The following is a 56,930-nucleotide window of genomic DNA, read 5'->3' on the forward strand; positions in this document are numbered from 1 at the left end:
GCGGGGGCGCCGGCTGGAAGGCCGTGGACGGCGGCATCGTCTGCGAGGGCGGAGGGCTGCAGCACCTGGCCTGCACGGGCCTGTACGGCGAGGGGGGCAAGGGCTGGGAGAAGCGCGCGGTGGGCGCCGGGATTCGCGCCTTCGAGCCCGGCCTGCAGCTCTGGAGCGACGGGCTGGAGAAGTCCCGCTTCATCCTGCTGCCGCCCGGGACGCGCATCGACACCTCGCGCCCGGACGAGTGGCGCTTTCCTCCCGGCACGAAGCTCTGGAAGGAGTTCCGCTGGAAGGGAAGGCCCATCGAGACGCGGCTCTTGTGGAAGAAGTCCGAGGGCAAGTGGCTGCGGACGACGTACCGCTGGAGCGACGACGGCCAGCAGGCCACCGAGCTCACCGACGGCGAGAAGAACGTGCCGGGGACCCCGGGCCATGAAATCCCGAGCCAGGTGGACTGCCTGACGTGCCACGGAGGGCGCGAGGACGAGGTGCTCGGCTTCGAGGCCGTGGCGCTCGGGCACGAGGCGGCGCGGGGACTGACGCTGGCGAAGCTGGTGGAGGAGGGCCTGCTCACCCATCCCCCCGAGCCTCCGCCGCGAATCCCGGGGAGCGAGGTGGACCGCGCGGCGCTGGGCTACCTGCACATGAACTGCGGCGTATCCTGTCACAACACCAACCCGCTGGCGTTGGGCGGAGGCGGCGGGCTGCTGTTGCGCCTGGAGGCCGCGGAGCTGGGCTCGGTGCACCTGACGGATGCGTGGAAGACGGCGGTGGGCGTGCGCTCCATCTTCCGCACCACGGGCCTGTTCGGAGACGCCGTGCCTCGCATCGCGCCGGGGGACGTGAAGCGCAGCACCTTGTTCCACCGCATGAGCGCTCGCGGACTTCCCGTCCAGATGCCTCCCCTCGGCACCCACGTGGTGGATGAGCAGGGGCGCGGAGTGGTCCAGCGCTGGATTGAGTCCATGCCCGCCACGGCGGAGAGGTGAGCGTGAGCGCGTACCCGGTGGTGCTCTTCCTTCATTCGTGGGTGCGCTGGGCGGTGGTGCTGCTGGGCGTGCTCGCGCTGGGAAGGGCGCTTCGGGGCTGGAGCGGGGGGCGTGAGTGGACGCGCGGGGACCGGCGGCTCCAGGTGTTCTGCGTGTCCGCCTTCGACACGCAGATGCTGTTGGGGATGGTGCTCTATTCGGGCCTGAGCCCGTTCACGCCCTTCTCGCTGCAAGGCGGTCTGCGCGAGAGCCTGGCCCACCCGACGCTGCGCTTCTTCGGCATCGAACACCCGACGCTGATGCTGCTGGCGTTGGTCGTCGCTCACGTGGGGTCCGCGTTGAGCCAGCGCGCGGACGTGTCGGTGACGCGGCACCGCGCCTGGGCCCTGGGGCTGCTCGTCGCGATGGGGCTGGTCGCGTGCGCCATCCCGTGGGCCGGGTTGTCCCAGGGTCGTCCCCTGTTTCGAGGTTTCTGAGGTCCTCGCCCATGTATGACTTCCTCTGGATGATGTTCGTGGTGGCTCCCTCGGTGCCCCGGGCGCCGAGCCTCAAGCGAGCGCCGAGGGCCGCGCTGTCGGAGCGGACCCGGAAGGGGCCTGGCGAGGCGCCTCCCACGCCCCCGGCGAGGCGCGCGCGACGCCCGGTGGGCAAGACGCGTCGTCCTCGAGACCCCGCCGCAAGGTGAAGTGGGAAAGGGGCGTGTGACTCCCACCTCCACGTTCAGTGGCGGGAGTCCGTGGAACATTCAGCTTGAGCAGGGGGGCGACATGCCAGAACCTTGTCGCGATGAAGCTCGCCCTTCCGGTCATGGCCTCCGTGTTCTTCCTCGCGGGCGCCGGAGGATGTCGGCGTCAGCCTGATACCGAGGCTGCGCAGTGGGAACCGCTTCCGCGGGTGGACGCCCGCGAGCTGCGCTCCCTGGACATGTTCCAGCGCATCGAGGACCCGAAGCAGCGCTCCCGGGCGCTGTTCCTCGAAGCCAGTCGCGTGCTGCTGCATCCGCGCTGCGCGAACTGCCATCCGGATGGGGACAGCCCCTTCCAGGAGATGGGCTTCAAGCCGCATGACCCGCCCGTGACGCGAGGCCCCGAGGGCTTCGGCGTCGTGGGCATGGAGTGCGCGGGCTGTCACCAGGACCGCAACCAGGCGCTGACGCGCGTGCCGGGGGCGCCGAACTGGCACCTGGCGCCGTTGTCCATGGCCTGGGTGGGCAAGAGCCCCCGGCAGGTGTGCGAGCAGCTCAAGGACCCCGCGAGGAACGGAGGCAAGACGTTGGCGCAAATCGTCGAGCACAACGCGCATGACGAGCTGGTGGCGTGGGGTTGGACGCCGGGCTCCGGGCGGGAGCCCGCGCCGGGCACCCAGGAACAGTTCGGCGCGCTGGTGGGCGCGTGGGTGGAGACGGGCGCGGAGTGCCCCAGCGAGGAGGCGCGGCCATGAGCATTCGCGTGAAGGTCAACGGCGTGGACCAGGTGCTGGACGTGGACCCGGAGATGCCGCTGTTGTGGGCGCTGCGCGACGTGCTCGGGCTGACCGGGACGAAGTACGGCTGCGGTGAGGCGCTGTGCGGCGCGTGCAGCGTGCACCTGGACGGGCAGGTGGTGCGCGCGTGCGTGACGCCCATCCGCCGCGCGGACGGGCACAGCGTCACCACCATCGAGGGCCTGTCGCCGGACGGCAGCCATCCGCTCCAGCGCGCGTGGGTGGAGCTGGGCGTGCCGCAGTGCGGGTTCTGCCAGTCGGGACAGCTGATGTGCGCGGCGGCGCTGCTGGTGAAGAAGCCGCGGCCGACGGACCAGGACATCGACCAGTCGCTCGCGGGCAACCTCTGCCGCTGTGGGACGTACACGCGCATCCGCGCGGCCGTGAAGAAGGCCGCGGGCACGCCCGACGCGAAGTGACGAGGACGCGATGAGCCAACAGCCTGAGTTGATTTCCCGGCGCTCCTTCCTCGAAGGGCTCAACCTCTCGGTGGGAGGGCTGGCGCTGGGCGTGGTGCCCACCGTGACGCTGGCGGGCGCGGCCCCTGGCGCGAAGGGCAAGCCCGCGGAGCTTCGGCCCAACGTCTTCGTGCACATCGCCTCGGACGGGCAGGTCACCATCGTCTGCCACCGCTCGGAGATGGGGCAGGGCGTCCGCAGCTCGGTGCCGGTGGTGGTGGCGGACGAGTTGGGCGCGGACATGGCGCGGGTGAAGGTGGTGCAGGCCGTGGGTGACGCCGTGTACGGCGACCAGAACACGGATGGCTCCAGCAGCATCCGGGGCGTGTACCAGTCGCTGCGCCGCACGGGCGCCACGGCGCGGGAGATGCTGGTGGCCGCGGCGGCGCGTCGCTGGAAGGTGCCGGCCTCGGACTGCGAGGCGAGGGAGCACGCGGTGTTCCACAAGCGGAGCTCCCGCTCGCTGGGCTTCGGAGAGCTGGTGGCGGACGCGGCGAAGCTGCCGGTGCCGAAGGCGGAGTCCGTGGCGCTGCGGCCCTCGTCGGAGCTGCGCTACGTGGGCAAGGAGCTGCCGCTCTTGGACGGGCCGGCCTATGTCATGGGCACGGCCGTCTTCGGCGCGGACGTGAAGCTACCGGGCATGCTCATCGCGGTGGTGGCTCGGCCTCCCGTCGTCGGTGGGAAGGTGGTGCGCTTCGACGCCGCGAAGGCGCTCGCGATTCCGGGCGTGAAGCAGGTGCTGGAGCTGCCCGTGCCCAAGCGGCCCTATGTCTTCCAGGGCTGGGGTGGGGTGGCGGTGCTGGCGGAGAACACGTGGGCGGCGATGCGGGGCCGCGCGGCGCTGGACATCACCTGGGAGGACGGTCCCAACGCCGAGTACGACTCGGTGAAGTACCGCGAGGCGCTGCTGGAGTCGGTGCGGGTGCCGGGCAAGCCGGCGCGCACGGTGGGAGACGTGGACAAGGCGCTCGCGAGCGCCGCGCGGGTGGTGGAGGCGGAGTACTACGCGCCGCACCTGTCGCACGCGCCCATGGAGCCGCCGGTGGCGCTGGCGCGGGTGGCGAATGGGGTCTGCGAGGTGTGGGCGCCTTCGCAGCATCCGCAGGCGGCGCGCACCGAGGCGGCGCAGGCGTCGGGGCTGCCCGAGGACAAGGTGACGGTGAACGTCACGCTGCTGGGCGGCGGCTTCGGGCGCAAGTCGAAGGCGGACTTCGTCGCGGAGGCGGTGCACCTGGCGAAGATGGCGGGCGTGCCGGTGCGCGTGCAGTGGACGCGCGAGGACGACATCCGTCATGACTACTACCACTCGGCCAGCGCGCAGCGGCTGAGCTGCGGATTGGACGCGGCGGGCAAGCCGACGGCGTGGCTGCACCGCACGTCCTTCCCGGCCATCCGCTCCACGTTCTCCGAGGACGTGACGGGGCCGGTGGCGAGGGATTTGAACCAGGGCGTGCTGGACCTGGCGCTGGCGATTCCGAACGTGCGCGCGGAGATGGGCGAGGCGCTGGCGAAGGTGCGCATCGGCTGGCTGCGCTCGGTGAACAACATCTTCCACGGCTTCGCGGTGGGCTCGTTCATGGACGAGCTGGCGCATGCGCGGGGGATGGACCCGCGGGAGAACCTGCTGGAGGTGATCGGGCCTCCGCGCCTCGTGTCCGTGGCGGAGCTGGGCGTCAGCGCGCTGCCGAACTATGGCGCGCCGGTGGAGGCGCATCCGGTGAACGCGGAGCGGCTGCGCGGGGTCATCGAGCGCGTCACGGCGATGTCGGGCTGGAGCGAGCGCGAGAAGAACGGCCGCACGCTGGGGCTCGCCGCGCACCGCAGCTTCCTGAGCTACGTGGGCGTGGTGGTGTCGATGAAGAAGGACGCGGCGGGACGGGCGCGCGTGGACGAGGCGTGGGTGGCGGTGGACGCGGGGCTGGTGGTGAACCCGGACCGCGTCCGCTCGCAGATGGAGGGCTCCGTCATCTTCGGCATGAGCCTGGCGTTCCACGGCGCCATCACGATGAAGGGCGGCGCGACGGAGCAGTCGAACTTCCGCGACTACAAGCTGGTGCGCATGGCCGACGCGCCCCGGACCATCCACGTGGACATCATCCAGAGTGACGCGCCCCCGGGTGGCGTGGGCGAGCCGGGCGTGCCCCCGGTGGCCCCCGCCATCGCCAACGCGCTCTTCGCCCTGACGGGGACACGCGTGAGGGATTTGCCCATCGCCCGGACGGTTCCCGTCTGACTCCAGGAGGCTCCCGTTCAGCGGGAGCAGGTGCCGTACGTCGCACCCGCGACCTTGCGACAGTAGAGCGAGCAGCAAGAGCTGTTCGCCGTGCAGAGTTTCGAGCCCAAGGGAAGGCAGACCGCGGCCTCGACGGCCGGGTCACCGGCCTCCACCTTGGCGGGCTCGGCGAGGGCGTCCTCCCCTCCACAGCCGAGCAGCGTCAGGGTGACGAGCAGCGACAGTCCTCCGAGAAGTCTTCGCATGCTTCCTCCGATCCGCGTGAAGCCCTCGGTGTAGTTTGTGGAGGCGGGTGAAGGCAGACACTCCCTGATGAAGTGTCGGGTAGTCGATGGTTGCGATGGGACGTTCAGATTGCTCGTCAGGGATTCGCTCGTGCGGGATAGGTTTGGGGGATTGGCGGATGCGTGTTCCCTGGAGGCGGCATGAAGATGTCTGTCATTCGTGGCTTGCTGGCTGTGTCGATGCTCGCGGGGTGTGGCGGTGGCATGGAGCCGGTTGACGAGACCGAGGCGTCGTCGCGTTCCCTGGACCCGCTGCCCGCGTGCGAGGAGGTTCAGGGATTGTCCTGTCGTCTCAACGTGCTGGAGTGTGTGTGGCAGTCGACGGGCCAGTTGGGCATCTGCGCCTGTCGGCAGACCCCCGCAGGCCCCCGGCTCAACTGTCGTTGAAGCGCAAGGCTCGCGCCGTTCAGTGAATCGACGGCGGCGAGGTGGGCTCGGGCCCGGTGAGCGGCAGCTCGACGATGAGCGTGGCGCCGTGGCCCCGCCGGCTCTCCGCGCGGATGGTGCCCTGGTGTGCCTCCACAATCCGGCGGCTGATGAAGAGGCCCAATCCCAGTCCCCCGTAGTTGCGCGCGGGGACTGCGCGGCCGAACTTCTCGAAGATGCGCTCCAGGTCCTCGGACGCGATGCCGATGCCCTCGTCGCTCACCAGGATTCGTCCCCGCCCCGCGCGCTCCTCCACCCGGATGCGCACGGGTCTCCCCGGCCCGTACTTGATGGCGTTGGACACCAGCCCCCGCACCACCTGCTCCAATCTGCGCGCATCCCACCGGCCCACCACCGCCACGGGCGCCTCGACCTCGAGCACGCTGTCCGCCTGCGCCGCCTGCGCCCGGAGCTGCTCCGCCACCTCGCGCGCCACCGCGGACAGGTCCACCCTCCCCAGCTCCAACGGCAGCGGTGAGCCCGCCAGCTGCGTCACGTCCAGCAGGTCGTTGATGAGCGCGGCCAGCTTGCGCACCTGCAGCGACGTGCTCTCCGCCGCCCGCATCACGCTCTGCCGCAGGTGCTCCTCGGACGTGGAGGAGCCGGCCTCGCGCGCGAGCCCCTGGAGCTTGATTTGAAGCGGCGTGAGCGGCGTCTTGAGCTCGTGCGAGGCCACCGTGAGGAACTCGTCGCGCAGGCGCACCGCCTCCTGGAGCCGCACCTCCGTGTCCTTCAGCCGCGTCACGTCCTGGAGCGCCAGCACCACCGTCGCCGGATGGCCGTGCATCGCGGGCAACAGCTCGGAGTCCACCAGGATGTCGCGCACCTGTCCTGAGGCGACCCGCCAGCGCATGGGCTCCCGTCGCAGCGTCTCACCCCGCGCCGCGCGTGCTCCCGGCATGCGCTCGTTGGGCAGCGTGGCGTCGTGCTCGTCGATGACGTTGTAGACGGTGCCGTAGTGCTCCACCGGCACGCCGAGCGCGAGCTCTCCGCCCGCGAGCTGATGGGCCGCCTGGTTGGCGAAGAGCACCTTCCCCGTACCCGGCTCCATCATGAGCAGGGCAATCGGCGTCAGGTGCAGCAGCGACTCCAGCCACTTCTGCTGGCTCGCCTGGTGCGCGGCCAGCTCCTCGGCCTGATAGCGCGCCCGGACCTGGTCCGTCACGTCCAGCGAGAACGACAGCACCGAGTCCACCTCGCCCCGCGCGTCCCGCAGCGGCTGGTAGACGATGTTGAAGTAGTGCTGCTCCAGCCCCTTGTCGTTCAGGTTCAACAGCTGCGGCATCTCCGTGAGCTTCATCGGGCGCCCCGACGCGAAGACCTCGTCGATGGCCAGCGAGTACGCCTGTCCCTGCTCGCTCTCCCGCGCGAGGTCCCTCAGGGACGTGCCCACCAGCTCCGCGTTCTGTGACTGCCGCTGGAAGTTCGGGTTGACCAGCGTGAAGGTCTGCTCCGGCCCGGAGAGGATGGCGATGGACGCGGGCGCGTTCATCAACACGTCGTAGAGCCGCGCGCGCTGGGTCTCCACCTCGGCCTCCGTGCGCTTGCGGTCCGTGATGTCGTGGATGAGCACCACGCAGCCCTGGATGCGGCCGCGCGCGTCCTCGCTGGGCACGAAGGTGGCCTGGACATGGATCTGCCGGCCGTCGCGCAGGCTGAGCGCCGTCTCGTGGGCCACGTGCTCTCCCGACAAGGCGCGGCGCACCCAGGCCTTGAAGACGGGATAGAGCAGCTCCCCGCCCACCTCGCGCAGCGTCCTGCCCACCACGCTGCTGGGCTTCACGCCGAACCAGGTCTCGAAGGCGCGGTTGCAGAACAGGTAGCGCTCCTCCGGGTCCAGGTAGGCCACCAGCGCGGGCAGCGCGTCGGTGATGGTGCGCAGCTGGTGCTCCCGCTGGCGCGCCTGCATCCGGCTTTGCTCCAGCGCCCGCTGCGCCTGGGCCTGCTCCGTCACGTCCCGCTGCGTCCCCCACACCCGCACGAGCCAGCCGTCCTCCACCACGCCCACGAAGTTGGACAGCCGCACCCGCTCCAGGCCCTTCCTGTCCCGCTGGCGCGTCTCCAGGTCCTGCACCCGGAAGCCGCGTTGGACGAAGGCTCGGATGGCCTCGGCCGAGCCCCCCGTTCGCTGGATGAGCTCGCGCAGCGACACGCCCTCCAGCTCGCGAGCGGAGTCGAAGCCGCTCATCCGCGCCATCACCTCGTTGCTCTCCGCGATGTGGCCCGTGCGGATGATGGCGTCGACCAGCGCGTCCTCCGGCTGGCGCGTGTCCAGGGGCGCGTCGAACTCCATGCGCCAGATGCCCTCCGTGCTCTGGGCCAGGAAGGTCCGGTAGCGCTCGTCACTCGCCGCGAGCGCGCGCGTCGTCTGCCGCAGCTCCTGCTCCGCCTGCTTGCGCTCGCTGACGTCCTCGGCCGTGGACATCCACTCGCGCACCAGGCCGTCGTCGTCGAACACCGGCACGCCCCGGAGGATGACGTCCCGCCACGTCCCGTCGCGGTGCTGCAGGCGCACCTCCCCGCGGTACGGCTCGCTTGTCTTCAAGGCGGAGCGCCACTCCGCCACGAAGCGCCCGCGGTCCCCGGGGTGGATGGCGTCGAGCCAGCCGAGCCCCAGGTGGGCTCCCCGCGACTGTCCGGTGAAGGCCATCCAGCGGGGAGCCGCCTCGGTCAGCTCCCCCTGCGCATCCGTGGTCCACACCGGCTGGGCCGTGGCCTCCACGAGCGAGCGGAAGCGCTCCTGATTCAGCCGGTTGGCCTGCTGCGCGAGCTTGTGCTCCGTCGTCTCAACGACGGTGATGCCCACGCCCTGCATCGCACCCCCCGCGTCCCGCACGGGGAAGTAGTTGATGACGAAGCTGCGGGGGACGCCGAGCGCCTTGGCCGTGGCGCCGACAATCTCCAGGTTGCGCACCGGCTGCCCGTGCTCCAGCACCTGTCGGTAGTGCGGCTCGATGAAGGGCCACAGGTCCGGCACCACGTCGCGGACCTTGCGGCCCAGGTGCGCGTGGCGCGGCAGGCCGTTCATCTCCGCGAGCGCCTCGTTGATGTGGATGTAGCGCAGCTCCAGGTCGACGAAGGCCAGGCCCACGGGCGCCCCCGCGACCATCGTCTCGAGGAAGAATCGGGACTGCTCCGGGGAGATACCCTCGATGGCCTCCTCGTCCGTCACGCTGGCGCCTGGTCCCCGCACACGGTGTTCCCCCGGCCGGCTCCACCCAGGATGGGTGGTGGGTGGGTCGTGCCCGCGCGCGCTTCCGGGCACACCCCACCCACCGCGAGTCTGTACATCCTCCCTGTCACCGGGGAGATGCGGGCCCACCAGGAGGCGAGCCCGCGGTCGTCGGGTGACAATGGAGGACGCAGGGCACCTGGGGGCGGGGGACTTGCGCCCGCCGGGCCGCCTGCCCTCAAGCGTGTGTCAGAGCTCGTGCCACGTCTGCTCGAAGACGATGACCTTGTACGACTGGGGGAAGAGCATGATGTAGAGGATGCGGTGGGTGTCTCCGTTGGGGCCGGTGGAGTACTCGCGGAAGTAGCGCTTCACCTGCACCGTCTCCGTCCCGTTGCCGTACGTCTCCAGGATGACGGGCAGCAGCGGGCGGAACTGGAACCACATGGAGCTGCTCGTCTCCGACAGGGAGAGCACCGCCGGCGCGGGGTCGCTGCGGTAGACCTGGTAGCGCCCCTGGGCGAGCACCGCCTGGACGGCCTGGTCCAGCGTGGCCTGCCCGGTGAAGGTCCAGTAGTAGTCGAGCCGACGCAGGGAGCCCGTCTCGTTCTCGAACCAGTCATTGCCCTGGTCGACCACGGACTGGAGGCGCTCGGTGATGGGCTGCTCGAGCCAGCTCAGCGTGAGGCCCGCGGGTGGCGCCGGCGGGTTGACGAGGCAGGTGCCGCCGACGCACGAGGCCGCGAGGCGGAACTGCTTGTTCGCGGCGTTCACGAAGCCGACCACCGCCAGGTACTCGCCCGTCTTCGGCACCGTCACCAGCTCCACCTTGCTGAGCGTGCCGTAGCCCGAGTCGTCGTCCTGCGCGAGCGGCGTCACCCCGAAGCTCCCGTTGGCGTCCTTGGGGCCGTAGAGGAACAGGCCGGTGTCCAGGTACATGGAGCTGCCCAGGTGCGTGACTTCGAGCCGGAGCTGCGCGCCCGCGTTCGCCTGGATGGTGTAGCCGAAGTAGCCGGGCTGCGAGCCCGGGTAGCCGGCCACCGCGCCGCCCACGGGCAGCACCCCCTGGTCCACGACGCTGTCCGCGATGTTCCCGCTGGGCGGTGTCGGCGGAGCGGCCACGAGCCCCGCCTGGCCCTGCTCCAGCGGCGCGTCGTCGGAGGCGGGCGCCTGGGGCGCTCCACCACACGCGCTCAACAGGGCCGCCGGCAACGTCCACAGAATGGCTTGCTTCAGATTCCCACGCATCGTCTGGGCCTCCACGGGGTGAGGACGGCGCCACGGCTGGTGTCGCCGCCCTGGGATGGGCCGCCCGTGTGCCATCCCCTCGCGTGGAACTCAAGCGGACGCAGATAAAACACAACAACGATTGTAGTCGGATGTACCGCGAGGTCCGTGGCGCCTTGCGGCTTGAAGCAGACGCGGGAGGTTGTGAATGCTGCGCGTCATGTCCTCACGTCAGAAGCCCTGGAGCGCGGCGTTGGTGTCGCTGGTCCTCGTGTCGTCGCAGCGGGTGGAGGCCGAGCCTCAGGCTCCTTCGGTGCGCGAGCGGGAGGTGATGTCGCTGACGGGGGCGGTGCTGGGGCCCACGCCGATGGTGGAGGACCTGCGCTCGCTGGTGGACGAGGTGGGTGGGCGGGCCACGGGCTCGGAGGCCAACCGTCGCGCGGTGGAGTGGGCGCTGGAGCGCTTCCGGGAGGCGGGCGTCAGCGCGAAGGCGGAGCCGTTCCGGATGCCGACGCTGTGGCTGGAGCAGGGCGCGAGCGCGACGGTGCAGGGCAAGGGCGTGCGCTTCTCGCCCCGGGTGGCGGCGATGCCCTTCTCGGCCGCGACGCCGAAGAATGGGCTCACCGCGCCGCTCATCGACCTGGGGCGAGGCACGGAGGCGGACCACGCCCGCGTGGGCGCGAAGGTGAAGGGCGCCTTCGTCCTGGTGGAGACGGACGAGCTGCGGGACGTGGACGGGCTGTTCCGCGAGTACGCGGAGGCGGTGGGAATCGAGGCGCGCGCGGTGGCCGCCGGTGCCGCGGGCGTCGTCTACATGGGCAGCCGCCCCGGCAATCAGCTCTACCGCCACAACGTGTCGACGGGCGCGAAGAACACCCGGCCGATGATGGTGATGGAGCGCGATGGCGCCCGACGCGCGCAGCGGTTGCTCCGCGCGGGCACGGCCCTCACGTTGAGCGCGGCGTTGGATTTGAAGACGGGCGGGCCCTACGAGGCGCGCAACGTCATCGGTGAGATTCGGGGCACCACCAAGCCGGACGAAGTCGTGGTGCTGGGCGCGCACCTGGACAGTTGGGATCTGGGCGGAGGCGCGCTCGACAACGGCGCCAACGTGGCGATGCTCATCGACCTGGCCCGGCAGATTCGACGCCTGGGGCTCAAGCCCGCGCGGACGATTCGCTTCGCGCTCTGGAACGGCGAGGAGCAGGGTCTGTATGGCTCGGCGGGCTACGTGCGCTCGCACGCGGCGGAGCTGGACGGGCACGTCATGGCGCTGTCGGTGGACATCGGCTGCGGGCGCATCAACGGCTTCTTCACCAACGGCCGGCCTCCGCTGGTGCCCCTGGTGGACCGGGCGCTCGCGCCGGTGGCGGGCCTGGGGCCCTTCACCCAGGTTGACGTGCCGGTGGTAGGCACCGACAACCTGGACTTCATGCTCAGCGGCGTGGCGAACCTCATCGCCAACCAGGAGTCCGCGACGTACGGGCCCAACTACCACGCGCGCTCGGACGAGTTCGAGCAGTGCGACGCGCGCACGCTGCGCGGCAACGCGGCGGTGGTGGGCTCGCTGGCGTGGGGCTTCGCCACCATGGAGGAGCGGCTGGGGCGTCAGGGCCGCGCGGAGGTGGAGGCGCTCATGAAGGCGACGGACCTGCCCCAGCAGCTGCGCTCCTTCAACCTCTGGGACGAGTGGCAGGAGGGCAAGCGCGGCAGCCTCGCCGACAAGCAGGCGACGCCCACGCCGCGCTGAATCGCCCTCAGCGCAGGCGGTGCTCGGCGAGCCAGGTGTCGATGAGCGGCTGGGTCCTCGGGGACGGGTCCTCCGTGAGGGCCATGGCCTTCGCCTCGTTGGCGAGCCGCACGGCGCGCTCGCGGTCCTTGCCGGAGTCCCACAGGGCCTGGGCCAGGAAGAAGCGCACCTCGGTGCGGTGGCCGGGGCCCGGCAGGGCCTTGTCCCAGCCCGCGACGGCGCGCTCCAGCGGCGCCAGCGCCTCGCGGGGCCGGCCGAGCTTGAGGAAGGCGGCGCCCAGGTCCCTCAGGCTGAGCGTCCACTGACTGGCGCTGTCGTCCGCCTGCTGCATCTGGATGTCGACGGCGCGCTGCAGGTGCGGCAGGGCGTCCTCGTACCGGCCCTTCAAGCCGAGCACCCGGGCCACCAGCCGCAGCGGACTGACGAGCCCCGGGTCCGTGAGGCCGCGCGCCTTCTCACGGATGCTCACCGCCGAGAGGAAGCGCTCGAGCGCGAGGTCGTGCTTGCCGCTCTGGAAGTAGAGCACGCCCAGGTTGGCGTTGATGACGGCGGCGCCCAGGCTCACCGCGCCGTCCGTCTTCGCGACGATGGAGAGCGCGCGCTCGTACAGCGGCAGGGCCTCGTCCGTGCGCGACTCGACGACGAGCGTCGAGGCCAGGTCATTGAGCGCGTCGTACACCCGAGGGTGCTCCGGGCCGAGCGTGCGCTCGAAGACGCCCAGCGCCTCGCGCGCGATGCGCTCCGCGACGTCCAGTTCGTTCAAGTCTCGCAGCACGGGGACCATGGCGATGCGCACGCGCGCGACGTCCGGGTGCTCGGGGCCCAGGGCCTGCTGGGTGATGGCGGCGGCGCGCTCCAGGTGGGCCTTCGCCTCCTCCAGCCGGGGGTGCACCCACTGGGTGGAGCCCAGCTCCAGCAGCACGTCCGCGACCTCCAGGCTGTCCGGGCCGAAGGTGCTCTCGGCGAACAGGAGCGCCTGCCGCTGGAGCTCGACGGCCTCCTCGAACCGGCGCTGCTTGCGCAAGAGCGTGCCGGAGTAGGTGAGGAGGTTGACGCGCGTCAGCTCGTTGCCGCCGCCCAGTCGCTCGATGGCGGCGGCGGCCCGGTCCTTCCAGCGCGAGGCGAGCTCGTACTCGTCCAGGCCGATGCACGTCACGCGCACCAGCAGCGTCCAGGCCCGCGCGGCCACGGCATCCTGACGCGTGGCCTCCGCGGCGTTGAGCGCCTCGAAGAGGGCGGCCTCCGCGCCGCGCCAGTCGCCCGCGCCCTCGCGCAGCTCGCCGAGCAGCATCGAGATTTCGGCGCCGTCATGCCGGTTCGCCGCGCGCCGGGCGGCGAGCGCCGTGGGCTCCACCAGCGCGACGCCCTCCGCGTAGCGCCCGGTGGAGAGCAGCGCGCGGCCCCGGGCGAGGGTGGCGCGCAGCGCGGCGTGCTGGGCCCGGGCCTCGGGCCCCTCGGGAATCACGGCCCCGCCCGGCGCGAGTGCCTCCGAGCAGCCCGACAACGCCGGCAGGCCCTTCACCGCGCGGTGCGACTCGTCCACCGTCCGGGCATCCGCCTGGGACAACAGCCGCGCGAGCGCGGAGACGTCCGCCAGCCGGTTGTCGAGACAGCGCATGCGCCACGCCATCACCTCCTCGGGCTGCTCCTTGCGCACGCGCGTCGCCTCGCAGGCGGTGATGCGCGTGGTCGTCCACGCGGCGGTGTACGCGTCCAGCTCGCGGCGCACGCGCTCCCAGGCGGCGGTGGCGTAGGGACGGCCGGTGGAGGCGAAGGCGTTCTGGATGGCGTTGTGCTGCTCGGGCCCCCAGACGGCGGTCATCTCGTCCGGCGCGCTCGTGCAGGAGCGGGCGCCCCGGGTGTGCACCGCGTGCGTCAGGCCCACGGCCGCGCCGAGCACGGCCACGGCGCTGGCCAGCTGGAGCCCGCGCTTCCATCGGGCCGAGGGGTCCTTCTGGAGCGCGTCCAACAACGCCCCCAGATGCGGGAAGCGGTCCTCGGGACGCCGGGCCAGTCCGCGCAGCAACACGCGGCGCACCCACGGCGGCACGCGCGTGCCGGCGGGCGCGGTCCGCACCTGCCCCGAGGACACCTGGGTGGAGAGCTCCGCCAGCGTGGCGCCCTCGAAGGGCCGCGCGCCGTAGAGGGCCTCGTGCAGCGCCACGCAGAAGGAGAACTGGTCCCCGGCCGCGCTCGCGCGTGTCTTGTCGAGCAGCTGCTCCGGCGCCATGTAGGCCGGCGTGCCGCCCGTGACGGAGCGCTCCATGCCCGCGGTGGCGGCACCCTCCGTCGTGGTGGCGGCGCCCTCCGTCGCGGTGGCGCCCAGGCGCGCGAGGCCGAAGTCGGTGACATGGACGTTGCCGTCGTCGCCCACCAGGAGGTTGGCGGGCTTGAAGTCGCCATGCACCACGCCCGCGGCGTGCGCGGCGGCGAGCCCCCGGCCCGCGTCGAGGAAGAGCTCGAGCACCTGTCGCCACGGGCGCGGCGCGGCCTTCAGCCACTCGACGAGCGTCCGGGCCTCCACGCGCTCCATGGCGAGGAAGACGTGCTGGCCGAACGTGCCCACGTCGTATACGGCCACCACGTTGGGGTGGGAGACGCGGGCCATGGCCTGCGCCTCGCGCAGCAGGTGCGCGCGCTCCTTCTCGACGTTCAGCCCGAGCGCGCCGGTGCGCAGCAGCTTGAGCGCCACGCGGCGGTCCAGCTCCGGGTCATACGCGCCATAGACGACGCCCATGGCCCCGGCGCCGAGCAGCTCCAGCACCAGGTAGCGGCCCACGGCGGTGCCCTTCTCCAGGGCCGCGTCCGGGCGGCCTGGGAACGGCTGCGCGGGCTCGGTGGGCGGCTCCGCGCCGGCGGCGTCCGGGGACTGGGCGCGCAGGCCCTCGGCGACCATGGACCTGCAGGAGGCGCACGTGTCGAGGTGCGCATCCACCTCCGCGGACTCCTGGGGGGACAGCTCCCCCAGGAGCAACTTCATGAAGACGGCCTCGTCGACACAGCGCATGAAGGAGGGGTCTGGCTCCGGGTGGGGAGGGCGTGGGCGACGATAGCAGAGCCCTGTCACGAGTTGATGTCAGGCCCGGGGCACCACCTCCAGGCGCTCCTCGCTGCCCAGGCGCAGCTCCACGTGCCGGTGGGGCGCGCCCGCATGGGCGGCGAGCCACTGGGCGAGCGGGACGACGGCGTGCTGCTCCACCGCGCGCTTCAGGGGCCGGGCGCCGTAGCGCGCGTCGAAGCCCGTCCGGGCGAGGAAGTCCACCACGTCCTCGCCGAAGGACACCTTCACGCCCCGCCGTGAGAGGCCCTCGCGTCCCAGGGCGGCATCCAGCGTGCGCCGGGTGAGCGTGCGGATGACGTCCGCGGACAGGGCGCGGTAGGGGACCACCTGGTCCAAGCGGTTGAGCAGCTCCGGCCGGAAGAAGGCCGTGGCCGCGCCCAGGTAGTGGGCCTCCATGTCGCGAGGCCCATCCCCGCCGAAGCCCAGCGAGCGCGCCGCCGACTCCGCGCCCAGGTTGCTGGTGAGCAGCACCACCGTGTTGCGGAAGCTGACGGTGCGGCCCGTGCCGTCCGTGAGCCGCCCCTCGCCGAGCACCTGGAGCAGCAGGTCGTGCACACCGGCGTCCGCCTTCTCCACCTCATCCAGCAGCACCACGCCGAAGGGCTGCTCGCGCACCCGCCGCGCAAGCCCCCCCTGCTGTCCACCCACCTCACCCACGAGGCGCCCCGCGCTGCCCGGCGCCGCGTACTCGGCCATGTCGAAGCGCGCCAGCCGCGACACGTCCCCGAACAGGTACTCCGCCAGGGCCAGCGCGGACTCCGTCTTGCCCACGCCCGTGGGGCCCAGGAGCAGGAACGCGCCCAGGGGACGTGAAGGGTCGGCGAGGCCCGTCTTCAGCGTGACGACGAGGTTGCGCAACAGCAGCGTGGCCTCGTCCTGGCCGACGATGCGCTCGCGGAAGCGGCGAAGGAGCGCGTCCGGGTCCAGTCGAATCGACGCGTCCACCAGCTCGCGCGGATAGCCCGTGCGCGTGCAGAAGGCGGCCGTCACCGCGCCGGGGCCCACCTCCGCGCCCGAGTCGAGCTGGGACGTGGCGGCGCGCAGCAGCGACACCGCGCCACCGGGCGGAGGCCCCTCGCCGAAGCGCTCCGTCAGCTCGGCCGCGCGCTCCAGGGACTCCGGCGTGAAGCGCACCTTGCGCGTCTTGGCCACGCGCTGCGAGGCCTGCTGCACGGCGGCCCTGGCGGCGGACGCGGGCAGCGGCTCCACCGCGAGGTGTCGCAGGGCCTGGAGGAAGGCGCCATGCGTGCGCTCGGCGCGCGCGACGTCCTCGGGGGTGGCCTCCAGCACCAGCACCACCTCGCCGCCCTCCAGCGCGGGCAGCAGGTGCCGCGCGACGTCCAGGCCCGTGTCGCCGCCGCCCAGCGAGAGCAGCTCCGAGAGGCTGTCCAAATGCAGCACCGCGCGGCGCACCCGCAGCTCGAGCACCATCTGCTGCACGCGCTTCTGCCACTGCCCCAGGTAGGCCATGCCGGCCATGATGCGGCCCCCCGACGTGCTGTAGACCTCCAGCCCGTGGAGCGGGTTGCCCGCGGGGGCGGACTCGGCGCGGTGCACCAGCTCGTGCACCAGCGCCGTCTTGCCCACGGAGGGCGGCCCCACCAGCAGCACGCTGGCGCGCGCGCGCGCCGTGACGGCCTCGGTGAGCAGCCCCACCTCCTTGTTGCGTTCCCACGCACGCTCCAGCAGGCCCGCGCGGGCCTCCTCGTTGAGGCAGCGGCTGGCCTCCGCGAGCGCGGGGGGCGGAGGCGGTCTGCGCTCGGCGCGCCGGGACTCGTCGACCCGGGTCGCGCGGGGTGCCTCGCGGTGCTTCATCGACACGGAGAGGGTTTCGACGGTCTCATCGCCCAGGTAGGCCAGCGAGTGCAGCCGCTCCAGGGGCGCGAGGTAGAGCTCGTGCCGGACGAGCTCCTCCACGTACGCCTCCAGGTCGGAGAGGTCCTGCAGCGAGCCCTGCACGTCCACGCGCGGCACCCAGACGTGCACGGGGTCCTTGCCCGAGCCCGCCTTGCGCTTCGCGCGCTCCGCCTTGCCGCCGCCGCGCCCACCGCGCGTCACCACGGTGAGCTTGAGGGGCACGGGCAACAGCCGCCCGTGCTGTACGGCGCGCACGGTGAGGTTCATCTTCTTGGTGCGCAGGTCCGGCCAGTGCGTGACTTCATCGTGGAGCTGACCGCGCTTGAGCAGCCGCCCCAGCACCTCCGCCACGTCCAGGCGCGCGGTCGCCAGGTCCGGCGCGAACGAGGCGAGGTGCGGATGCGTCAGCACGTGCGCGGCCACACCCACGCCCGGGTAGCTGCGCACGAACAGGTGAAAGTTCTTCTCCATGTCAGTGCCCTCCTCGGGACTGCTCGCGCAGCACTCGCGCCGCCCAGGTGACGGCGTCCGCGGGCGGCCGTCCGCTCGCCAGGTGTTGGATGGGCGGCTGCATTCCTTCCAGGACGACCCGGCCCGGGGTGGGCGCGGGGGCCGTGCCCGCGCGGCGTGCCTGCTGCTCGGCGAGCTTCAGTTGGTCTCGCGCGGCCACCCGCTGGGCCACGTCCGCGAGCTGCTCCGGCGAGCCCTCCAGTCGCTCCACGCGCAGCAGCGCGGGCCTGGGGCCGTCATCGCGAGGGATGAGGACCAGCGCGTAGCCCTCCAGCTGGGGGAGGACGTCCGACAGACCGAACGCGGTCAGCGTCACCACCGCGCGCCGGACGCGGGCTCCGACGGGGAGCGCCGTCCCGCTCGACTCCCATGATGTCCTGCCATCCGGCTCCACGCGCTCCTCGAGGACGACGCAGCGGCCGAGCCCCTGGGGCAACGAGCCCGTCACGGCGCTCACCGCGAAGGTGGACGCGTCGGCCAGACCCTCGACCAACAGGCTGTGCGTCTCCACGCCGCGCTCGCGCCGGCCAAGCTGGTGCGCGAGCCACTCCACCTCATCCCGCAGCTTCATCACCTTGGGGCGGCAGCGGCGCAGCCGCTCCTCGGGAGACACCGGCAGGGGCTGCGCGGCGTACGCCGGACGGGGCCTCAGTCCACCGCGTCCCTTGTTGTGCCAGCTGGAGTCGTACGCGCGGCGCTCCTCCTTGCCCGCGCGCTCCTCCGTCTCGAGGAAGTCGCGGTCCGCCAGCTCGTTCTCGCGGATGTCCAGGGCCTCGGCCGACAGTCGCTCCAGGCGCTCGCCCAGTTCCAGCGCCTCGGGGCTCGTCGATACGTCTCCCGCCTCCGCGCGCTTCGCCTCCGCCGCCAGCAGCGCGTCCAGCCGCGCGGTGACCTCCTCGAGCGCACGGAAGACCGCGGGCAGCGTCCATGCGCTCGCGGCCTGCTCGGGCGCCCACGCGGGCTCGCGCACGAGCAGCTCCACGGACAGGCCCATGTCGTCACCCTGGCGATACAGCTCCACGCGGGCCAGGTCGTCGCCTCCGCGCCGCACCAGGTGATGCGCCAGGGGCACGGTGAGGCGACGCTCCAGCGCGCGCTTCAGTGGACGCGCGCCATAGCGCGGATCATAGGCCTGCTCCACGAGCAGGTCGAGCAGCGGGGACTCCACCTCCACCAGCACGTTGCCCCGGCGGATGCCCCGACGCGACAGCAGCGACTCCAGCGCGTGCTCCACGACGAGCCGCAGCGCGGCGGGCGTCAGCGAGCGGAAGGGCACCACGCGGTCCAACCGGTTGAAGAACTCCGGGCGGAAGAACGCGCGCACCGCGGAGAGGTAGTGCGCCTCCGCGCCTTCGGGGGCCCGGTGGAAGCCCGTGCGGGCGGCGGCCTCGCGCACGCCCAGGTTGGACGTGAGCACCACCACCGCCTGCCTTGCGTCCACGGTGCGCCCGGCGCCGTCCGTCAACCGCCCCTCGCCGAGGAACTGGAGCAGGGCATCGAACACGCGCGGGTGCGCCTTCTCCACTTCGTCGAAGAGCACGACGCAGAAGGGCTGGGTGCGCAGCGCCGTGGTCAGCTCACCGTCCGGCGCACCGGGCCGCCCGAGCAGGCGGGTGATGCTGGACGCGGAGATGAACTCCGACATGTCGAAGCGCACCAGCCGCTCCTCGCTGCCGAAGAGGGTGCGCGCCAGCGCCTTGGCCGTCTCCGTCTTGCCCACGCCCGTGGGGCCCACGAAGAGGTACGTGGCCAGCGGCTTGTCCGGCGGCTGCAGCGAGCGCTGGAGCGTGAGGATGGCGTCCACCACGGCGCCGACGGCCTCCGGCTGCCCCGCCACCTGCGTGGCCAGGGCCCGCTCCAGCGCCTCGCGGGGGCGGGGCGGCGCGCTGCCCAGCACGAAGTCCGGCAGGCCCGTCTGCTCACGCATCGCGGCGGTGACGTCGACCTCCGTGAAGCGCCGCACGTTCTGCTCCACCGTGCCCGGGCGCGCGAGCACCCGGCGCAAGAGGCGCACCGCCTTGCCCGGGAAGGACTCGTGCGCGACGAAGCGGTGCTGCAGGTCCAGCAGCGTCTCCAGCGCCAGCGGCGACAGCCGCACCGCGGGCCCGCCGTCACCCGAGCCCTCCAGCTCGCGCAGCGTGCCCAGCAGGGCGGGCAGCGTCGTGCGGGGCTCCAGCGCTGGCACGTGCACCACGCGGAAGAGCGAGGCGAGCGTGGGGGCCTCCTCGCGCACGCGCTCGAAGCGCTCCGGCGTGGACTCGGCCAGCACCGTCAGCTCGCCGCGCGCCATGTGCGGCTCCAGGAACTGCGCCACGTTGGTGCGCTCGTTCGCGGTGCGTCCCGCGTAGACGAGCGACGCCAGGTCGTCCACGTAGAGCAGGTCCGCGACCTCCACCAGCTCCTTCACCACGCCCCGGGCCCGCGCCTCCCACTGGCCCACGTAGCTCATGCCCGCGATGAACTGGTTGCCGTCCACGCGCCACACGTCCCGGCGCTGTCCCGCGGCGTCCTGGCGGACGGTGAGCCGGCGCACCACCTCGTGCACCAGCGCCGTCTTGCCCGAGCCCGGCGGGCCCACCAGGACGATGGCCGCGCCCTCGCGGCCTTCCAGTGCGTCCACCACCTCGCGCACGAGCGACTCGCGGCCGTAGCAATGCTCCAGCCCGTCGTCGCGCGCGGCGTGGCTCAGGTTGCGCGCCACCTCGCGCAGCTCCGTGAGCGTGAGCCGCCTGCGGTTGCGCCGCTTCTCTCGCTGCTCCGGTGTCTCGGGCGGCGTCGCGGTCTGCTTCGACTCCGACGCGGACGCGCGGCGACGCCGGGGCGGCTTGGGCGGCCGGGGCGGCGTGCGCGGGAGGATGGAGGGCGCGTAGGCATCCACCTCCAGCAGCTCCAGCCGCTCACGGCCCTGGGCCCAGCGCGAGTCCAGGTTCTTCAGCCCGTGCTCCAGGCACCACGCGCCCAGCCTGCGCCCCAGCGCCTTGGGCAGGTCCTCGGGCCGGGCGATGGCGAAGCGGGCCTCCGGCATGCGCGTGGGCGTCACCACCCAGAAGTCATCGCGAGGCCACTTCTCCAGCAGCACCGCCATGCGCCCCTCCAGCGCGATGCGCAGGCCCTTCTCCCGATCTCTCGCCTCGGTGTCCACCTTCACGTGCTTGAGCGACAGGTGCGGAGGCAGCTGGTAGCTGGCCACGCGCGACGGGTGCTCCTTCTCGAAGCGCTCCATGATGGCGAGCGCCAGGTCGTCGCGCAGCGCGGACAGGCTGGGGCCCACGCGGTGCAGGGCGGGCCAGAAGGCGGGGACCCAGGCCTCGACGAGGCGGCCACCCATGGGGGCGTAGACGAGGGGCAGTTTGAGATCCATGGGTCAGTCCTCCTCCGTCTCGCCGAACACGCGCCAGTTCATCCACGGCTCCTGCAGCGACTCCATGTCCAGCACGCCGCCGGCGTAGCGCGCGCGCGCGCCGGTGCGCAGGTCCTCCACGGAGCCCCCCGACATCTCCGTCGAGCCGGGGCGAATCCTCCGGACCTCCTCCTTCGGCAGCAGCTTCTCGAGCTTCTCCCACTCCGGCAGCACGTCCCGGCTGTACGGGTTCGTCGTGAAGAGCACGCGGACCAGCGCCGCCTGGCTCCCCTCGACGAAGCGGTGCACGCCGTGCTCGGCGGAGAGGAGGAGGGGGCGCGTCTCGCCCGTCACCTCGATGGCGTAGGCCATGGGCGTCGTCTTCAGCTTCGTCAGGTCGTCGTGCTTCTCGTAGCTCCACGTCGGAGGCGGGGGCTTGCGAGGCGCCTTCTCTCCCTCCGGCTTCTGGTAGGGCCACAGGAGCACGCGCTGGAACGTGAGCTGCTTGCTGTTGCACCAGCGCTCGTAGGAGGCCGCGAGGAAGCACAGCCTGGCCCACGCGCCCCGGCTGGGGACCAGGATGAGGGAGACGCTGCGCGAGTACTGGTAGAGGCTCCCGTAGAGCCGCTCTCGCAGAGGGCGGAACGTGGCGCGCAGCGAGGAGACATCACGCGCGAGCGACTCCGCCTGTCCCACCGAGCGCGACAGGTGCGCCTCGAAGAGCAGGTCCTCGATGGCCTCCGTCTGCTGGGCGCACTCGCGGAAGGCCTTGTCCAGCTCACGTGCCTCGCCGGACTTGCGTGACGACTCCTCCGCCAGCGCGCGCTCCTCCCAGTACGACGTCTGCCGGGACATCTTGTCGAAGACAGCCAGCTCCTGGCGGAGCACGCGCATGGGCGGAGAGCGACCCCAGCGCTGCACCTCCGCGCGCAGGGTGGCGGCCTCCTCCAGCACCTGCTCGATGGCCTGTCGACCCACGCCCTCCGCCGCGCCGCCCACCGCCTCCGCGCGCAGCGTGAGGCCACTGTCGCCGCCTTCCACGTGCAGCGTCACCGGGCCGCTCGTCGGGTGCTCCGCGAGCCAGGCCGCCACCGGCACCACCAGCTCCCGCTCCAGGGCCCGCTTGAGCGGGCGCGCGCCATAGCGCGGGTCGAAGCCACGCGCGGCGAGCCAGTCCAGCGCGGACTCGGAGACCTCCAGGCTCGCGTCGTGGCGGGACAGGCCGGAGCGGCGTCGCACGGCCTCCACCTCGCGCACCACCAACCGGCGCAGCAGCTCCGCGGAGAGGGGGGAGAAGACGATGGTGTCGTCCAGGCGGTTGAACATCTCCGGCCGGAAGAAGCGCTGCACCTCCGCCAGGTAGTGCGTGCGCAGCGCCGCCACGTCGGGGACTCCGCCCAGCGAGTCGAAGCCCACGCGCGCGCGCCACGTGTCCGCGCCCAGGTTGCTGGTGAGCACGAGCACCGCGTTGCGGAAGTCGGTGAAGCGGCCCGACGCGTCGGTGAGCCGGCCTTCGCCCAGCACGCCCAGCAGCGCGTCGTGCACGGCGGGGTGGGCCTTCTCCACCTCGTCCAGCAGCACCACGCAGAAGGGCTGGCGGCGCACGGCCGCGGAGAGGTGGCCGGGCGTCTGCCCGTCACCCAACAGGCGCAGGAGCGCGTCCGGGCCGGCGTACTCGCCCATGTCCAGGCGCACCATGCGCTCGCGCGAGCCGAACAACAGCTCCGCCAGGGCCTTGGACAGCTCCGTCTTGCCCACGCCCGTGGGGCCCACGAACAGGAGCACGCCCAGCGGCCTGCGCGTGTCCGCGAGCCCCGCCTTCAGCACGGACACGACGTTGGCGACGCGCTCCACCGCCGTCGGCTGTCCCAGCACCCGCGTGGAAAGGAACGCGCGCACCTGCTCGGCCTCCAGCGGCACGTCGTCGCGAAGCAGGGACTCGGGGATGCCGGACTCGGAGGCGAACTGGCGGACGGCGTCCAGGCGCGTGACGTGGGCCTGGGCCGCGTGGGTGCAGGTGGCGAGCAGCCGCCGGAGGAAGGCCACCGCGTTGCCCACCTGCGCGCCGTACGGCAGGAAGCGCCGGCACAGGAAGCGGCACTCCTCCAGGGCCTCCGGCTTCACGTCCAGCGACGTGGCGCCCACGGTGTCCTGGGCCACGCGCGTCAGGATGCGGGAGAGCGACTCCAGCGCGGGCTCCTCCACGCGCACCACGGAGAACAGCCGGGCGAAGCTGGCGTTGCGGCGCTCCACCTGGGCCCACGTCTCCGCCGTGGCCTCGGCCACCACGGACACCTCGCGGGTGGACAGCAGCGGCAGGAGCAGCTGCGCCACGTTCTGGTCGCTGTGCGCGCTCTTGCCCGCGTCGAGCAGGTCGACGGCGTGGCCCAGCGCGAGGATGGCGCGGGCCTCGGAGGCCTCGCGATAGGACTGGAGCACCTGCTGCTGCCAGCCGCCCCACATGCCCTCGCCCGCGATGAGGCGGCTGCCGTCCAGGAAGAAGAAGGGCCGCGCGCGCTCGTCGTCCGTGGCGGTGGGCGCGCGCAGCGCCTCGGCGAGCGCGTGCAGCAGGGCGGACTTTCCCACCCCGGAGGGGCCCACCAGCACCACGGCCTCCGCGTCCTTCGCGGCCAGGCGGGCGCGCAGCAGGGACACCAGCGCGTCCTGCTCGTAGGCGGGGTCCAGCTGGCCGTCCTCCGCGAGCTTGTGCCAGGGCACCGCGATGCGGTCCAGCACGGGCGTGGGGGGCGGCTTCGCGGCCTTGTCACCCGGCTCATGGCGCCGCTTGCGCTTGCGGGGCTCCCACGTGTCGTCGTCGAGGACCTCCTCTTCGTCCTCGTCGTCCAGCGGCCCGGTGACGCGAGGCTCATCGGATGTGTCGGGGGCGTCCGGGGGACGCGGCGGTGGGCGGATGTCCAGGTGGAGCTGCCGCGGCGTCAGGGCCGACAGCCGCGTGGGCGTGGCCTCCACCTCCACGTCGATCAACGCCTCGCCGCCGTCCGCGCGCAGGGCCAACAGGCGCGCGTCGCTGAGTCCCTCCAGGCGCTCGCGCAGACGCTCCGGGGCATCTTCGGGGAGTGACTTGCCCTGGAACCACAGCTGCGTCTCCAGGCGCGGCGTGTTCAGCCCCAGGTAGGACTGGTGCGTGGGCGCGGAGACGCCGAAGAGCGACAGCGGCGCGACGGAGTTCTCCTCCTCGCCCCAGACGGGGAGGGCCCGCAGCTCCAGCGCGTGCGGCGTGCCGCCCGTGGCGGAGATGAACTCCGGCACGCGGCGGGGATGGATGCGGGTCAGCTGGTCGTCGAGCGCCAGCGTGAGCTCCTCGGTGGCCTTCTCCAGGGAGTCCGCGTGCACCGCGAGGTGGGGAAGTGACAGCGGCGTGAGCGTCACCCGACCGCTGGCGTGGCGCTGCACCCAGCACTGGAAGCGAAAGTTCATGGAGTGTGTTCACGCTAACATGGGGCGGCGCAGTGACGGTGCGACGCTCGCGTGGCTGACGCGGTCCGTCGGCGCGTGGGGACTGGACAGTCGGCGCGCTTCGGCGGGACGCTGGGCCCCACCACGAGAGGTGCGAGCGATGCACGACGCGCGTACACGGCTGGTCGAGTCGATTCGAGGCGCCATCCTGGGGGAGGGGCGGATGCTCGACGGACCCTTCGGGGCCCGCCGGCTGACCTATGCGGACCACGCCGCTTCGGGCCGCTCCCTGGGCTTCATCGAGGACTTCATCCGGGACCACGTGCTCCCGTTCTACGCCAACACCCACTCCGAGACGTCCGGCACCGGCGCCCAGACGACGCGCTTTCGCGAGGACGCGCGCGACATCATCCACGCGGCCGTGGGCGGAGGACCCGAGGACGTCGTGCTCTTCTGTGGCTCGGGCGCCACCGCGGCCGTCTGCAAGCTCATCGACATCCTCAACCTGCGCATCCCCGCGGACCTGGACGCGCGCTACGACCTGCGCTCGCGCATCCCCGCCGCCGAGCGCCCCGTGGTGTTCGTGGGACCCTACGAGCACCACAGCAACGACCTGCCCTGGCGCGAGTCCATCGCGGACGTGGTCACCATCGACGAGGACGCGGACGGGCGCATCGACCCGGCCCACCTGGAGCGGGAGCTGGTGCGCTACCGGGAGCGACCGCTGCGCATCGGCAGCTTCTCCGCCGCGAGCAACGTCACCGGCATCCTCAGTGATTTGGAGGGCATCGGCGCGCTCCTGCGTCGGCACGGCGCGCTCGCGTTCTGGGACTTCGCCGCGGCGGGCCCCTACGTCCGCGTGGAGATGAATGGCCGGGAGGACGGCACTTCGCGGCCCCGCGTGGAGAAGGACGCGGCGTTCCTGTCACCGCACAAGTTCATCGGCGGGCCGGGCACGACGGGGGTGCTCGTCGTCAAGCGCAGGCTGCTGGGCAACCGCATCCCCACCGTGCCGGGGGGAGGCACGGTGTCCTATGTGAGCGGCAGCGAGCACGTCTACCAGCGAGACCCCGTGCATCGCGAGGAGGGCGGCACGCCCGCCATCGTGGACTCGATTCGCGCCGGGCTGGTGTTCCGGCTGCGCGAGTCCGTGGGCGTGGAGCACATCGACGCCCTGGAGAAGGACTTCGTCGCCAGAGCCCTCACGCGCTGGGGCGCGAACCCCGCGCTGCGAATCCTTGGCAACCCCGCGCTGCCCCGGCTCCCCATCGTGAGCTTCCTCGTCCGCCACGGTGACGCGTACCTCCACCACAACTTCGTCGTCGCCCTGCTCAACGACTTGTTCGGCATCCAGGCGAGGGGAGGGTGCTCCTGCGCGGGCCCCTACGGCCATCGCCTCTTGAGCATCGACCCCGTCACCAGCCACCGCTTCCAGGACGTCATCCTGAGCGGCACCGATGGCGTGAAGCCCGGCTGGGTGCGCCTGGGCTTCAACTACTTCCTGTCCGAGACGACGTTCGGCTTCCTGTTGGACGCGGTGGACTTCGTCGCCGCCGAGGGCTGGAAGCTGTTGCCGCGCTACGTGCTGGAGCCCGCCACCGGACAGTGGCGCTACCGGGGACATCAGCGGGCGCTGCGACGACTGGATGCGCTGTCCTATGCCAACGGCGACGCCGAGGCGCCCCCTCCAGGGCGCTCCGTGCCCGAATCGGAGCTGCCCCGCTATGTCGCCCGCGCGCACGAGGCCGTCGAGGAGGCGCTCCAGGACTACGCGCGCCTGAAGACGGACGACGCGCCGCTCCGCGCGGAGGCCGAGCGGCTGCGGTGGTTCCCGCTCCCCGGCGAGGTGCTCGAGGTGCTGACCCGCGAGCACTCCGCCGGCGAGAAGGGGACGCCCTTCAGGCTCCAGGGGACCTGAGGGGCGCCGGGGCTCAGGGGTTGATCTTCCAGGGCACCGTCACGGCGGGCTGGAAGCAGTGCACCTGCGCGAGGTAACCCAGGCCCAGCTCCTGCACCACGCCGGCGCCATACCCTCGCGCCTGGCACCACCGGCTGACCTCCAGCTTGGAGTCGGTGGTCATGAAGGCGCCGGAGTTGGACACGGGGCCGAGCTGGTCCTTGGCCACGTCCTGGATGAGGCCGGAGTTGAAGCAGCCCACCCAGGGACGTGACGTCACCTCGAAGATCTGTCCCGTCGTCCAGCCCAGCTTGTTGCACCAGCGATGCGCGGCGGCGCCGCAGTCCAGCGTCTGCGCGACGCGCTCATCCGTGCAGAGCCCGTGCAGGCGCGACAGCTCCTCGAAGGTGACGGCCACGCTCTCATGTTGGATGGGGCCGCAGGCCACGTTGACGTCGGTGGCGTTCGCGCCGGCGAGCACGCCCAGGAGCGAGATGGGCGGGCGGTTGCCGATGAGCTGCTGAATCGTCTCCAGGACGTTGGTGCTGTTGGCCAGCGCGTCATGCGCCCCGCGCTGCGCGCAGACGCGGTGCATGGCTGACGAGCAGGCCCGCGTGCCGAGCGCCGCGTAGCTGTTGCACAGGTGCAACTGCTGGCTCATGCCGAACTGCCCCTCGGTGGGTGTCTCCTGGATGGCGGTGTCCAGACAGTCCGCGCCCGGCGAGGTCATGCAGATGGACCGGGCCGAGCGCGCGTGGCTGAAGAAGCGCACCTCGTCGATGGCGCCCTTGAACGAGCCCTCGCCGTTGACGGGGCATGACTGGGTGTTCATCACGTTGCCCGCGCCGATGCTCAGCAAGCCCGTGCCAAGGCGGAAGCTGCCAGGGGCCACCGGGAGGACGCGGCGCGTGGGCACGCCGTTGAGGTACTCACGGAAGACGCCGGTGACGCCGTCCCAGGAGTAGCCCAGGTGGGTCCACGCGCCGACGGGCAGCGGCGGGCTGCGCCCCAGGCGCACGCGGGTGCCGTTGATGACGAGGGAGAGCTGCACCGTGTTGTCGGACTCGTAGATGAGGTCGATGGCCCCCGACTTCTGGAAGAGGTAGCGATAGGGATTGCCGGTGGTGCAGCCCGCGTGGATGTTCGCATCGGGGCGGACCGCGAGCTGCACGGTGAAGCCTCGCACCAGCGCGCCCACGCCGCGCACGGTGCCGCTGGGGTCCGTGAGATTCACGCTGAGGGCGCCGCCTCCGGGGATGACGAGCGCCTTGCCCTGGCCGTGCGGCTCCCACAGCGAGCCGGAGGTGGACTGCGTCACGAAGTTGCCCGCGGAGATGGACGCGGTGCCGGTGAGGGTGCCCGTGTAGAAGTAGCCCGAGTGGTCCGGCGTGCGCGTCAAGTCGTAGGCGCCCGCGCGTGTCACCAGCTCGTTCATGGGCAGGTTGAGCACGTGGAACGGGTCCACCAGCTCGCCCACGTCCACCTCGTTGTAGTCCGACGTGTTGCTGCCGAAGAGGGCGAGCACGTCGTGGGACTTGGTGACGGGCAGGTAGCGACTGTCGTTGTTGGCGCCGGGCGGGAAGTTCTGCTCCGGGGCGCGCTCCTGCTCGAAGTTCCACATGGGGCCCGAGTAGAAGAGGTGCGCGATGTCGAGCCGGCCCGTGTTGATGGCGCCATCGATGTGGTACGCCGTCCACTGGGTGTCCGCGCCAATCAGGCTCACCGCCTCGCGGCGCGCGCCATCCGTGTAGACGACGCCGGTGTACGTGACGTTGCGCCCCTCGTGGTCCACCCACGGATACGCGCCGCGCAGCAGCGGGCCGGACGTCGTCTCGCCGAAGAGCTCGCCGGTGGCGGCCTTGAGCTTCTGGCGCGCCAGTGGATAGCGCAGCACACCCGAGGCCGTGTCGGTGTTCATCATCGACAGGGGACGCGGGTTGCTCCAGCCCGAGGCGGCGCACGGCGTGGGGTTGTAGGCGTACATCAGGTGGTCGATGCCGCCATCGTTCAGGGGCCCGCCCTGGAAGATGAGCAGCCGGCCGTCGGAGGTCATCGTCGGCTCGATGCCTCGGATGCTCGCGCCGGTGACGGTGGTCAGCGTCTCCAGGTTGCCGGTGGTGAATGACGAGATGTCCGCCTGCGGCGTGAAGGGCTGGGACACGCGGAGGTCCACCGGACGGCGGCGGAACACGTTGGGGCCGTTGAACATCATCGAATCGAAGAGGTACGGCTGGTACACCGCGAGCCCGTCGACCAGCGTGTAGGGCTGGGCCGGGTGGGTGAAGCAGAACGCCAGCGCGTTCTCTCCGTTCCTCACCGTGGTGGTGCGCCCGGGGGAGAACGCGGCGGCGAAGCTCGGCTTGCCCTCCGCGTCGTACGTCACCGCCTCCGGACGGAACACCCGCGCCACCCAGGTGGTGGTCGTCGTCGCGTGGTCCTCGCGGATGTTGCCCACGAAGACGCGGCCATCAATCGTGGACGAATGCCCGTTCGCGCCGAAGGGCGTGCCAATGCGCGTGTTCACCAGCGAAGGGCGCTCCGCCGCGAGGACTGCTGGCGCCGCCACTCCCGCGAGGAACAGCGTGGCGAGGCGTGGAACCCACCGCGAACGACTGTGTTTCGACATGGGACCTCCTGACTTGGAGTTCCAATTATGCTTGGATTCCAGTCATTGGCCGCGAGGCCCTCGGGGGCGAGTGAGAGGGGGCGGGCAAAGGCTGTCCGGAGTGGAAAGTGCGGCTGCCGGCGGATGGCTGTCGTCAGGGGCCGCGTTGACAAGATGGAGGGTGGCGGGCATCGTGGCGGAACTCGATGCGCCGCTCGACCCACCACGCATGTTGCTGCTGTGACGCACCTGCGGTGGGCGCCTGTCGACCCGTGGCCTGAGAAGCCTGGTTCGAGCTGGTTCGAGGAAGCCCACCATCCGCGAGGAGGTGGGCTTTCGGCTTTCTGGTGTTCGAAACCCCCGTCCATCGCGCCCCTCTCCGCTGTCGAGGTTCCGCCATGGCAGGTCCACCCCCGCATCGATGTACCCCGCTCCTGGCCGTGGCGCTGGGCTGGCTGTGCTCGTCCGTCGCGCTGGCCCAGACACCTCCGCCCGCCGAGCCCGCGCCGCCCGCCCCAGGGAGCGTCAGCGTGAGGGCGACGTCCGAGGGAATCTCCCTCCACTCCGCCGACAACGCCCTGTTGCTGAAGCTGCGCGGCTACGTGCAACTGGATGGTCGCTTCTTCGAGAGCCGCGCGGACCGTCCCGGGGCGACGACGCTGCTCATCCGGCGCGCGCGTCCGCTGCTGGAGGGGACACTCTTCAGCCTGTTCGACTTCCGCCTGCTGGTGGACTTCGCGGCCAACGTGCCTCCGCTGTGGGATGCCTATCTGGAGTTCCGCCCGCGCAAGGAGGTCCGGGTGCGCGTGGGCAGGTTCCGTCCGCCGGTGGGGCTGGAGCGCAACCAGTCCGGCATCCATACGCTCTTCATCGAGCGGGCGCTGCCCACGGACCTGGTGCCCAACCGGGACGTGGGGGTGATGGTGCACGGGGAGCTGAAGGACGGCGTGGTGAGCTACGCGCTGGGGGCCTTCAACGGCACGGCGGATGGGGCGAGCGCCGACACCAACCTGGATGACAGCTTCGACCTGGCGGCGCGGGTTTTCACCCATCCGTTCCGGGCGCTGGGGCTCTCGTCGCTCTCGGGACTGGGGCTGGGCATCGCGGCGTCGCGCGGGTCGCAGTTCGGCTCGGCGTCCACCACGGGCGAGGCGCCGCTGCGCTCCATGGGGCAGCAGACGTTCTTCATCTTCAGGACGGGCAACGGCCTGGGGGAGACCGTCGTCGCCCACGGCGCGCACGTGCGCTGGTCGCCACAGGGCTATCTCTACCTGGGGCCGCTGGGCGCGATGGCCGAGTACGTCTCCTCCACCCAGGAGGTCCACCTGGGGGAGCAGCACGCGCGGCTGCGCTTCGAGTCCTGGCAGGCCAGCGCGTCGTACGTGCTCTTCGGCGGCAAGGCGGCCTACGACGGCGTGAAGCCCACCGAGCCGTTCGGCGCGAGCGCGGAGGGCTGGGGCGCGGTGGAGGTGGGGGCTCGCATGTCCGAGCTCCGCGTGGACCCGGACGCGTTCCCCGTCTACGCGGACCCCACGCGCGCGGCGCGCAAGGCCCATGGCTGGGGCGCGGTGGCGAACTGGTACCTCAACAACAACGTCCGGGTGGCCACCTCGTATGACCACACCGAGTACGAGGGAGGCGCCGTCGACGGCGCTCGCCTGCCCGAATCCGTCGTCATGTCCCGCTTCCAGGTGAGCTGGTGAAAGGCCCCTCCATGCATTCGTGGCTCGTGTCGTCCCTGCTCGTCGTGCTCGCCCTCGTCGGGTGCTCCAAGTCCGCCGGTGCCGATGCGGCCTCGGCCAACGTCGTCACGCTGCTCAACGTGTCCTACGACCCCACGCGGGAGCTGTACGTGGACGTCAACGCGGCGTTCGCCAGCCAGTGGGAGGCGAAGCGCGGACAGAAGGTGTCCATCAAGCAGTCGCATGGCGGCTCCGGCAAGCAGGCGCGGGCGGTCATCGACGGGCTGGAGGCGGACATCGTCACGCTGGCGCTGGCCTACGACGTGGACATGCTCCACGACAAGGCGTCGCTCATCCCGGAGGGGTGGCAGGCGCGGCTCCCGCACAACAGCGCGCCGTACACCTCCACCATCGTCTTCGTGGTGCGCAAGGGAAACCCCAAGGGCATCCGCGACTGGGAGGACCTGCTGCGCGAGGACGTCGCGGTCATCACGCCCAACCCGAAGACGTCCGGCGGCGCGCGGTGGAACTACCTGGCCGCGTGGGGCTATGCGCTGCGCAAGCCGGGAGGCACCCCCGAGAGCGCGCGCGGCTTCGTGGAGGCGCTGTTCCGTCGGGTGCCGGTGCTCGACTCCGGTGCGCGGGGGGCCACCACCACGTTCGCCGAGCGAGGGCTGGGCGACGTGCTCATCGCCTGGGAGAACGAGGCCTTCCTGCTGACGGACGAGGTGGGACAGGGGCGGTTCGACATCGTCGTGCCCTCGGTGAGCATCCTGGCCGAGCCCCCCGTCGCGGTGGTGGACCGGCACGTGGACAAGCGCGGCACGCGCGCCGTGGCGGAGGCGTATGTCCAGTTCCTCTACTCGGAGGAGGGGCAGCGGCTGGCGGCGAAGCACCACTACCGTCCGCGCTCGGAGGCGGTGGCGAGCAAGGAGGGCGCCCGCTTCCCGAAGCTGACGCTCTTCACCATCGACGAGGTGTTCGGAGGCTGGCGCAAGGCGCAGGCCGCGCACTTCGATGATGGCGGCGTCTTCGACCGCATCTACGTCCCCCAGGCGCGCTGAGCCATGAGCATGCCCGCGCGTCGTCATGTCCTGCCCGGCTTCCGCCTGTCGCTGGGCTTCACCTGGGCCTATGTGGGGTTGTTGGTGCTCATCCCCCTGTCGAGCCTCTTCCTCAAGACGTTCTCCCTGACGTGGCCGCAGTTCTGGGAGACGGTGTCGGCGCCCCGCGCGCTCGCGGCGTACCGGCTGAGCTTCGGCGCGTCGCTGGTGGCGGCGCTGGTCAACGTCGTGTTCGGCCTGCTCGTCGCGTGGGTGCTCGTGCGCTATCGCTTCCCCGGGCGCTCGTTGGTGGAGTCGCTGGTGGACCTGCCCTTCGCGCTGCCCACGGCGGTGGCGGGGCTGACGCTCACCACGCTGTTCTCGTCGAAGGGGTGGTACGGCCAGTATCTGGAGGCGCTGGGGGTGAAGGTGGCCTACACCTCCGTGGGCATCGCGGTGGCGCTGACGTTCATCGGGCTGCCCTTCGTGGTGCGCACGGTGCAGCCGGTGCTGGAGGAGCTGGACGCGGACGTGGAGGAGGCCGCGGCGACGCTGGGCGCCACGCCGTGGCAGACCTTCACGCGGGTGCTGTTCCCGGCCATCTCCCCCGCGCTGCTCAGCGGCTTCACCCTGGCCTTCGCGCGGGCGCTGGGCGAGTACGGCTCCGTCGTCTTCATCTCCGGCAACATGCCGCTGCGCACCGAAATCGTCCCGCTGCTCATCGTCACCAAGCTGGAGCAGTACGACTACGCGGGGGCCACGGCCATCGCGGTGGTGATGCTGGTGACGTCGTTCCTGCTGCTGCTCGTCGTCAACCTGCTCCAGCGCTGGAGCCACCGCCGGTTCGAAGTCCGGCCTGGAGCGTGACGGACATGCTGGCTCCTTCGAGTCTGGTGTCGCACCGCGCGACGCGCCCGCTGGAGGGCTCGCGGTGGGTGCGCTGGACGCTCATCACCCTGGCGCTGGGCTTCCTGGCCGTCTTCCTCGTCGTCCCGCTGGTGGCGGTCTTCACCTTCGCGTTCCAGAAGGGGTGGGCCGCGTATGTGGCCGCCGTCACGGAGCCGGAGGCGCGCTCCGCCATCCTCCTGACGCTGACGGCCGCGGGCATCGCCGTGCCGCTCAACCTGGTCTTCGGCCTTGCGGCCGCGTGGCTGCTGGCGCGCTTCCGGTTCCGGGGGCGCGCGCTGCTGCTGACGCTCATCGACCTGCCGTTCAGCGTGTCGCCCGTCATCGCGGGGCTCATCTTCGTGCTGCTCTTCGGGCGGCAGGGCTGGCTGGGGCCGCTGTTGGCCGAGCACGACGTGCACGTCATCTTCGCGGTGCCGGGCATCGTGCTGGCGACGGTGTTCATCACCTTCCCGTTCGTGGCCCGGGAGGTGCTGCCGGTGATGCAGGCGCAGGGCAGTGACGAGGAGGAGGCGGCGCTGACGCTGGGCGCGAGCGGCTGGCGCACCTTCCTGCGCGTCACGCTGCCGAAGGTGAAGTGGGGCGTGCTCTACGGCGTCATCCTCTGCAACGCGCGGGCGATGGGCGAGTTCGGCGCCGTCTCGGTGGTGTCCGGGCACGTGCGCGGCGTCACCACGACGCTGCCGCTGCACGCGGAGATTCTCTACAACGAATACGACTTCGCCGGAGCGTTCGCCGTGGCCTCGTTGCTCACGGTGCTGGCGCTGGTGACGCTGGTCCTGAAGAAGTACGTGGAGTGGAGGAGTGAGGCGTCATGAGCATCGTCGTCGAGCAGCTCACCCGGCGGTTCTCCGCGGGCGGAAGCCCCGCCGTCTCGTCGGTGTCGTTCCAGGCGCCCGCGGGGGCCATCACCTCGTTGCTGGGCCCGTCGGGCGCGGGGAAGTCCACGCTGCTGCGCCTCATCGCGGGGCTGGAGGTCCCCGACTCGGGGCGCGTCCTCATCGACGGCGCGGACTGCACGGCGCAGCCGGTGCAACAGCGCAACGTGGGCGTCGTGTTCCAGAGCTACGCCTTGTTCCGCCACATGACGGTGCGGCAGAACGTCGCCTTCGGATTGGAGATGCGCAAGCTCCCCCGGGCCGAGGTGGAGGCGCGCGTGGACGAGATGCTGCGCCTGGTGCAACTCGAGGCCCTGGGCGCGCGCCATCCGGCGCAGCTCTCCGGAGGCCAACGTCAGCGCGTGGCCTTCGCGCGGGCGCTCGCCATCCGCCCTCGCGTGCTGCTCCTGGATGAGCCCTTCGGCGCGCTGGACACGCGGGTGCGCGAGGAGCTTCGCGAGTGGCTGCATGGCCTGCACGAGCGCACCGGTTTGACGACGCTCCTGGTGACGCATGACCAGCAGGAGGCGCTCGAAATCTCCCAGCACGTCGTGGTGCTGAGCGAGGGGCGCGTGGCCCAGGCGGGCTCACCGGAGGACATCTACGACCGCCCGGCCTCGCCCTTCGTGGCGTCGTTCATCGGCGGGGCGAGCATCCTGCGAGGCCATGTCCAGCAGGGGCGCGCGGCGCTCGGCTCGCTCGCCCTGGCGATGCCGTCCGCCGCTCGGGAGGGCCAGGCGGTGCATGCCTTCGTGCGTCCGCATGACATCAAGCTGGCGCGCACGGATGAAGCGGCGCGAAGCGCCTCTCCTGTCACCGGGAGGGTGGAGCGCCTCAAGTCCGTGGGCGGCTTCGTCAAGGTGCTCCTGCGACTTCCTTCGGGTGATGAAGTGACGGTGCAGGTGTCCCGCTCCGAGTTCGATGCGCTCGGCGTCTCGGAAGGAGACGCGGTCCACGCGGACGTGCGCTCCGCCTCCGTGTTCGTGGGGGACTACGCCATCTGACTTTGTCGTCACTTCGAATGAAGTAAATGCTAGAATTCGAGTAAATCGTGTTCTCGCATTATTCCAGGAGGAGCGGATGGCATATCGGAGCGAGTCCAGCTGGGGTGCGTGTTTTGTCTTGGGCGGGTTGTTGTTGGGGGGATGTGGGAACGAGGTTCCGGTGGAGTCCGAGCCGCCGCCGTTGGTCGCGCAGGAGCAGAAGGAGCTGGCCTACGACCCGGGGCCGGGCTGGAACCTGGCGTGGCAGGACGACTTCACGGGCTCGGCGCTGAACTCAGCGAACTGGAACGTGCTGACGAGCAATTACGACCCGGTGACGGGCAACTGCAACTTCGGCACGGGGGAGCTGGAGTACCCGCGCGCGCAGAACGTGACGGTGAGCGGGGGCAAGCTCATCCTCACCGCCGAGCGCACCAACGACGCGCCCAATGACTCGCGTTGTACCGGCTATGGGCCGCGCTCGTTCTACTCGGGGCGCATCCACACCAAGGGCAAGGTGGAGCGGACCTACGGCAAGCTGGTGGCGAGCATCAAGGTGCCGTCCGGCTACGGCATGTGGCCCGCGTTCTGGACGCTGGGGGCGAACATCTCCAGCGTCGGCTGGCCGGCGGCGGGGGAGATCGACATCCTGGAGTGGCACTCGAACGAGCCGTCGTGGATGAAGGTGGCCACGCACTGGGGCGAGGGCGCGAGGGATTGGGGCTCCGGGGCGAACCGGGGCTACAGCCTGGCGGATGCGTTCCACGTCTACGAGCTGGAGTGGACGGCGGACCGGATGGTGTTCCGCTTGGACAACCAGGTCCGGGCGAACGCGGACTTCGTGCACGCGGCGCAGGCGTTCCGGCAGAACCACTACATCCTGTTGAACCTGGCGCTGGGTGGGAACTGGTATGGCAATACGCCGGCGGGCAACGTGGACCTGCCGCTGGGGCAGCGCAAGACGATGGAGGTGGAGTGGGTGCGTTGGTACCAGGCGGGCAGCACGCCGGGGGGGACGCTGACGAACCCGGGCTTCGAGTCGGACATGGCTGGCTGGGCGACGTGGAGCCCCAACGGCACGGAGGCCGCGGACTTCAGCGAGACGCACAATGGTGGGCACTCGGGCAGCTATCACCTGACGCACTGGAACAACGCCGCGCCCTTCGAGGTGTGGACGTATCAGACGGTGTCGGGGCTGTCGTCCGGCAACTACCGGGTCCGCGCGTGGGTGCGAAAGGGCGGCACCTTCGACCTGTCGCGCATCCAGGCGAAGACGTGTGGCTCGTGTGCGCCCGTGTTCACGGAGCTGGGGACTTATGGCGCGTGGACGCTGGTGGAGACGCCGGTCATCTCCGTCACCGGCGGCTACCTGGAGCTGGGCTTCCACACCCGCGCCACCACGGCCAACGGTGCCAACTTCGTACATATGGATGATGTGCAGTTGGTGAAGCTGTAGCCGCTGCACGCCGCGCCGGAGGCTGAACGTCCCTCCGGCGCGGTGGGAGCCCGCGCTAGGTGGAGGGCATCCGCCTGCGTCGCAGGTTCGCCTGGGCGCTCAGCGTCACCGTCGCCATGAGCGAGGCATACGCCACCAGGGGCCACGCCGTGTCGCCGTCGAGCAGGACGACCATCAGCGTGCCCACGGTGCCGACGATGAGGCTCTGGACGCAGAAGTAGAGCGCGACGGCGGTCCCCGCCACGGCGCCGAAGGCCTGGAGCGCGCCGTTGGCGGTGACGGACGCCGCGAAGACGATGCCCGCCGCGATGACCCACATCGGCGCGACGAACGTCCAGAACGACGGGGCCGCGAACAACTGCCCCGCCGCGAGCAGGGCCGCGCCGGTGAGCAGCAGGAGCATGCCCCGCGTGAGGCTGCCCGCCAGGCCCCACGCCGCCACGAAGCGCCTGGCGAAGCGCGTCGTCGCAATCATCGCGAGCGCCGCGGTGGCAAAGGCCAGGCTGAACCCGAGCTCGGTGAAGCCCGCCTGTCCGATGAGGACCCGGGGCGCCGTGGAGAAGAACACGAAGAACGCGCCCATGGCCGAGCTGAAGCCCAGCGTGTACGTCCAGAACGCGGCGTCGCGCAGGATGGGCCGGAACGCGACGGCGGGACGTGGCCCGTCCGCCGCGTGGGTTTCGTGCCACCGGGGCCACGCATTCACCACGGCCGCCGTCGCCAGGCCGCCGAGCGTGATGAAGATGGCCCGCCAACCGAAGTGTCTCGCGAGCAGTGCCCCGACGATGGGGCCCAGCGCGGGCACGCAGGCCAGCATGGCGCTGAACAGGCTGTAGATGACCGCGCTCTCCGGCCGCTCCGCGTAGACATCACGGACGGTGGCGAACGTGGCGACGAGCGCCGCGGAGGCGCCGACGGCTTGCAGAGTCCGCAGGCCGACGAACGTCATCGCGTCCGAGGTGCCCGCGAGCAGGAACGAGGTGGCCGCGAACAACAGCGCGCCTCCCAACAGCACCCGACGCCGACCGATGCGGTCCGACAAGGGGCCGAACACCACCTGTCCCAGCCCGAGCACCGCCATGTAGAGGCTGAGCGTGAGCTGGATGATGGAGGGAGACGTCTGGAGGATTCCGACCATCGCCGGAACCACGGGCAGGTAGATGTCCATGGCCAGCGAGGCCAGGAGGTCGAAGGGGGCCATCAGCAACAGCGCTGCTGGCACGGAGTACGTCCACGACAAGGTTTTCGAGTGAGCCACGATGGCATCCGCACAAAAGGGGAACAGCGGGCGGCCATCTGCCTCTCCACGGGAACGTGATGAGCTTTGGACAGAGGGCCGCGGCAACAGGGTCGCCGCGGCTCACTCATCTGCGGATTTGGTCGTTCCCATCCGTTGGCTCCGAGAGGTGCTCCGGACTCTACAACATCCACCGCCAGGACAGGCCGAGCAGGGTGGTGTAGCCCACCACGGAGCGCTCGATGCGCCCCTCGGCGGACAGGAAGAACACGGTGGGGAACATGCTCACCCGCCACGCTTCCTGTATCGAGTCGTCGCCGAGCAGCACCGGGTAGTCCACCGCGTGCTCCTGGGCGAAGCGCTGCACGGCGGCGACGTCTTCATAGGCCAGCGCCACCGACACGACGTGCGCGGAGTCTCCGGCGATGCGGCGCAGCTGGGAGAGGTTGGAGGACTCGGCGCCGCATACGCCGCACCACGGGGCCCAGAAGGCGAGCACCACGGGTTTGCCTCGCAGCGAGGCGAGCGACACCGTCTCTCCGGAGAGCGTCTGCACGGTGAAGTCTGGCGCGGGCGCTCCGGAGCCGGGCAGGTGGCGCGTCTGCCAGGCCGCGACGGCGGTGAACACGAGCGCCAGCAGCACCAGGTCCACGCCCCATCGCACCCACCAGCGCTGCCTCGCGCGGGCCCATGCGGCCCGTCCTCGCGCCAGCACGCCCGGCCCCGCCGTCTGCATCGGAAATCCTCCAGGAAAGGGACGCGCGACGCGCGTCATGGACCCATCCTGACATCGCCGGGGCCCTTCGGGGAGAAGGGCCCTCGGCGGCGCTTCACGTCAGAGCGGGCTGTGCTGCTCCTCGGCCTCCCAGGGACCGGTCCTCACGCTCTCGCTGTCCTGGCGGTGCGAGCGTCCCAGGGCCTTGCCCACCGCGTGGCCGGCGCGCTCCAGGGCCCGGTCCACCGCGCCGGGGAAGGTCGCGTCCATCGCCTCCGACGCGAGCTGTCCGCCGTGCTCCAGGCGCACCGTGACCTTCGCCACCTTGTCCACGCCTCCGCGTGGGCCGTTGATGTCTTCCAAGCGCACCGTCACCTCGCGGACCCGGTCCGACAGTCGTCCCATGGCGAAGCGCGCGCGGCGCTCGACGTGGGTGCGGAGGGTCTCGGTGAGGGTGAAGTGTCGGGCTCGGATTTCGATTCGCATCCTCGGCTCCTTCCGGCCCACCATGGGCCTATCTCCTATCTGCTGGTCCGCGGAGTTTCGCGCCAATAGGAAAAGCTCCCGGGAGGCTTCGAAAAAACGAAGGTCTCCGGGCGGGAATGCGGTGGAGCGTGAGGGTGTTGGGCCCAGGCTACGTCCGGGCGGCGATGGGGACCCGTGTGTCTCGCGGCCATGTGAGTGCCGCGAGGATTCCTGACGCGCTGTACCAGCCGAGGATGTGACCGGCGCCCGTGCCCATCACCGGGACAGGGAAGTGGCCGAGCTCCGTCACGGCGAAGGCCGCCGCGAAGTAGAGGACGAAGCTCGCGGACAGGGATAGCAGCGCGTCGTCGTGCCTGATGGAGGTGACATGGCCACGCTGCCTGGTGTCCTCTTGACGTCGCTGAGTCTGTTGTTGGGAGCGCGCGGAGGAGAGGGCGAAGAGGTCTGCGAGTGTGGCCACATGCCCGCGTTCAGCGGGGAGACGACGCCTTACTGGCTCTATCGGTATCACGAGCCGTGTGACGGACTGGCCGCGGACTTCGTGTCTCGGATTGAGTGACGGAGCTCACGGAGCCGTGCCGTGGTGCCCCGGCCGCGGCTCCGCCGTTCCGAGGGGCTGTCGGGGACGTTCCGACTTCGCTACCGGTACTCTTGGTCAGCAGGAAGCGTCGTTAATCGAGGGGCGAGTTGTCCCACGCCCAAGTGAGTAGCGCCTGCCGCCACCGGCCGCGAACTCGGCCCCTCACGTGGCGGTGTCCTACGTCCTCTCCTGGGGCTGTTGACGCCTTCGCTCCGGGTGCGGGAGGCTAATGGATATGGAGACGACCGCAGAGACTCCAGCCAATAACGACTGGGCTGAACGCCATCCCTTCATGGCCATAGGACTTGGCCTTGGCTTCCTCGTGGGCCTTTTCTGGAATTGGCTACAAGCTCTGTTGGTTGGCCTCAATGAGCTCGTCCGCGCATTCGAGTTCAACGGGGCACCTGGAACAGGCGTACTCGTCAACATGCTGGGGATTCATCCAGGCGTACTGAGGCTTGCTGGTATTGTGCTGGGTGGTCCCGCCTTGGTAGCCGGGCTGTGGTGTTTTGGCTGGGGTGCCTGGCTCACTTGGCGCGGCCGATGGGTGTTGGTTGCCGCTGTCTGCGTGTACTCGCTCATTGTGCAAACGACTATCACCCTAGCTATCGCGGGGGCGATAGCGGTTGTTGATTTGGTGCGGCGCCACTTTCAGTGCCAACGCGCTATTCTGCACGAGTTACAAGAAATTCGCGCACGCCTGCCACCGCAGGGTCTCCCTGGTGACTCCCGGCGGAGCTGATGCTGCGCCCCGTGGTTTCTGGCTCCTCCCGTCTTGGCAGAACCAGAACCCGTCATCCTGAATCGCCGCTCAGTGGATGCGATGGAATTGGAGTCGATCGGGCGTAGGCGTGGGAGGATGGACCCTTCGCACGGAGGCCTCCTTTCCGCGAAACGAGGCGCCACGTCGTGGGAGGCGGCTACTCGCCGTCATCGAGGGCTTCTAGCTGAACCTGCGCCAAGTCTCGATAGTGAGGGACGACCTCAACGTCCAGCACTCCCTCCAGGAGTCGACGGGCTGCCTGCATGTCGCCAGCCTGCTGGTGTTTGTAGGCCCGCGACATTGCGCGCGACAGGCGTACCGAGCCCTCTCGGATGCGGCGCGCAATCTCTTCAAGGAGCTCTCGAGCGGTCGCCTCTGTCTGGAGGGACTGCTCCGTGGCCGTCATTGGGAGGGCCACCTCTGCCGCACGAGTGCGGAGAATGTCCCGTAGCTCGTCCGTCAGAATGAGCGCCTCCCCGTTCTTGAGCACGCGGTGCTCGAGGTCGCGGACGTCATCCCAATTCATTGGCGTGGGCATGTGTCAACCTTTGCGTGGGTGGCACAGGTCGAAGGGCCACTGGCGCTGCCCCTCGCAGTTCCGGAAGCACGCATAGCAATCACCTACCCAGCGGGGCTTCTTCTGGTCCTTGCATTGGACGTAGACGTCGATGCAGTGCTGCTTCCACCCCTCGTCGGGGTCGTCCTTCTCCTCGCTCTTCTCGCCGGACGCGTCGAGCGCGATTGCCGTGCTGATGTACTTGCTGGCTTCGGCGGCTGTCAGGCCGCAGGCTTCCGGGTTGCCTGCACTGCGTTGCAGGCAGCACGTCACAGTATCCATGCAGGTGGCCTGAGCGTAGGCCTCGTTCATGCCTGACCGCGAGTGCTCCGTGGATGCGCACCCGAGCATGAGGCTGATTGCCACCATCGCCGCGCTCGATGGGCGACACGTCTTTCCTGGGACGGGCATGGAGTCGATTCCAATCCGCGATTTGCCTGATTGATGCGACTGCGAGGACGCTGGAAGTGGGGTTGGAGCTGTCCGCTCCTCCGCTCGCCACCAGAACCTTGCCAAGCGTTTTCGAGGGGCAGGATTTCCCGCCCGGTCTCCATCAGTTTCCTGAGGAAGACCGGGCGGTTGTCCCTGCGCGCGATGCAGGAGTCGAACCTGCGGCCTTTGGCTCCGGAGGCCAACGCTCTATCCAGCTGAGCTAATCGCGCAGAACCGCTGCGGCGAGGGCACAAGTAGCCGAACTTGCTGGCCGACGCAAGCACACATTCGGCCTGGGGCTGGCGAGAGGACACTGCTGGCTGGCCCGCGGCAGCCTCCGTGCCCTAGGGTCGAGCAGGCACGGAGGCTCCTCATGTCGGGAGTCCTCCTGGAGGACTCGAATGACGCGGACGACTCGATGGGTGCTCCTGGGCGCCGTGGGAGCCCTGCTGGCCGCGGGGGCCGGGGCCTACCTCTGGGCCCGGGCCTATGTCCGACGGAGCCCCTCCATCATCCACCCGGATGAGCCCCTGCCGACTCCACGGCAGTAGCCTCGAGGCGAGTCGAAGCCGCCCGGACTCCGCCTAGAGAGTGTTGCAGCGCAGGATTCCACTGAGGGTGCAGACGCAGACGCTCTCAGCTCCCGAGGCCGTGCAGCACGGCTCCCTGGAGCCGGGGGCGCAGACGCTTCCCACCAGGTCTCTGCACCGCGGCAGGTCGCCACACGCCGGGGGCGTCGTGGGACACGCGATGAACGTTCCGTTGCACGTCACCCCGGAGTTGTCCTGGGCGGAGCAGACCGTCGTTCCCGACGGACAACTCACCGACCCCGTGGCGCAGGCCGCCGTACAGGTCGACAGCTCCTGCGAAGACTCCTGGATGCCTTCCGTCGTGACGACATCTTCAGCAGACGGCGCTCCACAGCCCATGGCCATGGTCACCAGCAGTCCCAGTGCCGCTCCAATGCAATACCTCGTCGACATGGGTGCCTCCTTGGGGAGGATGCAACGGTATTCGAGGAGCGCCGGGCAGGCCCATCCCAGGAATCTGGGATTGCGGAGTCATTGGGCCGCGGCACCCCGCCCGGGACAGCCCCGGGCGGGGTGCCGCGACCTCAATCCATTACAGCAGCGAGCAGAGCAGCCCGGGGTACGTCGTCCCCGAGGGGCAGCCCTCGCCCTGGCAATACCGGGCCCCCGAGTCTACGGCGGGGTTGCCCAGCAGCGCGGGAACGCGGACCTGACAGGAGCCCACGGACTGGTTGCCCGTGTTGTCCGACACGCCATACACGAACGTGTAGACGCGGCCGTTGCCCAGCAGCGCCGCCTCCGCGCGCACCATCGCGGACTTGCCATCCGCGCTCAGCTTGATGTCGTCGCAGGCCAGCAGCCGCAGCAATGACAGCGCGTCGTTCTGCTCGTCGGAGGTGACGCGCAGCAGCGAGCCCGCCTGCGCCAGGGGCAGCGTGCCGCCACAGTTGTCCGTGGCTGGCAGGGCGCAGTCATCCAGCGACACCAGCACGTAGTCGGAGCCCGCCGAGGGCGTCAGGGTGATGCCCCGGCTCGCGCCCGGCGTGGGCGCCGTGACGTCGACCACCTTCACCGTCGCGGAGCAGGTGCTCGTGCTGGCGCCATCCGTCACATCCAGACGGACAGGCGTCGTCCCCAGGGAGAACGGGCCCGCGGGGGTCTGGCTCACGCTGAACGGCCCCGGGAAGCCATCCGGGTCGAACGAGCCGTGGTCCACGGAGGCCTGCCCCCGGCACGTCGCGTCCGCCTGGACGGTGACATCCTGGCAGCTCGCCACCGGCAGCTGATTCGTCGCACACGGAATCGGGAAGTCGAACGCGGCGCGGTTGTTCGCCTCGTCCCCCTCGTCGAAGACGCCGTCGTCGTCCGCGACCACCACCACCCGCTGCGTCCCCTCCGGCACCGTGAAGGAGAGCTGGAAGGGGAAGCGCTCACCTCCCACCAGGAAGGGAACGCTGACGATTCCCAGGCGCGTGCCGCCCGCGCCCGGCTCGCCTGCGTAGATGGCCGTCGTCGAGCCGGCGATGCCGGTGGCTCCCAGGTTCTGCACCGCCGCGGACAGCGTCAGCGCCGTGGCCTGGCAGGACGCCACCAGATCCACCACCGCCAGGTCCAATTCGCCTACCGCCGACTCCTGTGTCTGCAAGGAGGATGGCGCGCCCACTTCGGAAGAGCTGCCATCGCAGCCGCCCAAGAGAAACAGCGCCGCGAGCGCGGGGAATCCATATACACGTGTCATGTCTGGCTCCGGTCAATGGCCTCGCAATGAGGCATGCCCACGTTAGGTCATTTGCGTGGGTGTATTGAACTGGGTCAAATCATTCACGCAATGACTCACCGAGGGGTGGTTTCCACCCAACCGAGGCTGTTCGTGTAACCGAGTCCCAGTCAGTAAAGCCCAGATTCCGTGTCCCCTGGGACCCGCCGTGCATCACGGTGTCTGAAACGGCGAGAAAGAGCGGGCGCCCGCCCGGGGTGTCTGGGATTCGCCGCGGAGGCTCGGGCGTCGTCCGGCGCGAGGGCGGGGGCGCGGCCATCGCTGAAGGGGCCCATCCTGTCAGTCCTGACAGGTTTCCCACCCGGGGTGTCTGGCTTTAACTCAGGGGAACCCTTCGCACGGGAGGTCGTCGATGTCCGCCACCGCCGCAGAGCGCCAGTTCGACGAACTGGCGAGCCTCTACGAGGACGTCGCCCCCTGGCCCTTCCGTCGGGACATCGAGGTGCCCTCGGTGCTCCACTCGCTGGGAGACCTGACGCGCAGCGACGTGCTCGACTTCGGCTGTGGCGCGGGGCTGTACTCCCGGCTGCTCGCCGGGCGAGGGGCCCGCCGGGTGGTGGGCCATGACGCGTCCGAGGGGATGCTGAGCGCCGCGCGGCAGCGGGGGGGGCGAAGGAGCAGCGCGGCATCGAATACGTGTCTCGGCTGACGCCCGAGCTGGAGCAGCGGTTCGACCTGGTGTTGGCCGTGTACGTCCTCCCGTATGCCTCCACGCGGAGCGAGCTGCGACAGATGTGCGCGAGCATGGCCCGGGTGCTGCGCCCGGGAGGACGTCTGCTCGCGCTGCCGCTCCATCCCGACCACGCGCCCGACCCGGACTACTACGCTCCCTATGGCCTGCGGCTGGTCTCGGACACGCCCCATGCGGAAGGAGGCGCGCTGCGAGTCGAGCTGCGCGCCGCGGGCGTGGAGGCAGACGTCACCGCCTGGTACTGGTCCAGGAATTCCATCGAGGAGGCCTTGCGAGACGCGGGCTTCGGGCCCGTGTTCTGGGCCGACCCCTGGCCCCCGGGGCTCGCCCGCGTCGAGGACGCCCCTCCCGCGCTGCACGCCTACCTGCGAAGGCCCCACGCCGCGATGCTCGGCTGCCGACGGGCGCGGGTCTCCGGATGAGGCTGCTCCAACAACTCCAGGGAGGCCTCGTGGTGGCCTGCGAGGCCCTGCCCGGCGAGCCGCTCCATGGCAGCGCGTTCATGACCGCCATGGCCGTCGCCGCGGTCCGGGGCGGGGCGCAGGGCCTCCTCGCCAACGGGCCCGCGGAGATTGCCGCGATTCGCGCGAAGGTCCCCCTGCCGCTCCTCGGCGTCCTCCTCCGCGAGTATCCAGGCTCGAGGGTGCGCGTCACCCCGACGCTCGCGGAGGTGGCCGAGGTGGTGGACGCCGGCGCCCAGCTGGTGGGCATCGACGCGACGGAGCGGTGGCGTCCGGAGGGTGAGTCGCTCCCGGACCTGGTCCGCAAGGTCCGCGCCCGCTACCCGGACGTCCCGTTGATGGCGGAGGTGGCCACCGTCCGCGAGGCCGCGCTCGCCCAGGAACTGGGGTTCGACTGTGTCTCCAGCGGCCTGTATGGCTTCACCCGGGAGACGGCCGTGCGCCACCTCTGCGACGATGACTTCGAACACCTGAGGGCGCTGCGCGCCGCCGTGGTGCGCTGCCCGCTGGTGGCCGAGGGCGCCATCTCGACGCCGGCGCAGGCCGCGCGGACCTTGCGGCTCGGCTCGGACCTGGTCGTCGTGGGCAGCGCCATCACCCGCCCTCAAATCATCACCGCGACCTTCGCCAAGGCCCTCCGCGCGCGCTGAATGCGCGGTGCGGGCCAGGCGCGCGCCCCATGCGGGGCAAAGACAGCCATCGAGGGTGGTCCGCTGGGGTAGGGCTGTCTATATCATCCACTCATCGTCGGTCTCATCCAGCCTGGCTCCGACGAGGAGGGAGGGCAGATGGCCACGGGGGAGGCGAGCGGACCGCCGTCGCGGCGCGCGGATGAGGCGCAGGCCTTGTTCGAGCGCGTGGACGCCCTGGCCCGCACGCTGGGCTTCGACTTCTGCGGCTACCTGTTGCGCATGCCCTGGACGGGGGAGGGCAAGATGCCCGCGGACATCAGCACCATCCTCGACATCTCCGAGCGCACCGTGAACTTCCACATCGGCAACGCCCTGCTCAAGCTCAACGCCACCAACAAGGTCCAGGCCGTGGTGAAGGCGCTCACCCTGGGGCTGATGGACGCGGGGTGAGCACGGGCCTCAGGCGCTGTCGCCTTCTTCCGGCTGGGGCGGCGGCAGGAAGATGCGCACCGTGCGCACGCGCCGGGGCGAGGCCTCCACCACCTCCAGCTCCAGGCCGTCCTTGGTCTTCAGCTTGGTGCCGGGCTCGGGGATGGCGCCGCCCGCCAGCGCGATGCTCAGCCCCGCCACCGTGGAGTAGTCGCCGTCCTCGGCCAGCTCCAGCCCCAGCTCGCGGTTGATGTCGCGGATGGCCGCGCTGCCCTGCACCACCGCCGCCACGGGGCTCTCGCGCCGCACCAGCTCCTCGGGCGTCTCCGACTCGCTGAGGATGTCGCCCACCATCTCCTCGACCAGGTCCTCCACCGTCACCAGGCCCACCACGCCGCCGCGCTCGTCCACGATGATGGCCAGCTGCATGCGACGGCGCTGCAGCTCCTTCAGCGCGTCCATGGCCCGCATCGTCTCCACCAGGAAGAAGGCCGGCCTGAGCACGTCCTCCAGGACGATGAGGTTCCCCTCCCACGCCACGGCGAGCAGGTCCTTGGCGATGACGTAGCCGACGATGTTGTCCAGTGAACCCTCGAACACCGGCATCCGCGAGTGCCCGCGCTCCAGCAGCATCTGGCGAATCTCGTCCGCGCTCGCGTGGCGACGCAGCGCGACGATCTGCTCGCGCGTCACCATCAGCTCGCCCACCGTCAGCTCGCCCATCTCGAACGCGCGCGAGGCGATTTCGCCCGCCTTCGGGTCCAACGAGCCCTGCTTCGCGGCCTCCTCCACCAGCGCCTGGAGCTCCTCCGCGGACAGCCGGCTCTCGGTGAAGTTCGTCTTGTCGCCGAACAGCCGCAGCACCACGTTGGAGCTGGCCGTGAGGAACCACACCACCGGCCGCATCACCCACGACAGGCCCAGCAGGGGCCGGCCGATGAGCATCCCGTAGCGCTCGGACGCGCGCAGCGCCAGCGACTTGGGCACCAGCTCCCCGAGCACCAGCGACAGGAACGACACGAAGACGACCACCGCGGCCAGGGCCACCTCGTCCGCCGTCGTCTCCGGCAGGCCCAGCTCCATCAGCACCGGGGCCAGGCGGTTGGCGATGCTCGCGCCACCGAAGGCCGCCGCCGTCGCGCCGATGACGGTGATGCCGATCTGCACCGTGGCGAGGAACCGCTCGGGGTTGGCCCGCAGGGCCTCCACCGCCTTGGCGGAGCCACTGCCTTGCTCCATCAGCTCCTTCAGCCGCGTCCTTCGGATGGAAATGATGGCGAGCTCGGCCCCGGCGAACACGCCATTGGCCAGGACGAGCAACAAGATGACGAGCAGCTCCGATGCGATGACGGCCCTCCTCTCAGGAGCCCTCTACCGTATCCCCGGTTGGCCGGCGGCTCACCCACCAAGTGACTGCAAGAGCAGAGACAGTTGGTCCCGGCTGGCGCCCTTGGGCAGGTAGTAGTGGGGGCCGGCCAAGAGGGCCATGCCCACGTCCTGGGCCGCCGCCGAGGTCAGGAACACCACCCGGGGGTGGGGCCCTCGTGGCAGCCGCTCGAGCTTCTCCACGACCTCCAGGCCGCTCATGCCCGGCATGTTCAGGTCCAGCAGCATGACCTCGAAGCGCTCACCGCGCCGGAGGCTGTCCAGGGCCTCCTGGCCGTCGGCCGCCTCCATCGTGTCATACCCCAGTTCCTCCAGGCTGAGCCGCAGGAACTCCCGCCAGTCCGCGTCGTCGTCGACCACCAGCACTCTTCTCAAGCCGTCATCGGTGTCCAGTCGCGCCAAGCATCCTCCCCAACATGGGAAGAACCCCACCGCGCCCCCGGGCCATTCGCTTCCCCCGGTGGAATGGCTTCCGCTCGCAGAGCGGGCGGGCGGACATCAGAAGAGGGCCATGCCCAGCTGGGTGACGAGGTACTGCAGCGCGGGGCGCACGTTGTGGCTGGCCGTGCGCGGACGCTCCGGCTGGGTGGAGTGGCACCACACCGGCTCGCTCAGCAGGCGACCCTCCGAGTGCTGGAGCAGCCGGAAGCGCCCCAGGTCGGTGGAGCTGCCCGCGTTGAAGACGCGCAAGGGGCGGCCATGGGCCGTGTCCACCACCGTCTCGTTGGGGTGGTGGCGGTGGCCGTGGAGGACCAGGTCGCACCTGCCCTGGATGCGCGCCACCAGCTCCGCGCCCAGGGACAGCTCGGACGCGTGGGGCCAGCCCATGCGCGTGGCGAGCCGCTCCGGGAAGCTCTCCTCGGGCAGGGGCAGCACGTGGTGGTGCACCAGCACCGCCACCAGCGCGTCCTTGGGGGCGCGGCCGAGCGCCTTCTCCACCTGCTCCACCGTCTCGAGCGACAGCTCGCCGTGGCTCGCGAAGTAGTTGCGGTTGTGCTCGCCGGTGGAGTCCACGCACACCAGATACAGCCCGGGGCGCTCCACGGTGCGGACCTTCAGGCCGTCCATCCAGCCGCCGCCCACGTCCTCGCCAGGGCGGTCGTGGTTGCCGGGGATGAGCGTGAGCCGTCCGGTGTCCAACAGCGGCGAGAAGATGTCGAGGAAGCGACGGTACTCCTCGTGCGAGCCCTGGTGCGTCAAGTCACCGGTCACCACCACGTGGTCCGCGCGGTTCGCCTGGAGCGCGGCGACGAGCGCCCGGGCCTGGGCGTCACTGGCCGGGCTCAGGTCCAGGTGCAGATCCGAAAGGTGCGCCAACGTCCTTGGGGGCATGCACAGCAACGTAGGCATCGACCGCGTCGGCTTCACGTCCGCCACGTGAATCCGTCGCGAGCGTGATGAAACACCTGTGCATCAGCCGGCGACCCACTCGTCCCGAGGGGCCAGCGCCGCGTCCGCCGTGGACACGCGCGCGCGCGGCGGCAAGAGGCGGGTGCCCGGGCCCACGCGAAGCCGCGTCCCGCGCCAGTCCACCGTGCGGCAGAACACGCCGTGCCACCACGCGGCGAACAGCAGCGCGTCCTTGAGCAGCACCGCCGGCGCGGCGCGCCATGACACCGGCTGGGGACGCAGCGCGCGAAACGCGCCCAGGTCCACCAGGACCTTGCCGAGCACGACGAGCGTGGCCAGCGTCACCGACTCCAGGCAGGGGCTCACCAGCGCGCCCGCCACGGCCAGCGGCGCGGGGTTGAGCAGCGACTGCGCGACATACGTGGACGGCGTCACGGCCGTCCGGTGGATGACGCTCCAGCGCAGGTAGCGCTGGAAGAAGGCGCGCACGCTCTTGCCCAGCGACACGTTGTACACGGGAGCACGCGCCACCACGACGCGGCGTCCCAGCTTGCGCGTCACCCACTGGCCGATGACGAAGTCCTCCGCGAGCACGTCGCGCACCGAGTAGAAGCCGCCCAGCGCGTCGACGTCCGCGCGCTTGAGCGCCATGGACTTCCCCACGACGATGTCCTGGTCCGCCAGGCGCTTGGCGCCAATCATCCCCGCCGCCGCGCTGGACGTCAGGTAGAGGTTGTCCAGCAGCGAACCCAGGCTCCTCTCGCCGATGCCCGAGACGGGGTGCGTCACGCAGCCCACCGTCGGGTCCGCGAAGCCCGCGGCGATCTCCTCCAGGTAGCCGGGCGCCACCCGCGTGTTGCTGTCGCTGATGACGAAGAGGTCGTACCGGGCCCGGTCCGCCAGGGTGATGAGCTGGTTCACCTTCGGATTGAGGCCGGGGGCGCCCTCCTGCAGCGCCAGGCGCATGACGCCGGGCCAGCGGCGCACCGCCTCGCACGCCACGGGGTACGCCGCGTCGCGGGTGTCCTTGACGCCCAGGACGACCTCGTAGGCGCCGGGGTAGTCCAGGTGGGCGAAGTGCTTGAGGTTGGTCTCCAGGTCGTCATCCGCGCCGCACAGCGGCTTGAGGATGGAGATGGCGGGCCACGCGGCGCCGGAGGGGAGGGCCCGGGGGGCCTCCCGGCGGTGGCGGAGCACCAGCACGTACTGGACGGCGAGCGCGGTGAGGCCGAAAGAGGCGGCGAACAGCAGGAGGGCGGAGGCGAGCGACATGCGCGGGCGGTCCCCGGGGACTGGCGCGCGGGCATCGCGCGACCGGTTGCCACGCTAGGGGGCCCGCGCGTCAGGAGTGGGGAGCGCCCGGGGCGCCCGGGCCAATTCCACGTGACGGCGCGGTGAAGCCGTCCGGCTAATCGCCCAGGTTGCGGCTGCGCGGATGGCGGATGTCCTTGCCCCGCACCATGTAGACGACCATCTCCGCCACGTTCAGCGCGTGGTCGCCGATGCGCTCCAGGTGCTTGGCGATGAACATCAGCGCGGTGGCCCGCCGGATGTTGCGCGAGTCCTCCATCATGTACGCCAGCAGCTCGTTGAAGATCTTGAGGAACAGCGCATCCAGCAGGTCATCCCCCTGGAGCACCTCCTCCGCCTTCGCCACGTCGTTGGACACGAAGGCATCCAGGGAGCGCTTCACCTGCTGCTGGGCCAGCTCCGCCAGCTTGGGCGTGTCCACGTAGGGCGCCAGCGGAGGGACCTGGTTCAGGTCCATGGATCGCTCGGCGATGTTGACGGCGAGGTCGCCGATGCGCTCCAGGTCGGTGACGATCTTCAGGGCCGTGGTGATGAGGCGCAGGTCACTGGCGGCCGGCTGGCGCAGCGCGAGGATTCGCCGGCACAGCTCGTCGATCTCCACCTCCAGCCGGTTGACGTCCTTGTCGGCCGCGACGACCTTCTCCGCCAGGGCGCTGTCGCGGTCCGTGAGGGCGCGCATGCTCTGGACGATGAGGCCCTCCACCTTGGCCCCCATCGCGAGGAGCTTCTCGCGCAAGTCCCTCAGGTCCTGCTCGAACGCCTTGTCCGTGTGGGTCAACGGCATCTGCGACAATCCCTTCTCTGCGCTCACCCGAACTTCCCGGTGACGTAGTCCTCGGTGCGCTTCTCGCGCGGGTTGGTGAAGATCTGCTCGGTGGGCCCGCACTCCACCAGCTCACCCATGTAGAAGAAAGCAGTCCTGTCGCTCACGCGGGCGGCCTGCTGCATGTTGTGGGTGACGATGGCGATGGTGTACGTCGCCTTCAGCTCGTGGATGAGCTCTTCGATCTTGGCCGTGGCGATGGGGTCCAGCGCGCTCGCGGGCTCGTCCATCAGCAGCACCTGGGGCTCCACCGCCATCGCGCGGGCGATGCACAGCCGCTGCTGCTGGCCGCCGGACAGGCCCAGGGCGCTCTCGTGCAGCCGGTCCTTCACCTCGTCCCACAGGGCCGCGCCGCGCAGGGACTTCTCCACGCGCTGGGCCAGGGCCGCCTTGTCCTTCATCCCGCCCACGCGCAGGCCGTAGGCGACGTTCTCGAAGATGCTCTTGGGGAACGGGTTGGACTTCTGGAAGACCATGCCCACGCGGCGGCGCAGGTCCACCACGTCCACGCTCCGGTCGTGGATGTCCGTGTCGTCCAGCAGGATGGTGCCGGTGTGGTTGGCGCCCGGAATCAGGTCATTCATCCGGTTGAGCGAGCGCAGGAAGGTGGACTTGCCGCAGCCGGACGGGCCGATGAGGGCGGTGACGCGCCGGTCCTGGATGGCCAGGGAGACCTTCTTGATGGCCTCCTTGGCGCCGTACCGGAGCGTCAGCTCGCGGGCCTCCATCTTCGGGCGGGGAGCGTTGGGCGTGAGGGACATGGAGGGCGTGTACCGTCAGTGGGCGCCCGCGGCCTTGCGGCGCGTGCGGGTCCGGATGATGACCGCGACCAGGTTGAGGGCGAACGTGAGCAGCAGCAGCACCAGCACCGTCGCGTAGAGCAGGGGACGGGTGGCCTCCACGTCCGGCGACTGCGTGGCCATCACGTACGTGTGGTAGCCCAGGTGCATGAACTGCGAGTTGAGGTGCGAGGGCAGGTCCGGCAGGAAGTAGGCCGCGCCCGTGAAGAGGATGGGCGCCACCTCGCCCGCGCCGCGGGAGATGGCCAGCACCGCGCCGGTGAGGATGCCCGGCAGCGCGCCCGGCAGCACCACCCGCGCCAGCGTCTGGGACTGGGTGGCGCCCAGGGCGAGGCTCGCGGTGCGGTGGTCCATGGGCACCGCGCGCAGCGCCTCCTCGGTGGAGACGATGACCACGGGCAGCGTGAGCACCGCGAGCGTCAGCGACGCCCAGAGGATGCCGGGCTGGGCCCAGTACATCTCCTCGTGGCCGAGCGCCCGGTCCATGCCCTGGCCCACGAAGAGGATGAAGAAGCCCAGGCCGAACAGGCCGAACACGATGGAGGGCACGCCCGCCAGGTTCACCACCGCCACGCGGACGACGCGGGCGAAGAGGGAGTTCGGGGGCGCGTACTCGTGCAGGTACACCGCGGTGAGCACGCCCACCGGCATCACCGCGAGCGTCATCAGGAGGGTGAGCGCGGCGGTGCCGAAGATGGCGGGGAAGATGCCGCCCGCCATCATCCCGTCCTCGGGCGGCTGGGTGAGGAAGGTCCAGGTGACGCCCCCGGCGCCGTTCTCCACCACGTTGAAGAGGATGATGGCCAGCACCGCGACGATGACGAACGCGGCGAGTCCAGTGAGCGACGTGAGCGCGAGGCCCACGGCGCGGCGGGTGCCGGGCGTCACGCCGCACCTCCGGTGAGCTTCTTCACCACCCGCCGGGTCCACGTGGAGGCGAGCAGGTTGAGGACGAAGGTGAACAGGAAGAGCTGCACGCCGATGAAGAACAGCAGCGAGTAGTGCGGGCTGCCCACCACCACCTCGCCCATCTCCGCGGCGATGGTGGCCGACAAGGAGCGCGCCGAGTCCCCCAGGCTCCAGGAGATGACGTCCGCGTTGCCGGAGGCCATGAGGACGATCATCGTCTCACCGATGGCGCGCCCGAAGCCCAGCACGCAGGCGGCGAGGATGCCGGGGGCCGCGGCGGGGAGCACCACCTTCCAGGCCGTCTCCCAGGGCGTGGCCCCGAGCGCGAGCGACGCCTCGCGGTAGCTGCGCGGCACCGCGGTGAGCGCGTCCTCGGACACGGTGAAGATGACCGGGACGATGGCGAGCGCCAGGCCCAGGCCCGCCACCATGGCGTTGAGCGGCCGGTCGAAGGCGAAGACGTCCTTGATGACGGTGGACATCACCATCAGCGCGAAGAAGCCGAGCACGACGGAGGGGATGCCCGCGAGCAGCTCGATGACGGGCTTGAGCAACTCCCGCAGGCGGCGGGGCGCGAACTCCGCGGCGAACAGCGCGCCGAACACGCCCAGCGGCACCGCGACGAGCATGGAGACCACCGTCGTCTTCAGCGTGCCGACGAACAGCGGAATCATGCTGACCTTGGGAAGCTTCGACACCGGCTGCCAGCGGAAGGGCGGGCGGCCGGGGGGGACCTCCTGCGGCAGGAACATCTTCGACAGGCTGGCCTCGTGTCGGGCCTCGGCCTGGGTGAAGAGGGCCAGGGCCTCCTTGGCCACGAAGATGAGGATGAGGATGAGCGCCGCGATGCCGGTGAAGGCCATCAGGGTGATGAACCCCGCGATGGCCTTCTCCTTGAGCTGCCGTCGCCGCGCGGCCGGGGACAGCGAGGGCGCGACCAGAGGCTGAGTGAGACCCTGCTCCATGACGGCCTGTCTATCCATGTGGCCTCCAGCCTCGCGTGACATTCGTGTGACGGCCCGGCGTCACTTCACCGGGAAGTAGCCGACCTTCGTGACGACGGCCTGGCCTTCCGGGGACAGCGCGAAGTCGATGAACGCCTTCGCGTCTCCGGCGGGCTTGTTGCGCAGGTAGAAGTAGAGGTCGCGCGACAGCGGGTACTTGCCCGTCTTGATGTTCTCGGCCGAGGGGGAGATCTCCTCGTTGCCCTTCTTGATCTTCAGCTCCTTGATGCCCTTGGCGTAGGCGGAGCCGCCGTAGCCGATGCTGTTCTTCTCCTTGGAGACGGCGTTCACCACGGCGGCGGTGCCCGGCAGTGTCTGGGCGGAGGCGGCGTAGTCCTCGCCGTCCAGGACGTGGTCCTTGACGAAGACGTAGGTGCCCGAGGAGTTCTCGCGCGAGTAGATGATGATGGGCGCGTCGGGGCCGCCCACCTGCTTCCAGTTGGTGACATCCCCCACGTAGATGCCGCGCAGCTGCTCCACGGTGAGGGCCGTCACGGGGTTGCCCTCGTTGACGTAGAAGGTGACGCCGTCCTTGGCGACGGGAATCTCCTGGCCCGTGGTGTTGTAGCGCGCGCGCAGCTTCTGCTTCTCCGCGTCCTTGATTTCGCGGCTGGACATGGCGATTTCGGTGGTGCCGTTCTGCAGCGCGGCCAGGCCCACGCCGGAGCCTCCGCCCGTCACTTGCACCTTGGTGGCGGGCGTCTTCTTCATGAACTCCTCGGCCCATCGCTGCCCGAGGATGACCATGGTGTCAGAGCCCTTCACGGTGACGTTGCCCGCATGGGCGGAGAGCGGGAGGGCGAGCAGCAGGCCCGCGATGAGTGAACCAATGAAAGTCTTCATGGTGGTCAGCTCCTTGACGAAGCGTTGTGGGTCGGTGGGAAGGTAGGGCCTAGTAGCGAGCCTGCATCTGAAGCGTGAAGAGGTTGTCGTGCGGGTCCTTCGGGGCGCCGGGCGCGGACGTCACGGGCATCTCGTAGGCGGCGGTGACCTTGAAGTGTTCGCCGAAGTAGTGGAGGACGGCGACGGCCAGGGTGCCCACCGAGTTGGTGCTGGCCGGGCGTCCGTCCGTCACCGTGTTCTTGCGGCCGTTCTCCGGGTCGAAGAAGTCGTAGCGGACAGCCACCGCGTCCGTCAGGCCGATGTTCTGGACGATGAGCCCGTACCAGCCGCTGGCGGGCACACCCGGCTGTTCAATCTTCACGTCGCCAGAGCTCTTCCAGTACGAGCGCCCGGTGATGTACTCGCCCTTGATGGCCGTGGCCCCGAAGGGCAGCACGTCCAGGTAGAGCTGGGCGTCCAGTGCCAGACGATCCCGCGTGTACGCCTTGCGGTAGGTGTCCGTGGGGCCCTTGGTGATGGTGTGGCCGTACCAGCCGGAGATGCCGCCGGACACCCAGCCCAGGTCGAAGCCCGCGCGGCCGATGGCGTCCTTCTCCTTGTCGTTGTCGGAGCCGACGTAGCCCTGGTTGAAGATGCCGTCGCCGTCGAACACGCCGCCGCTGAAGTGGAGCTTCCCGTCCAGGAAGTTGCCGGCGAACTTCACGCCGCGGTCCCGCTCGTCGGGCAGGAAGGCGCGCACCACGCGGGTGCGCTCGGGGATCTCGCGGTCGCTGGAGGACTGCACGGCCTCGTAGCCGAAGGGCCACTTCATCTGGCCCAGCGTCAGGCCCAACTGCTGGTGGGTGCCCGGGATGTAGAGCGTGGCCTCCGCGTCGCGCACGGTGACGCCCGTGGTGGGCACGCCGTCGAACTGCAACATCAGCTGGGACCAGTCCGTGGTGTACGTCGTCTTGAGGCGGCCTCGGCGCACGGTGAAGCGGCTGAAGCCGCCCGAGCCGCTGTCATCCAGGCTCTGCTGGTACTGGTAGCGCCCCTGGACGTAGCCCGAAATCTTCAGCTTCTTGAGCGCGGACAGGTCCACCTTCGTCTCCGCGTTCTGCTCCTCCAGCGCGGCCACCTTCCCCTCGGCGTTCGTCATCCGCTCGTCCAGGTCCGCGTCCGCCGGCGCGCTGTCGGCGGGGGGCGGCTCGGCGGGCGCCTGGGCGTCGGCGGAGGGCACCTGGGGGGCGGACGCCTCGGCCGGCGGTGACGCGGGCTCCTGGGCCAGGGCCGGGCCGGACGCCACGCAGAGGGTGAGGAAGGTGGTGACGAGACGCATCGAGGAGGGTTTCGGGAGGGTCACGAAACTGGCTTCTAGGTAACGTCCGTGGCTGTTTCGGGTCCCTTGTGTGACATCCGTGTCACGAAGTCAGTGGGCCGGGTCGACGATGCGGTAGCCCACCCCGCGCACCGTCTCCAGCAGGGTGCGCGCCGGGCCCAGCTTGTCGCGCAGGCGCATGACGTGGGTGTCGATGGTGCGCGTCTCCAGGGACGAGGACAGGCCCCACACCTCCTCGAGGAGCTGCTCGCGCGTCTGGACCCGGCCCGTGCGCGTCATGAGGTGGCCGAGCAGCCGGAACTCCAGCGCGGTGAGGGGGACCTCCTTGTCCTCCACGTAGAAGCGGTGGGCGGACAGGTCCAGCTTGAGCGCGCCCAGGGCCAGGGGCGCCGTCTCCGCGGTGGTCTGCGGCGTGCCGCCCCGGCGCAGGATGGCCTTGAGGCGGAGGACCAGCTCCCGGACGCTGAAGGGCTTGACGACGTAGTCGTCCGCGCCGACCTCGAAGCCGCGGATGCGGTCCGCCTCCTCGCCCTTGGCGGTGAGCATGACGATGAGGACTTCGCGGGACGGGGACTGGGCGCGCAGCTGCCGGCAGACATCGATGCCGGACATGTCGGGCAGCATCAGGTCCAGCAGCACGAGCTCGGGGGGCTTCTCCCGGGCCGCGACGAGGGCGGCCTCGCCCGTGCCTGCGAGCTGGGTGGAGAAGCCGGAGTCGCGCAGGTTGAAGTCGATGAGCTGGGCGAGATCGGGTTCGTCGTCGACGATGAGGACGTGGGCCATGGCGCCCGGAGTCTGCGCGGCCCGATTTCCATGCACGTGACGCGTTTGCAACGATTGTGTGATGCGGGCGGACGCCAGGGCGGGCGAGCCGCCAGGAATGCGGGCCGGGGCGTCCTGACGAGAATGTGACAATGGCCTGGGACCGAGGGGTCCTTCGTCCGCCGGCCCGACCCCATTACTCAAGACAGGTCCGGTGGGGCCGGAGGTCTTCCTCGCGGCCGTGGCCCGCGTGCGCAAGACAGCCCGCACGTGTTTCACGGTGCGGAATCAGCGCGGGCTGCAAGGCTTTGTGAAAGACAGACGGATTGCATGCGGGCCGGAGTGCGGGCGGGGAGGATGGGGCCCCGGGATAAATGCGGGGCGGTTGCAAATGCTGGATGCAAGGAATCGTCCATGAGACCCGGTCCATCGCTCGGGGGCGGGGTTCCTTGTGCCTGGGTTCAATGTCTCTGTGGGCTGACGAACCGCATGGGGGCGCGGATGTCCGCGGTGCGACAATGGTCCCCGGGGGGTGGTGATGTGTCATGTTGCTCGTGGGTTGCGCGTGACTCATTTGAGAGGGATTGTCATGGTGTGAGGTGATTGATGACGGATGAGTTTCTGGATACGCAGGGCGTTCGTGGTGACAGGTCCACCCAGTCCGTATTCGCGGGCTTCCAGCGGTTGTCGCTGGAGGAGCGTCGCGAGCGGGTGGGGGTGGAGCTGGGGTTGGACGCGGAGGCGTTGAGCGGGCTCACCGGGGAGCAGGGCCCCCGGATGCAGACGACCTTGTCGGCGGTGGAGAGCGCGGTGGGGCTGTTCAGCCTGCCCCTGGGCCTGGGGCTCCACCTGAAGGTCAACGGGCGCGCCTACGCGGTGCCCATGGTGGTGGAGGAGCCGTCGGTCATCACGGCCGCCTCCTTCGCGGCGAAGCTGGTGGGAGAGGCGGGTGGGTTCCTCGCGGAGGCGGACCCGTCGCTGATGCTCGGTCAGATCCAGGTCACCCGCTTCGGGCCGCCCAGCTTCGCCATGGCGCGCGTCCTGGAGGCGCGCACGGAGCTGCTCGCGCTGGCCAACAGCCTGCATCCCCAGCTGGCGGAGGAAGGCGGAGGGGCGCGGGAGGTGGAGGTGCGGCTGTTGCCCTCGCCGGAGCCCGGGATGGATCCGCTGCTCGTGGTGCACGTGCACGTCGATACGCGGGAGTCGCAGGGCGCGGTCGTGGTGGACTCGATGATGGAGACGCTCGCGCCGCGCATCGAGCAGCTCACCGGGGGCAAGGTGTACGTGCGCGCCCTGACGCACCTGTCGGCCCAGTGCCTGGCGCGCGCGCGCTGTTCCATCCCCGAGCGGACGCTGGGGGACTTCGGGTTGTCCGGCACCGAGGTGGCGGAGGGCGTGGTCCAGGCCAGCCGCTTCGCCCAGGCGGACCCGTACCGGGCGGCCGCGCACAACAAGGGCATCATGAACGGCATCGACGCGCTCGCG

47 protein-coding genes and 1 tRNA gene (2 of these 48 cut by a window edge) are annotated in these 56,930 nt (G+C 70.5%); 22 read left to right on the plus strand and 26 right to left on the minus strand.

Features of this window, described 5'->3' with window-relative positions:
• The 5 genes from OWM54_RS35440 to OWM54_RS35460 form a co-directional block, all read left to right on the plus strand.
• Positions 1-983, plus strand: partial view of a hypothetical protein gene (locus OWM54_RS35440; RefSeq protein ID WP_223785693.1) — the 3' portion only. Its footprint begins 64 nt before the window's first position; the window shows 983 of its 1,047 coding nt (coding positions 65-1,047); its start codon lies off the left edge, out of view; its stop codon occupies positions 981-983.
• Between the two features lie 2 nt (positions 984-985).
• Positions 986-1,459 (plus strand): hypothetical protein, encoded by a 474-nt coding sequence (locus tag OWM54_RS35445; RefSeq protein WP_223745759.1) that lies wholly within the window; start codon positions 986-988, stop codon positions 1,457-1,459.
• Positions 1,460-1,769: 310 nt separating this feature from the next.
• The gene (locus OWM54_RS35450) at positions 1,770-2,423 is read left to right on the plus strand and encodes a hypothetical protein (RefSeq protein ID WP_046714905.1); all 654 of its coding nucleotides are present in this window, start codon (positions 1,770-1,772) and stop codon (positions 2,421-2,423) included.
• Positions 2,420-2,884, plus strand: a complete 465-nt coding sequence (locus tag OWM54_RS35455; protein WP_223785692.1) for a (2Fe-2S)-binding protein — start codon at positions 2,420-2,422, stop codon at positions 2,882-2,884. The genes OWM54_RS35450 and OWM54_RS35455 overlap by 4 nt, the downstream gene beginning before the upstream one ends.
• Before the next feature lie 10 nt (positions 2,885-2,894).
• Entirely contained in the window at positions 2,895-5,156 is a 2,262-nt protein-coding gene (locus OWM54_RS35460) for a xanthine dehydrogenase family protein molybdopterin-binding subunit (protein ID WP_267700288.1), read from the plus strand.
• Positions 5,157-5,173: 17 nt separating this feature from the next.
• On the opposite strand, the gene OWM54_RS35465 is transcribed toward OWM54_RS35460, so the two are convergent.
• The gene (locus OWM54_RS35465; protein WP_267700289.1) at positions 5,174-5,401 is read right to left on the minus strand and encodes a hypothetical protein; all 228 of its coding nucleotides are present in this window, start codon (positions 5,399-5,401) and stop codon (positions 5,174-5,176) included.
• Positions 5,402-5,581: 180 nt separating this feature from the next.
• On the opposite strand from OWM54_RS35465, the gene OWM54_RS35470 reads away from it, so the two are divergent.
• Positions 5,582-5,827, plus strand: coding sequence for a hypothetical protein (locus tag OWM54_RS35470; RefSeq protein ID WP_223745762.1), 246 nt, complete (start codon positions 5,582-5,584; stop codon positions 5,825-5,827).
• Between the two features lie 19 nt (positions 5,828-5,846).
• Here OWM54_RS35470 and OWM54_RS35475 read toward each other — a convergent pair whose 3' ends face one another.
• Both OWM54_RS35475 and OWM54_RS35480 read right to left on the minus strand, forming a co-directional pair.
• Complete coding sequence (locus OWM54_RS35475; protein ID WP_267700290.1) at positions 5,847-9,038, minus strand: PAS domain-containing protein; 3,192 nt, start codon at positions 9,036-9,038, stop codon at positions 5,847-5,849.
• Between the two features lie 249 nt (positions 9,039-9,287).
• Positions 9,288-10,286, minus strand: a complete 999-nt coding sequence (locus tag OWM54_RS35480) for a hypothetical protein (RefSeq protein ID WP_223785689.1) — start codon at positions 10,284-10,286, stop codon at positions 9,288-9,290.
• Between the two features lie 187 nt (positions 10,287-10,473).
• Between OWM54_RS35480 and OWM54_RS35485 the strand changes: the two genes are divergently transcribed.
• On the plus strand, positions 10,474-12,015 hold the full coding sequence (locus tag OWM54_RS35485) for a M28 family metallopeptidase (protein ID WP_267700291.1): 1,542 nt from the start codon (positions 10,474-10,476) through the stop codon (positions 12,013-12,015).
• Positions 12,016-12,022: 7 nt separating this feature from the next.
• Here the strand turns inward: OWM54_RS35485 and OWM54_RS35490 are convergent, their stop codons facing one another.
• The 4 genes from OWM54_RS35490 to OWM54_RS35505 form a co-directional block, all read right to left on the minus strand.
• Positions 12,023-14,995: a tetratricopeptide repeat protein gene (locus OWM54_RS35490; RefSeq protein ID WP_267700292.1), complete on the minus strand. Its 2,973-nt coding sequence runs from the start codon at positions 14,993-14,995 to the stop codon at positions 12,023-12,025.
• A 96-nt stretch (positions 14,996-15,091) separates the two neighbouring features.
• Positions 15,092-17,404, minus strand: coding sequence for an AAA family ATPase (locus OWM54_RS35495; protein ID WP_267700293.1), 2,313 nt, complete (start codon positions 17,402-17,404; stop codon positions 15,092-15,094).
• Between the two features lies 1 nt (position 17,405).
• On the minus strand, positions 17,406-20,804 hold the full coding sequence (locus tag OWM54_RS35500; RefSeq protein WP_223745767.1) for an AAA family ATPase: 3,399 nt from the start codon (positions 20,802-20,804) through the stop codon (positions 17,406-17,408).
• A 3-nt stretch (positions 20,805-20,807) separates the two neighbouring features.
• Positions 20,808-24,221: an AAA family ATPase gene (locus tag OWM54_RS35505; RefSeq protein ID WP_223745768.1), complete on the minus strand. Its 3,414-nt coding sequence runs from the start codon at positions 24,219-24,221 to the stop codon at positions 20,808-20,810.
• A 139-nt stretch (positions 24,222-24,360) separates the two neighbouring features.
• On the opposite strand from OWM54_RS35505, the gene OWM54_RS35510 reads away from it, so the two are divergent.
• A complete protein-coding gene (locus OWM54_RS35510) occupies positions 24,361-26,118 on the plus strand; it encodes an aminotransferase class V-fold PLP-dependent enzyme (RefSeq protein WP_267700294.1) in 1,758 nt (585 codons plus the stop codon).
• Positions 26,119-26,131: 13 nt separating this feature from the next.
• Here OWM54_RS35510 and OWM54_RS35515 read toward each other — a convergent pair whose 3' ends face one another.
• A complete protein-coding gene (locus tag OWM54_RS35515) occupies positions 26,132-28,723 on the minus strand; it encodes a LamG domain-containing protein (RefSeq protein ID WP_267700295.1) in 2,592 nt (863 codons plus the stop codon).
• 377 nt (positions 28,724-29,100) lie between these two features.
• On the opposite strand from OWM54_RS35515, the gene OWM54_RS35520 reads away from it, so the two are divergent.
• The 6 genes from OWM54_RS35520 (at position 29,101) to OWM54_RS35545 (ending at position 35,650) form a co-directional block, all read left to right on the plus strand.
• Complete coding sequence (locus OWM54_RS35520; RefSeq protein ID WP_267700296.1) at positions 29,101-30,405, plus strand: OprO/OprP family phosphate-selective porin; 1,305 nt, start codon at positions 29,101-29,103, stop codon at positions 30,403-30,405.
• Between the two features lie 11 nt (positions 30,406-30,416).
• Positions 30,417-31,448: a sulfate ABC transporter substrate-binding protein gene (locus tag OWM54_RS35525; RefSeq protein ID WP_267700297.1), complete on the plus strand. Its 1,032-nt coding sequence runs from the start codon at positions 30,417-30,419 to the stop codon at positions 31,446-31,448.
• Between the two features lie 3 nt (positions 31,449-31,451).
• Positions 31,452-32,294, plus strand: coding sequence for a sulfate ABC transporter permease subunit CysT (gene cysT / locus OWM54_RS35530; protein ID WP_223745773.1), 843 nt, complete (start codon positions 31,452-31,454; stop codon positions 32,292-32,294).
• Positions 32,295-32,302: 8 nt separating this feature from the next.
• The gene (cysW, locus tag OWM54_RS35535; RefSeq protein WP_370640313.1) at positions 32,303-33,151 is read left to right on the plus strand and encodes a sulfate ABC transporter permease subunit CysW; all 849 of its coding nucleotides are present in this window, start codon (positions 32,303-32,305) and stop codon (positions 33,149-33,151) included.
• On the plus strand, positions 33,148-34,215 hold the full coding sequence (locus tag OWM54_RS35540) for a sulfate/molybdate ABC transporter ATP-binding protein (protein WP_267700298.1): 1,068 nt from the start codon (positions 33,148-33,150) through the stop codon (positions 34,213-34,215). Before cysW ends, OWM54_RS35540 begins: the two co-directional genes overlap by 4 nt.
• A 76-nt stretch (positions 34,216-34,291) precedes the next feature.
• Positions 34,292-35,650, plus strand: a complete 1,359-nt coding sequence (locus OWM54_RS35545; RefSeq protein WP_267700299.1) for a glycoside hydrolase family 16 protein — start codon at positions 34,292-34,294, stop codon at positions 35,648-35,650.
• A gap of 55 nt (positions 35,651-35,705) precedes the next feature.
• Here OWM54_RS35545 and cml read toward each other — a convergent pair whose 3' ends face one another.
• The 3 genes from cml to OWM54_RS35560 form a co-directional block, all read right to left on the minus strand.
• On the minus strand, positions 35,706-36,890 hold the full coding sequence (gene cml / locus OWM54_RS35550; protein WP_267701195.1) for a CmlA/FloR family chloramphenicol efflux MFS transporter: 1,185 nt from the start codon (positions 36,888-36,890) through the stop codon (positions 35,706-35,708).
• Positions 36,891-37,068: 178 nt separating this feature from the next.
• The gene (locus OWM54_RS35555; RefSeq protein ID WP_223745778.1) at positions 37,069-37,623 is read right to left on the minus strand and encodes a TlpA disulfide reductase family protein; all 555 of its coding nucleotides are present in this window, start codon (positions 37,621-37,623) and stop codon (positions 37,069-37,071) included.
• 99 nt (positions 37,624-37,722) lie between these two features.
• On the minus strand, positions 37,723-38,088 hold the full coding sequence (locus OWM54_RS35560; protein ID WP_141324457.1) for an HPF/RaiA family ribosome-associated protein: 366 nt from the start codon (positions 38,086-38,088) through the stop codon (positions 37,723-37,725).
• Positions 38,089-38,455: 367 nt separating this feature from the next.
• Between OWM54_RS35560 and OWM54_RS35565 the strand changes: the two genes are divergently transcribed.
• On the plus strand, positions 38,456-38,647 hold the full coding sequence (locus OWM54_RS35565) for a hypothetical protein (RefSeq protein WP_267700300.1): 192 nt from the start codon (positions 38,456-38,458) through the stop codon (positions 38,645-38,647).
• 256 nt (positions 38,648-38,903) lie between these two features.
• Entirely contained in the window at positions 38,904-39,410 is a 507-nt protein-coding gene (locus tag OWM54_RS35570) for a hypothetical protein (RefSeq protein ID WP_267700301.1), read from the plus strand.
• Positions 39,411-39,588: 178 nt separating this feature from the next.
• On the opposite strand, the gene OWM54_RS35575 is transcribed toward OWM54_RS35570, so the two are convergent.
• From OWM54_RS35575 to OWM54_RS35585, 3 genes are all read right to left on the minus strand, one after another.
• Positions 39,589-39,969 carry a DUSAM domain-containing protein gene (locus tag OWM54_RS35575; RefSeq protein WP_267700302.1) on the minus strand — a complete coding sequence of 127 codons (381 nt, stop codon included), beginning with the start codon at positions 39,967-39,969 and terminating at the stop codon, positions 39,589-39,591.
• A gap of 3 nt (positions 39,970-39,972) precedes the next feature.
• Positions 39,973-40,299: a hypothetical protein gene (locus OWM54_RS35580; protein ID WP_267700303.1), complete on the minus strand. Its 327-nt coding sequence runs from the start codon at positions 40,297-40,299 to the stop codon at positions 39,973-39,975.
• 276 nt (positions 40,300-40,575) lie between these two features.
• Positions 40,576-40,649: transfer RNA gene (locus OWM54_RS35585), tRNA-Arg, on the minus strand.
• 171 nt (positions 40,650-40,820) lie between these two features.
• Here OWM54_RS35585 and OWM54_RS35590 point away from each other — a divergent pair.
• Complete coding sequence (locus OWM54_RS35590) at positions 40,821-40,970, plus strand: hypothetical protein (protein ID WP_223745782.1); 150 nt, start codon at positions 40,821-40,823, stop codon at positions 40,968-40,970.
• A gap of 571 nt (positions 40,971-41,541) precedes the next feature.
• On the opposite strand, the gene OWM54_RS35595 is transcribed toward OWM54_RS35590, so the two are convergent.
• Positions 41,542-42,687 (minus strand): CARDB domain-containing protein, encoded by a 1,146-nt coding sequence (locus OWM54_RS35595; protein WP_267700304.1) that lies wholly within the window; start codon positions 42,685-42,687, stop codon positions 41,542-41,544.
• A gap of 391 nt (positions 42,688-43,078) precedes the next feature.
• Here OWM54_RS35595 and OWM54_RS35600 point away from each other — a divergent pair, with 391 nt between their 5' ends.
• From OWM54_RS35600 to OWM54_RS43305, 4 genes are all read left to right on the plus strand, one after another.
• Positions 43,079-43,375 (plus strand): class I SAM-dependent methyltransferase, encoded by a 297-nt coding sequence (locus OWM54_RS35600; protein WP_267700305.1) that lies wholly within the window; start codon positions 43,079-43,081, stop codon positions 43,373-43,375.
• Positions 43,363-43,839 (plus strand): class I SAM-dependent methyltransferase, encoded by a 477-nt coding sequence (locus OWM54_RS35605; protein ID WP_267700306.1) that lies wholly within the window; start codon positions 43,363-43,365, stop codon positions 43,837-43,839. The genes OWM54_RS35600 and OWM54_RS35605 overlap by 13 nt, the downstream gene beginning before the upstream one ends.
• The gene (locus tag OWM54_RS35610; protein ID WP_267700307.1) at positions 43,836-44,528 is read left to right on the plus strand and encodes an N-acetylmannosamine-6-phosphate 2-epimerase; all 693 of its coding nucleotides are present in this window, start codon (positions 43,836-43,838) and stop codon (positions 44,526-44,528) included. Before OWM54_RS35605 ends, OWM54_RS35610 begins: the two co-directional genes overlap by 4 nt.
• Positions 44,529-44,666: 138 nt before the next feature.
• Positions 44,667-44,960 carry a LuxR C-terminal-related transcriptional regulator gene (locus OWM54_RS43305; RefSeq protein WP_324289165.1) on the plus strand — a complete coding sequence of 98 codons (294 nt, stop codon included), beginning with the start codon at positions 44,667-44,669 and terminating at the stop codon, positions 44,958-44,960.
• A gap of 9 nt (positions 44,961-44,969) precedes the next feature.
• On the opposite strand, the gene OWM54_RS35620 is transcribed toward OWM54_RS43305, so the two are convergent.
• From OWM54_RS35620 to OWM54_RS35670, 11 genes are all read right to left on the minus strand, one after another.
• Positions 44,970-46,259 (minus strand): hemolysin family protein, encoded by a 1,290-nt coding sequence (locus tag OWM54_RS35620; protein ID WP_223745872.1) that lies wholly within the window; start codon positions 46,257-46,259, stop codon positions 44,970-44,972.
• Between the two features lie 78 nt (positions 46,260-46,337).
• On the minus strand, positions 46,338-46,727 hold the full coding sequence (locus OWM54_RS35625) for a response regulator (RefSeq protein ID WP_267700308.1): 390 nt from the start codon (positions 46,725-46,727) through the stop codon (positions 46,338-46,340).
• Positions 46,728-46,823: 96 nt separating this feature from the next.
• Positions 46,824-47,675 (minus strand): metallophosphoesterase family protein, encoded by an 852-nt coding sequence (locus OWM54_RS35630; RefSeq protein WP_223745786.1) that lies wholly within the window; start codon positions 47,673-47,675, stop codon positions 46,824-46,826.
• Positions 47,676-47,738: 63 nt separating this feature from the next.
• The gene (locus OWM54_RS35635; RefSeq protein ID WP_267700309.1) at positions 47,739-48,947 is read right to left on the minus strand and encodes a ceramide glucosyltransferase; all 1,209 of its coding nucleotides are present in this window, start codon (positions 48,945-48,947) and stop codon (positions 47,739-47,741) included.
• A 136-nt stretch (positions 48,948-49,083) separates the two neighbouring features.
• Positions 49,084-49,770, minus strand: coding sequence for a phosphate signaling complex protein PhoU (gene phoU / locus OWM54_RS35640; protein WP_223785695.1), 687 nt, complete (start codon positions 49,768-49,770; stop codon positions 49,084-49,086).
• Between the two features lie 23 nt (positions 49,771-49,793).
• Positions 49,794-50,537, minus strand: coding sequence for a phosphate ABC transporter ATP-binding protein PstB (gene pstB / locus OWM54_RS35645; protein WP_218035661.1), 744 nt, complete (start codon positions 50,535-50,537; stop codon positions 49,794-49,796).
• Between the two features lie 48 nt (positions 50,538-50,585).
• The gene (pstA, locus tag OWM54_RS35650) at positions 50,586-51,497 is read right to left on the minus strand and encodes a phosphate ABC transporter permease PstA (protein ID WP_223745788.1); all 912 of its coding nucleotides are present in this window, start codon (positions 51,495-51,497) and stop codon (positions 50,586-50,588) included.
• A complete protein-coding gene (gene pstC, locus OWM54_RS35655) occupies positions 51,494-52,501 on the minus strand; it encodes a phosphate ABC transporter permease subunit PstC (RefSeq protein WP_223745789.1) in 1,008 nt (335 codons plus the stop codon). The genes pstA and pstC overlap by 4 nt, the downstream gene beginning before the upstream one ends.
• A gap of 42 nt (positions 52,502-52,543) precedes the next feature.
• Positions 52,544-53,365 carry a phosphate ABC transporter substrate-binding protein gene (locus OWM54_RS35660; RefSeq protein WP_223745790.1) on the minus strand — a complete coding sequence of 274 codons (822 nt, stop codon included), beginning with the start codon at positions 53,363-53,365 and terminating at the stop codon, positions 52,544-52,546.
• A gap of 49 nt (positions 53,366-53,414) precedes the next feature.
• Entirely contained in the window at positions 53,415-54,683 is a 1,269-nt protein-coding gene (locus OWM54_RS35665; RefSeq protein ID WP_223745791.1) for a porin, read from the minus strand.
• A gap of 90 nt (positions 54,684-54,773) precedes the next feature.
• Positions 54,774-55,466: a response regulator gene (locus OWM54_RS35670; RefSeq protein ID WP_267700310.1), complete on the minus strand. Its 693-nt coding sequence runs from the start codon at positions 55,464-55,466 to the stop codon at positions 54,774-54,776.
• A 585-nt stretch (positions 55,467-56,051) separates the two neighbouring features.
• Between OWM54_RS35670 and OWM54_RS35675 the strand changes: the two genes are divergently transcribed.
• Positions 56,052-56,930 carry the 5' portion of a hydroxymethylglutaryl-CoA reductase, degradative gene (locus tag OWM54_RS35675; protein WP_223785676.1) on the plus strand. The gene runs 519 nt beyond the window's last position, so the window shows 879 of its 1,398 coding nt (coding positions 1-879); the start codon lies at positions 56,052-56,054; its stop codon lies beyond the right edge, outside the window.

The organism is Myxococcus sp. MISCRS1 (genome assembly GCF_026626605.1).
Lineage (GTDB): Bacteria > Myxococcota > Myxococcia > Myxococcales > Myxococcaceae > Myxococcus > Myxococcus fulvus.

Bases quoted from the DNA above. Each gene is read 5' to 3' on its own strand.
- OWM54_RS35495 (WP_267700293.1), bottom strand. From the start codon at position 17,404: ATGGAGAAGAACTTTCACCTGTTCGTGCGCAGCTACCCGGGCGTGGGT.
- OWM54_RS35505 (WP_223745768.1), bottom strand. From the start codon at position 24,221: ATGAACTTTCGCTTCCAGTGCTGGGTGCAGCGCCACGCCAGCGGTCGG.
- OWM54_RS35660 (WP_223745790.1), bottom strand. From the start codon at position 53,365: ATGAAGACTTTCATTGGTTCACTCATCGCGGGCCTGCTGCTCGCCCTC.
- OWM54_RS35665 (WP_223745791.1), bottom strand. From the start codon at position 54,683: ATGCGTCTCGTCACCACCTTCCTCACCCTCTGCGTGGCGTCCGGCCCG.
- OWM54_RS35480 (WP_223785689.1), bottom strand. From the start codon at position 10,286: ATGCGTGGGAATCTGAAGCAAGCCATTCTGTGGACGTTGCCGGCGGCC.
- OWM54_RS35600 (WP_267700305.1), top strand. From the start codon at position 43,079: ATGTCCGCCACCGCCGCAGAGCGCCAGTTCGACGAACTGGCGAGCCTC.
- OWM54_RS35565 (WP_267700300.1), top strand. From the start codon at position 38,456: ATGGCCACGCTGCCTGGTGTCCTCTTGACGTCGCTGAGTCTGTTGTTG.
- OWM54_RS35595 (WP_267700304.1), bottom strand. From the start codon at position 42,687: ATGACACGTGTATATGGATTCCCCGCGCTCGCGGCGCTGTTTCTCTTG.
- OWM54_RS35540 (WP_267700298.1), top strand. From the start codon at position 33,148: ATGAGCATCGTCGTCGAGCAGCTCACCCGGCGGTTCTCCGCGGGCGGA.
- OWM54_RS35510 (WP_267700294.1), top strand. From the start codon at position 24,361: ATGCACGACGCGCGTACACGGCTGGTCGAGTCGATTCGAGGCGCCATC.
- OWM54_RS35560 (WP_141324457.1), bottom strand. From the start codon at position 38,088: ATGCGAATCGAAATCCGAGCCCGACACTTCACCCTCACCGAGACCCTC.
- pstB (WP_218035661.1), bottom strand. From the start codon at position 50,537: ATGGAGGCCCGCGAGCTGACGCTCCGGTACGGCGCCAAGGAGGCCATC.
- pstC (WP_223745789.1), bottom strand. From the start codon at position 52,501: ATGGATAGACAGGCCGTCATGGAGCAGGGTCTCACTCAGCCTCTGGTC.
- OWM54_RS35575 (WP_267700302.1), bottom strand. From the start codon at position 39,969: ATGCCCACGCCAATGAATTGGGATGACGTCCGCGACCTCGAGCACCGC.
- OWM54_RS35460 (WP_267700288.1), top strand. From the start codon at position 2,895: ATGAGCCAACAGCCTGAGTTGATTTCCCGGCGCTCCTTCCTCGAAGGG.
- phoU (WP_223785695.1), bottom strand. From the start codon at position 49,770: ATGCCGTTGACCCACACGGACAAGGCGTTCGAGCAGGACCTGAGGGAC.
- OWM54_RS35545 (WP_267700299.1), top strand. From the start codon at position 34,292: ATGGCATATCGGAGCGAGTCCAGCTGGGGTGCGTGTTTTGTCTTGGGC.
- OWM54_RS35670 (WP_267700310.1), bottom strand. From the start codon at position 55,466: ATGGCCCACGTCCTCATCGTCGACGACGAACCCGATCTCGCCCAGCTC.
- OWM54_RS35570 (WP_267700301.1), top strand. From the start codon at position 38,904: ATGGAGACGACCGCAGAGACTCCAGCCAATAACGACTGGGCTGAACGC.
- OWM54_RS35490 (WP_267700292.1), bottom strand. From the start codon at position 14,995: ATGAAGTTGCTCCTGGGGGAGCTGTCCCCCCAGGAGTCCGCGGAGGTG.
- OWM54_RS35485 (WP_267700291.1), top strand. From the start codon at position 10,474: ATGCTGCGCGTCATGTCCTCACGTCAGAAGCCCTGGAGCGCGGCGTTG.
- OWM54_RS35455 (WP_223785692.1), top strand. From the start codon at position 2,420: ATGAGCATTCGCGTGAAGGTCAACGGCGTGGACCAGGTGCTGGACGTG.
- OWM54_RS35500 (WP_223745767.1), bottom strand. From the start codon at position 20,804: ATGGATCTCAAACTGCCCCTCGTCTACGCCCCCATGGGTGGCCGCCTC.
- OWM54_RS43305 (WP_324289165.1), top strand. From the start codon at position 44,667: ATGGCCACGGGGGAGGCGAGCGGACCGCCGTCGCGGCGCGCGGATGAG.
- OWM54_RS35590 (WP_223745782.1), top strand. From the start codon at position 40,821: ATGACGCGGACGACTCGATGGGTGCTCCTGGGCGCCGTGGGAGCCCTG.
- OWM54_RS35580 (WP_267700303.1), bottom strand. From the start codon at position 40,299: ATGAACGAGGCCTACGCTCAGGCCACCTGCATGGATACTGTGACGTGC.
- OWM54_RS35520 (WP_267700296.1), top strand. From the start codon at position 29,101: ATGGCAGGTCCACCCCCGCATCGATGTACCCCGCTCCTGGCCGTGGCG.
- OWM54_RS35525 (WP_267700297.1), top strand. From the start codon at position 30,417: ATGCATTCGTGGCTCGTGTCGTCCCTGCTCGTCGTGCTCGCCCTCGTC.
- OWM54_RS35635 (WP_267700309.1), bottom strand. From the start codon at position 48,947: ATGTCGCTCGCCTCCGCCCTCCTGCTGTTCGCCGCCTCTTTCGGCCTC.
- OWM54_RS35630 (WP_223745786.1), bottom strand. From the start codon at position 47,675: ATGCCTACGTTGCTGTGCATGCCCCCAAGGACGTTGGCGCACCTTTCG.
- OWM54_RS35450 (WP_046714905.1), top strand. From the start codon at position 1,770: ATGAAGCTCGCCCTTCCGGTCATGGCCTCCGTGTTCTTCCTCGCGGGC.
- OWM54_RS35515 (WP_267700295.1), bottom strand. From the start codon at position 28,723: ATGTCGAAACACAGTCGTTCGCGGTGGGTTCCACGCCTCGCCACGCTG.
- OWM54_RS35610 (WP_267700307.1), top strand. From the start codon at position 43,836: ATGAGGCTGCTCCAACAACTCCAGGGAGGCCTCGTGGTGGCCTGCGAG.
- OWM54_RS35555 (WP_223745778.1), bottom strand. From the start codon at position 37,623: ATGCAGACGGCGGGGCCGGGCGTGCTGGCGCGAGGACGGGCCGCATGG.
- OWM54_RS35470 (WP_223745762.1), top strand. From the start codon at position 5,582: ATGAAGATGTCTGTCATTCGTGGCTTGCTGGCTGTGTCGATGCTCGCG.
- cysT (WP_223745773.1), top strand. From the start codon at position 31,452: ATGAGCATGCCCGCGCGTCGTCATGTCCTGCCCGGCTTCCGCCTGTCG.
- OWM54_RS35465 (WP_267700289.1), bottom strand. From the start codon at position 5,401: ATGCGAAGACTTCTCGGAGGACTGTCGCTGCTCGTCACCCTGACGCTG.